This window comes from Sulfurimonas sp. (assembly GCF_041563495.1).
In the GTDB taxonomy this organism is placed as follows: Bacteria; Campylobacterota; Campylobacteria; order Campylobacterales; family Sulfurimonadaceae; genus Sulfurimonas.
This window is the reverse complement of the sequence record NZ_JBFFMZ010000008.1, coordinates 1-57,671: the sequence shown is the minus strand read 5'-3', so window position 1 is coordinate 57,671 and position 57,671 is coordinate 1. Positions and strand designations below refer to the sequence as shown.

Genomic DNA, 57,671 nt, shown 5'->3' with positions numbered 1-57,671 from the left:
ATATTATTCAAAGAATGATAGAGATAGCTGCGGGAGATAAGTTAAAATATTTACAAGAGCAGATACAATTCAGAGGATATGCAATAGAGTTTAGAATCAACTCTGAAGACCCTCAAAACAACTTTATGCCTACAGCGGGAACTGTAAAAAAATACCTTACACCGGGCGGTCCGGGAGTTAGACTAGATACCAGCCTTTACACTGGATATGAACTGCCGACCTGTTATGACTCTATGCTTGGAAAACTCATTGTCTGGGCGCTTGACTGGAGGGGTGCAGTTGCTAAAGCAAGACGGGCGTTGGATGAGTTTCACATAGAAGGTTTTAAAACAAATATACCTCTTCATAGAGAAATAGTAAGAGATGCTGCATTTAAAGAAGGAAAATTTGATACCGGTTATTTGGATTTGAACATGAACAAGTTTAACTTAGAAGCGCAGTGCTCAATCGCCGACGAAGAGGAAAAATCTATCAGACTGGCAAAAACGCTTAAAATAATAAAAGAAAACAATCTGGTATCGCTTAACAATAATTTTACACTCTATTAAAATATATTTATTCCCAAGGTGCAGTTTCACCGACAACTTTAAATACAGGGTTGTTTACGGCTGCAAACATTAAAATTTATAAACATCTGTAAATAAAACCTAACAAAGGTTAATTATTTTCTATTAAGAGTATATAGCATATACTTTTCTTTTCCCAAGCATTGTTACATCAGTAAAAGGTTTAGATGCCTTTTGTGGCATCTTTCATTCAAACGTAAACCTAATAAGGGAGATGCCATGTTTGAAAATACAAGACTTATGCAACACACTTCCGGCGGAGGAACAACTAACCAAGACTGGTGGCCGAATCAGTTAAAGCTAGATATTCTCTCTCAACACTCCTCGTTATCCAATCCAATGTCCCAAGACTTTAACTACGCAGAAGAATTTAAAAGTCTCGAGCTTAAAGCCGTTAAAAAAGACCTGCTTGCAGTGATGACTGATTCACAAGATTGGTGGCCTGCAGATTTTGGTCATTACGGGCCATTGTTTATCCGTATGGCTTGGCACAGCGCGGGTACTTACCGTACGGGTGACGGTCGTGGCGGTGGCGGAAGTGGAAATCAGCGCTTTGCTCCACTAAACAGTTGGCCTGACAACGTAAACCTAGATAAAGCCCGCAGGCTGATTTGGCCTGTAAAACAAAAATACGGACGTAAAATCTCTTGGGCTGACTTGATGATTTTAGCAGGAAACGTAGCACTTGAATCAATGGGTTTTAAAACATTCGGTTTTGGCGGCGGACGTGAAGATATCTGGGAGAGTGAAAAAGACATCTACTGGGGACTTGAAGATGTTTGGCTTGATGATAAACGATACTCAGGTTCTCATGAAAAACTGGAAAATCCTCTTGCCGCCGTTCAGATGGGACTGATTTATGTAAATCCAGAAGGTCCTAACGGCAATCCTGACCCTGTTGCAGCGGCTAAAGATATCCGTGATACTTTTGCCAGAATGGCTATGAACGATGAAGAGACTGTTGCTCTCATAGCAGGCGGTCACAGTTTTGGTAAAACTCACGGTGCGGGTGATGCATCTCACGTCGGTCCTGAGCCTGAAGCTGCAGGTATCGCAGAACAGGGTTTTGGCTGGAAAAGCAGTTTCGTCTCAGGAAAGGGAAAAGATACTATTTCAAGCGGACTGGAAGTGACTTGGACTTCCACACCGACAAAATGGAGCAATAACTTCTTTTGGAATCTTTTTGGTTATGACTGGGAACTGACAAAAAGTCCCGCAGGTGCACACCAGTGGACACCAAAAAACGGTGCGGGAGCAGACTCTATACCTGATGCCTTTGACTCATCAAAACGTCATGCACCGACAATACTTACCACTGACCTCTCTTTGCGTTACGATCCTGAGTATGAAAAAATCTCACGACGTTTTCACCAAAATCCTGATGAGTTTGCAGATGCTTTTGCAAGAGCTTGGTTTAAACTGACTCACCGTGATATGGGGCCGCGTGCGCGTTATCTTGGTCCGGAAGTCCCTGATGAAGAGCTTATTTGGCAAGACCCGATTCCCACACTCAATCATGAACTGATTGACGAAGGAAACAGTGCTTCTCTTAAAGCCAAAATTCTTGACTCAGGGCTTAGTGTAGGAGAGTTGGTATCAACGGCTTGGGCTTCGGCATCTACATTTCGCTCTTCTGATAAACGCGGCGGTGCTAACGGTGCGCGTATACGTTTTGCACCACAGAGAGATTGGGAAGTAAATCAGCCGGAACAACTCTTAAAAGTGCTTAGTAAACTTGAAGAGATTCAAGGAGAGTTTAACGATTCTCAATCTGTAAAAATAATCTCACTCGCAGACCTTATAGTTCTTGCAGGTTATGCAGGCGTGGAAAAAGCGGCAAAAAATGCAGGACATAAAATAAAAGTCCCTTTCTTGCCCGGTCGTATGGATGCCCTGGAAGAACAAACAGATGCAAAATCATTCGGAGTCTTAGAACCGATTGCAGACGGCTTTCGTAATTATCAAAAAGCAAAATACTCAGTGTCGGCAGAAGATTTGCTGGTTGACAAAGCACAACTTCTTAATTTGAGCGCACCTGAGATGACTGTACTTATAGGCGGTATGCGTATGTTAAACACTAATGTTGATAAAAATAAACATGGTGTCTTTACCGAACGTCCTGAGTCGCTTACAAATGACTTTTTTGTAAACTTGCTTGATATGGCTACTGAGTGGAAGGCAACTTCAGATGAAGAGGATTTATTTGAAGGAAGTGACCGTTCTAGCGGTGAGTTAAAATGGACTGCAACACGTGTAGATTTGATTTTCGGTTCAAACTCACAGCTTCGCGCTATAGCTGAAGTCTACGGCAGTTTTGATGCCAAAGAGCGTTTCATACATGATTTTGTAGCTGCATGGACAAAGGTAATGAACCTAGACAGATTCGACCTCGCCAAATAACTCCGGAATTATTTTTAACTTATCTTAATCTTCAAGATACGGTATGATTCTATATCCTATACCGTAGATGCTCTCAAGAGAGTTTTCAGGTAGTTTTTTTCTTAGTTTAGAGACTAGCTTTCTTATGTTTTGGATATCTAGAGTCTCGTCTTGCTGTTCATATTGGCTTGCAATATCTTCATTGGAATATATTTTACCAATATTGTCACTAAGATATTGCATAAAAATAATTTCATATTTGGTTAAATAAACCATTTTATCATTTTCAAGCAGGGCACTGTTCTCTTTATCAAAAATTACATTACTGCTTAAGTGGATTCTTTTAGAGACAACTGGTGTTACTAGGGTAGAACTCTGTTGCATTTTTTTAGAACTGTTCAGCAGTGCTCTAAGCAATTCTTGATAATCAATAGGTTTTTTTACAAATTGTTCTATTCCTAAATTAATAAGTGGTAAAAGGTATTTTGTGTCATCATGTGCAGAGAGTATTATCACAAGTTGAGACAGGTTTATTTCATAGAGCTTTGAAGTTAATTCAACACCATTCAGATTTGGCATCTGAATATCACTAAGTACTATGTCGTAGTATTTTAAATTATCTTTATGATATTCTTTATATTTGGATAATGCTATTTTACCGTCTTCGGCACAGTCAACTTTATTGAAGAAGTTTTTCAATATTTCAGTTGTATTTTCTCTTAACTCATCATGATCCTCTACAAACAAAATTGAAAGGTTTTTAGTGTATTTAAGTATTTCTTTTGAGTTTAGCATTGTGTTTTCTCTTTAAAGTAAATTTACAACCGTTAAGTATATCTTTAATTTATAATTATTTCAATTAATGTCGATACTATGTCATAATTTTATTTTAATGATAGCTAACATGTTACAATTTGTTATTTTCTTGATGCTGTGTGTTTTTAATATTGTCAATAATTTAACTTACGAAATAAAAAAGAATTTATCCATATTTGATGTGTTAAAATTGCATGAAAAAAGAGTCTAAATGAAAATTAATGTAGTAATTAACGGTGAAACAAGAGAATTTGAAAATAAAATAACATTGGCAAAACTTCTTAAAGAATTGTCTCTAGAGGGCAAGGTTATGGCTGCTGCTGTAAACATGGAAATAGTAAAACAAGGCGAGTGGGATAATTACCGATTAAAAGATGAAGATAAACTGGAACTACTAGACTTTGTAGGTGGCGGTTAATTACTTTTTTGTATAGCTACAACCGCAATAGCATATTCGCCATCGTGGGTAATAGAGACTGATGTGTCGGTTATGTTGAAGTTATCCATTAATCTTTGAGAGAGTTGTATCTTCGGTGCACCTTTAGTAGTCTTTGAGATAACAATATCCTCAAATGAACACTCTTTCCCTATCCCAACACCGAGAGCTTTAGAAACGGCTTCTTTTGTTGCCCAAAATCCCGCAGCAGTTTTGTAGTTTTTAATAAGTTTGATTTCTTCATGAGATAAAAATCGAAGTAGTGCCTTTTCGCCAAACCGCTCTATTAAGCGATTCATGCGAGAAGTTTTTATAAGGTCTACACCAATCATTTACTGGACAACAAATTCCGTAAAGTATATGCCTTTAATGCGTCCATCTGAAATCATTGCATTTAAAGTATCCATAATCTGCTCACTGATTTTTTGTTTCCCTTTTTTAGAAGAGATCTCTTCAAGTGTTTTAGATGTCAAGATTCTAATTATTCTATCTCTTAAGACGGGAGCTTTGTTATCTAGCTCTAAACTCAATTCTGAACCATCTAACTCAAGTGACATAGTAACTTTTAGGTAACGACGACCGGAGTCACTTTTTAGATTTACCGTAAAAGTATCCAGCGGGTATAGAATTCCAATGTCATCTAATTTTCTTGAATTAGCATAATCTGCAGAATTGTTTTTCTTAGATTGCGAAACACTTCTTTCGTTAGTCTGCGGTGCAGATCTGTTCATAGTATCCTCATCATCATTTCCCATTAAAAGTAAGGCTACCACCGCACCACCGATAATTATTAAAACCAGAACAACAATGATGATTATCATCAACATCTTATTGGATTTTTTTTCTGCGGGTGCACTTTCTTCTTCTGTAACTTCTTCTGCCATCTATTTTCCCTTAAATTATAATTGTGTTAGTATATCGGAATTTATAAATTTTTTATAAATTATCATCAGTCTGTGCCAAATCTTTTAATGGTAAAAACTCATATGTATCTGCATTATAGTAATCAATATTGCCTGTTTCTATATCATAGTACCATCCGTGAATAGATAAAGAACCGTTTTCAAAACGTTTCTTAATAATCGGGTAGGTTAAAATATTGTCTATCTGTTTCATAATAGATAATTTCTCTGTTAATCTTAACAATTCTTCTTTTGGAGCATTTATTCCCAAACTAAGAATAGCCGTAGTTTTAGCACTTTCTCCCAGTTCAAGCCATTTTTTTGTGTGGATAAGTGACGGATCGCTTATATCTTCATAAAGACTGCTACATGCGCCACAGTGAGTATGTCCGCATATAATAACTTCTTGAACTTTTAAAACACTTACTGCATATTCGATTCCAGAAGCTGTTGCATGAAAATCTTCATCAGGTTTATATGGAGGAACAAAATTTCCGACATTTCTAATTACAAACAAATCCCCAGGGTCAGATTGAACCATTAAGTCAGGTATAACCCTGGAATCAGAACATCCTATAAAAAGGGCTTTTGGACTTTGTCCGCTTCTAACAAGCTTTAGAAGTGATTCTTTGTTCTTTTTAAAATAGGCTTTAAAAAGTTTATTGCCTTGGGCATATTCTTCAAGGTTCATAATTCAGATACCAAGTAAGTTAGATACACTTTTTAATTTTTAGAGCAGTCATCATCTCTTCAAATATATCACCTGCTTTACGCTCATTATCATCGTGATACTCTATAACAAGTACTTCTCTGCCGTTAGATATACATGTTGTATATGTTTCAGGTTTAATATTATGTTTGGCTATGATTCTCTCAACGCACAGACTAACCTGATTTTTTTCATCTTGACCTTCATAAGCTAATGATAATCTTGAAAATCTTTCTTCACTTCTAAATTCGGCATCTATCATCAATATCCTTTATACGTTATATTTGCCGATTATACATTTTTTTTAATAAACATTTTATAAAGCACCTCTAATACCACTCTAAAAGTTTTGTTACTTCATCGGCTATAAATATTTTCATATTGGTCTTTTCCAGAGGTTTTTTTGCTAATAATGCTTTGGATATATTTTGCATCTGTGCCTCTTTTAGTCTTACGTCTGTCCCGTAAACCTCTCTGACATCACCGACAAGAGATACTTCACCTATAAACACTGTCTCTTTTGAGATGGCACGATTTCTAAAACTGCTGATAATTGCTGCCAATATTGCCAAATCTGCACTTGTTTCAGTTATTTTGATACCGCCTGTTATATTTATAAATACGTCGTATCCTGAGAGTGGAATCTCAAGTTTTCTTTCAAGAAGTGCCAAAAGCATGTTTAGTCTGTTGTTGTCAAAACCTGTTGCCTGTCTTTTTGAATTAGGGGTATGAGATTCTGATACAAGTGCCTGAACTTCAAGTATGATAGGGCGAGAACCTTCCATAACAACAGTTAGTGCAGATCCTGATTGTTCAGAGTTACGGTTAAAAAAACGAGAAGCTACATCCGTTGCGGAGATCAGTCCGTCGTTTCGCATCTCAAAAACACCTATTTCGCTTGTTGGACCGAAACGGTTTTTAAAACCTCTTAAAATTCTTAATTCCTGGGAGGAATCTCCTTCAAAATACAAAACTGTATCAACCATATGTTCTAAAACTCTAGGACCTGCAATAGAACCTTCTTTAGTAATATGACCGATGATGAAAATTGCTATATCTTTCTCTTTCGCTATTCTCATAAGCTCAAAAGTTATCTGTCTGACTTGTGTTACGGAACCCGGTGCAGATGTAATATTTTCAGAGTAAATAGTCTGAATAGAGTCTATGATAAGAAACTCATACTCTCTGTGTTCGAGTTCAACCAGAATTTGCTCTAACCTAATCTCACTAAGAAGATAGAGAGAATCATTGTTTGAACTTAGACGATTTGCACGAAGCTTGATTTGACCGCTTGATTCTTCACCGGTCACATAGAGTACATTTTTATTTGTAGATGCTATGTTTGAAGCTACTTTTAGAAGCAGGGTTGACTTTCCGACTCCCGGACTTCCTCCGATGAGTGTAAGTGAACCTGGAACTATTCCCCCTCCCAAAACACCGTCAAGCTCTTTATCGAGTGAAGAGTATCTGTAGATTTCACTCTCCACTATCTCATTTATACTTACGGCTTTAGATGTTGTAGAGGAAGCAGATTTGCTATGCTTTACTACTTCTTGCTGATGCTCGGTAAGTTCTACAAATGAATCCCATGCTCCGCAGTTTGTGCATTTACCCATCCATTTTGGAGTGGTCAATCCACAATGCTGACACTCAAATAGAATTTTTTTCTTAGCCATAAAATAAGCCTTTTTTTAAATTATCAGTGATTATACTGATTTTTTAAGAAGAGGGTTTATTATATGACAAAATGTCATATTTACTCTCTGCTAATTGTAATATCTTCGTAATATTTTGTTTATAGACTTCCATTTTTCAAATAAAATATAAGGTTATAAATGAACAAGTTATCTATAAAGTCTCAGGTGATTTTACTAACAACACTCTCTTTGATTTTACTGGCGTTGATTACAACATATCTCTCTAGTTCTAAAAGTAAAGAAGCTTTAATACAGAACAGTTACAAGAACCTGACAACAGTCAGAGATATTAAAAAGAGTCAGATAGAAGAGTTTTTTAACAAGGCTGTTAGAGATATCGAGGTTTTATCTATGAGTAAAAACCTTCAAGATTTATCGTGGGATCTTTTGATGGTTTTAGATGATCTGGAAGTATCAGACAGTGCTCCTTTTCCTGTTAATAATCATTCAGCAAAAGAAGAGCGTCTTCCACATGAAGTATTTTTTCAAAAATACCTAAAAGAGTATGGATACTACGATATCTATATTATCGCGGCAAAAACAGGACATGTAATGTATAGTGCTGCCAAAGAGTCGGATTACGGTGCTAATCTATATACAGGTTCACTTAAAGATAGTGGCTTGGCAGAGGCATACCAAAAAGCACTCCAGAATAATCGTCCAACCTTTGTAGATATGAGACCTTATGCACCGAGCAATAATCTACCTGCAATGTTTTTGGCAACACCTATAGTCGTAAATGCAGAAGTACGTGCCGTGTTGGTCTTTCAAATAAGTGATGAATCTATAAACAGTGTTATGAGATACAGACACGGATATGGAGAGAGCCAAGAGGATTATTTGGTAGGTGCCGATAAATTGATGAGAAGCGATAGTTTTTTAGATGCAAAAGGGCACTCTTTAAAAGCTTCTTTTGCCAATCCATCAACAGGTTCGGTAGATACTATTGCATCTCGTGAAGCATTAGCCGGAAAAACGGATACTAAAATGGTAATTGATTACAATAACAATCCGGTACTATCTTCTTTTTCGAGCATAAAAGTGGGTGAAGATTTTAAATGGGCGATATTATCAGAAATAGATGAAGCTGAAATACTAATTACACCAAACAGTATAAGAAACAGTATTATATTATGGTCATTGATTATATTGGTAGTGATTAATATCAGCTCTGTTTTGTTGGTAAATGTAAGTATTGTCAAGCCAATAAGTAAGTTCAAAGAGACTTTACTAAAGATTGGTGATAGTAAGAATCTGACACTTTGTGTAAATGAGAATGCACCATTGGAAATCTCTCAAATGGCTAAAAGTTTCAACAATCTGATTAATGAGTTAAAAGATTTGATTGATACCTCAAAGCAGAGCTCATCAGAAAACTCTTCTATCTCGCATCAACTCTCTACTACATCTTTAGGTGTAGGAAAGAATGTTGAAAAATCAGTAGGTGTCGTTGATGAGGCCACCAAAAAGGCAAACTTTATAAAAGGTGAGATTATATTTTCTATATCAGATGCGCAAGAGAGCAAAAAAGATATTATAAGAGCCAATGAAAATCTCGATGAAGCTCGTAACGAAGTTGTAGCGTTAAGTTCCAACATTGAACACAGTGCCGACCTTGAGATTGAACTCGCACATAAAATGAATACTCTCTCTTCAGATGCAAATGAAGTTAAACATGTCTTAGAGATCATTGCAGACATTGCGGATCAGACAAACCTTTTAGCTTTAAATGCAGCCATAGAGGCGGCTCGTGCAGGTGAGCATGGTCGCGGTTTTGCCGTTGTTGCCGATGAAGTCCGTAAACTTGCGGAGCGAACACAAAAATCACTTACCGATATCAATGCAACTATCAATGTTATAGTTCAGTCTATCGGCGATGTAAGTGCTCAAATGAGTGCCAACTCTGAGGAGATGCAAAAACTTACACACAGAGCGACAGAGGTTGAATCAACCATTAATATTACGGTTTCTCTTGTAAATAATGCAGTAATGGCAAGTGATAAAACAGTTAGAGATTTTGAAAAAACAGGTAATGATGTTGAAGCAATAGTTTCTCAAATATCACAAATAAATGAAATATCTTCGCAAAATGCCCGTAATGTCGAAGAGATAGTTTCAGCTGCAGACCATCTAAACTCTCTAACGGATGGGTTGCACTCAAAATTGGAAGTCTTTCGTACATAATAGGAAGAGATTTTTTGTCTGTTCAATAATGTTATATAATCAACAATTTACTTTTTGTTAAATAAAATCACATTTTATCTTTGCAATGTCAGTTTTGTATGCTAAGATTAAGTTTTTATTTAAAAAGGGGAAAAAGTTAAATGAGAACAACGAGCATAAAATTAAAATTACTTCTTTTAGTAGTTATTCCGGTTTTAGCCATTTTATTTCTATCTGTGCTAATAATAACCAAAACTGTAGATGAAAAAAACAGTCTTGAAGTTTCTAAAAATCGTGTATTAGAAGTAGAGTCTTTAGCAAAAGCTATTCATTATATGCAAATAGAGAGAGGATTAAGCGTAGGCTTTTCATCAAGTGGCGGTAAAAATAATGCAGATGCGATTCCATCTACGAGACAAAAAGTCGATAGTGCCATTGAGGATATTAAAAATGTATATTCCAGTACAACAGGTGACAGTTCGATTTTAAACAATTTTGATGATTTAAATCAAAAAAGGTCGACTATAGACTCTTTAAATTTGAGCGGTCATGAAACGGGAGCATATTTTACAAAAATCATTATAAAGCTTATAGACGCAACAACAAATGCACCATCTCTTATAGATAAGAAGGTAATCAGAAATACAATTCAGGCTTATACTCATATGGCATCTGCAAAAGAATCTTTTGGACAGATTAGAGCAAACCTGAATGTTGCATTTAGCAAAGATACTTTTAATGAAAAAGATTATTTTGCATTTGTGGGACGCATAAATACTTATGAAGTAAACATGCGTAAATTTAAAAACTTGACATCGGATGAGTTAAAAAGTTTTTATGAAAACACTTTTAAAGGTGAAGATGTAGAAAATACTATGTCTATGATAAAGATGGCAAGAGAAAAAGGGATGGAAGGAAACTTTGGTATAGAAGCTTCTGTATGGTTTAAAACGGTTTCTGCTTCTATAGAGTTGCTTAGAGATGTAGAACTTAAATTATTTGAACATACAAATAAAACTCTAAATGATTTAGTGGATGAAGCATCTTTTAAAATCATAGAATTAATAGTAACAGCCGTTATCGGTATAATCATTTTTACTCTGTTTATTTTATACTTCACAAAAGTATCTATAAGTAAGCCAATAGAAGAGTTTCAAAATATTATTTTAAAAATCAGTAAAACCAAAGATTTAACACTCGAAGCAGACCAAAATGCACCTCTTGAACTATCTCTTATGGCAGAAAATTTTAATGGATTGATGCATACGTTAAAAGACTTGATAGAAACCTCAAAGCAAGCATCAGGTGAAAACGCTTCTATATCACATGAGCTCTCGACAACGGCTGTAGGGGTAGGCGAGAATGTTGAAAAATCAGTTACAGTAATTAAAGAAGCTACAAAAAAAGCCAATGAGATAAAAGAGGAAATTCAAAAAGCTATAAAAGATGCGCAAGATAGTAAAAAAGATATTGTAAGGGCAAATGAAAATCTAAATTTTGCCAGAGAAGAAATAGTTTCTCTTACTTCAAAAGTTCAAAGCAGTGCTGAGTTAGAAGTAGAGTTATCTGATAAAATGCAAACACTTTCGCATGAAGCCAATGAAGTAAAAAATGTTTTGGAGATAATTTCAGATATTGCAGACCAAACAAACCTTCTTGCATTAAATGCCGCAATAGAAGCTGCCCGCGCCGGTGAACACGGTCGTGGTTTTGCCGTTGTTGCAGATGAAGTTCGTAAACTGGCTGAGCGTACACAAAAATCTCTTACAGAGATTAATGCTACCATAAATGTCATAGTTCAATCTATTATGGATATAAGTGGACAGATGAGCTCGAATTCACATGAAGTTCAAGAGTTAGCTAACAATTCAATCAATGTTGAGGCAAAAATAAATGAAAGTGTTATGATCGTAAATGATGCTGTTAATGCAAGTGACCGAACAGTTAACGATTTTGAAAAAACAGGAAAAGATGTAGAGCTGATTGTTTCTCAAGTTTCAGAAATAAATGAGATATCTTCAGAAAATGCTAGAAATGTAGAGGAGATTGCATCAGCTGCAGAGCATCTTAACTCGATGACAGATGAGCTTCATTCAAAATTGGAGATATTTCATACTTAGGAGAAGAAGAAACTATTCAGTTTCTTCTTCAACAAAGATAGCATCTAAGAGAGTGTCTACAAATTCATATTTGTCAAACGGTGTTAGATTTTCAGGCTGTTCACCTGTCCCTACGTAGAGTATAGGAAGCTCTAATGCATAGGCGATAGAGAAGATAGAACCGCCTTTTGCAGTTCCGTCTAGCTTTGTGATGATAATACCGTCTATACCTATCATTTCATTAAAGGCTTTTGCCTGTGCTATTGCAGAATTTCCTTGTGTTCCATCGAGAATTAAAATTGTTCTGTGCGGAGCACCTTCATGAGCTTTAGCGCAGATGCGGTTTATTTTTTTTAGCTCGTTTGCCAAGTTTGTCTGAGTATGAAGTCTTCCTGCAGTGTCGATAATAACATTGTCAAAACCTTTTGATTTTGCAGAGTCTATAGTGTCATATGCAACTGCCGAAGAGTCATGCCCTTGTTTGGAAGAGATTATGGGAATATCAAGTTTTTTAGACCACAGAGTAAGTTGTTCTATCGCCGCTGCACGAAATGTATCTCCGGCACCAAGGATAACTTTTTTTCCTTCATTTTTGTATCTTTGAGCAAGTTTTGATATTGTGGTTGTTTTTCCTGCTCCGTTTACACCTACTATAAGTTCGACAAACGGAGCCGTAAATTCAGGCTCTTTATATGAAGTATAGGCGAGTGTCGCTAAAAGTTTAGAACGTAAAATATCTCTGGTTACTTTGTCTTGGTATATTTCATTTATGATGATCTCTACGAGGTCATATTCTACATCTGCTTCTAGCAGAATATCTTCAAGTTCATCTTTTGTAAAAGTAATTTTTTTCTTTGGTGCAACAGACCTTATAGCATCTGCTGTTTTAGATAGAGATTTTTTAATAAAACCAAACATATATTTCCTTATTTACCTATTGCCAGCTTGATATCATTTTCTACAAGTTCTTCTTCTATTGAACCTATGAAATGATTTATATATTTTCCATCTTTGTAAAGTGCCATGATTGGAATAGGGTATCTGTCACCGAGTTTTAACTCATTTACAATTGTGTCGGCTAAACGACGATTTTGTTCAGAGTTAACAAGCGTGTAATTCGCATTATATGTTGTTCTAAACTCTAAAAGTTTTGAGTTTGGGAGATTGTCTTCTATGCTTACACCTATAATAATCAGGTTGTCTTTGTATTTCTCTTGAAGAGAACTAAGGTGTGTAGCCGCACCGCGACAAGGGGGACACCAAGTTGCAAAGATATCAAAAATAACAACTTTGCCTTCGGCACCTTTTAGTGCAAATCCTGAGCCATCTTTTTTAACGACATATTGCTTATTGTCAAGTCCTGTTAAGACATACTCGTTTGTTGAAATAAGATCATTAGCACTTTGTTTTTCTTCATTAGAACATCCTGTAAAAAATAGGATAGAGACCAATAAAAGTGTTGTTGTTAATTTTTTAAACATAAAAATACCTTTTTTATTGTTTTATTATTGTAAAATACGAGAAATTATAACCGAAAGTTTTTATATGCCTCTTACAAAATCAATATTTAGAGAAAATTGTCTAAAAAAAATAAAAAATTCTTCGTCTGAGAATAAATATTATCGTAATGCTATGATAAACAAGCGTCTTTTTCGTGAGTTAAAAAACATGAAAGGTGCAAAAGTGTTATTTTATTATCCGTTACCTTTTGAAGCAGATATAAGAAAAACACTTAACAAAATTCGTCAAAAATGTGATGTCTTGGTTCCATTTATGCAAGATTCAAGTTTTAAGATAGTACCATTTAGGTTACCGCTAAAGAAGAAGAAGTTTGATATACATGAAGCGGGAAATTCATTAAGAAATATAAATAAAATTGATATAGCCATAGTGCCTTCGGTTGGGGTGGATGGTAAATTACAACGAATAGGTTTTGGAAAAGGGATGTATGATCGTTTCTTTGAAAAGTTAAAAAACAAACCATACACAATTTTTATACAGCCAGAAATTTGTTTTACTAAAGAGTTTATTTGCGATGATCACGACATCGCATGTGATTTACTAATAACGCCGAAGTCTAGTAAAAGACCTAAGAAGCGCTATGTCTATTAAACAGGAATAATAATGTTAAATGAGATACTGCTGGGTGGCTCCATTGCCACGGTAAGTGGGCTTGTTGGCTTTTTCATCTCTAAAAAAATTACTTATGCTAATTTTGATGTTTATGTAGATAAAGCAAAAGCAAAAGCAAGTGCCATTGAAAATGAGGCTCAATTGCTTTTGCACAAATCAAATGTTAAAGCTCAAGATATAGAGCGTGAAGCTATTAAATATTATGAGAGTGCAAAAGACAGAGCAAAGGCAGATTTGCATCAGAGAGAAGATGATGTAATACGAAAAGAGCAGAGTTTTATACGTTATAAACAGACAGAAGAAAAAAGACTTCGTGATGAAGCCAGAGCTTTTGATGTAAGAAGAATAGACTTAGAGAGAAATGAGAAATCATTGGCTTCTTTGAAGAAAAAGTATGAACAAAAAATAGATGAGGCAGTGCACACTATTGAACATAGTGCGGGAATGACTCAGGATGAAGCGAAAAAAGTTTTACTTGAAAACATAGAAGAAAAAGCACGCGGAGATATAGCTCATATAGTCAGACGTTATGAGAATGAAGCAAAAGATGAAGGCAAGAAAAAAGCAAATTACATTTTAGCTCAGGCTACAAGCAGGTTTGCAGGTGAGTTTGCATCTGAGAGACTTACAAACTTGGTGCATCTAGAAGATGATGAACTAAAGGGTAGAATCATCGGTAAAGAGGGTAGAAATATTAAAGCCCTAGAGACTTTGATGGGTGTTGATATTATCATTGACGATACTCCAAATGCCATATTGGTAAGCAGTTTTAATCTTTATCGCCGTGCTATTGCAACTAAGACTTTGCAGCTTCTCATAGAAGACGGCAGAATACAACCTGCTAGAATCGAAGAAATATTTGAAAAAGTATCAGAAGAGTTTGAAGACGGCATCTTGAGTGAGGGTGAAGAACTTATCGCAGATATGGATGTCGGTGTAATGCATCCTGAACTTGTAAAACTGATTGGTAAACTGAGATATCGTGCAAGTTACGGTCAAAATGCTTTGGCACATACTCTCGAAGTTGCACATCTAGCCGGAATAATGGCGGCTGAGATGGGTGGAGATCCAAGGCTTGCTAAGAGAGCCGGACTGCTTCATGATATTGGAAAAGCTCTTACTCACGACCATGACGGAAACCATGTAGATTTGGGGGCTGACCTGTGTAATCGTTATAATGAGCACAGTGTTGTTATAAATGCTATATATGCCCATCATGGACATGAAGAGATAAACTCTATAGAGTGCGGGGCAGTTTGTGCGGCAGATGCATTATCTGCTGCAAGACCTGGAGCCAGAAGAGAAGTTTTAGAGAGTTTTCTAAAAAGAGTGACTCAGATAGAAGAGATAGCTTCTGAGCATTCAGGCGTAAGACAGGCTTATGCAATAAATGCCGGTAGGGAAGTAAGAGTAATCGTAAACGCTACTTTGGTCAATGACGATGAGTCTATTTTGATGTCAAGAGAGATAGCAAAAGAGATAGAAGAAAAAGTACAATATCCCGGTGAGATAAAGGTAAATGTTATAAGAGAGAGCAGGGCTGTGGAGTATGCTAAGTAGCTAAAATTTCATAAGCTACATTAGTATTTTTGAGCTCTTTTACAAAAGCTTCAAAATGTTTTTTTACCTCTTGTTCATCGTAACCGCTAAGTGAGAGCTCAACGTTTGCTTTACCATCTTTAAAGATTGGCAAAGATGAAAGCTCAATATGTGAAGGCAAGAGCTTCATCTGAGTTATTAGAGTTTCTTCGCTTGTTTGAGCTAGAAGTGTGTATCTAAATTTTTCTATACGGTCTGAGCAAAGAGATTTAATAACGTCTTTTATCATAGGATGTGCCATCACAGGAAAGCCCGGAACAAAAAAGAACCTGTTTTGTAAACTAAATCCTGACATATTGTTCACGGGATTAAAAAGCAGTTCTGAACCCTGTGGAATCTCAGACATATGGATTCTATGAGGAAATGCTTTATCACCGAATCTCTCTATAATGTCTTGTTCAAATACTTTATGACGAACTACAGCTTTGCCCGTAAATATTTCAGCTGCAATCTCACGGGTAAGATCATCGGGAGTAGCGCCTATTCCTCCAAATGAAAAAAGTATGGAGTCTTTATCCTTTTTAACAAGTTCAAAACATCTTTTGATAAGCTCTACATCATCTTTTACAATAAAAGAAGCAAAAAGTTCACGTCCGTATTTTTGCAGTTCATCACGGACAAATCTGAAATGTTTGTCCTCTCTTCTGGCATTTAGAATTTCTGTTCCTATGATTAAAGCATAAAAATTCATCAGTATGCATCTTCCATTTCATTGATTTCAGAATCATCGTAAGGGTCCATATGAATAAGCACATGAACAACTTTATCTTCAAAGAGTGCTTTGATTCTCGCTTCTATTTTATCAGATATCAGGTGAGCATCATATAGTGAGATGCTGACGTTAAAAACTGCGTGAACAGATATAAAGACATGTGAGCCTGATTCTCTCGTTTGGAGGTAGTGATAAGCACTGATTGAGTTTTCTTCTTCTAAAATGATTTGAATCTTTTGAATCTCTTCTTCAGGAAGTGCAACATCCAAAAGCATCAAAATTCCTTCTTTGATTATAGGAAGAGCAGAGTAAATCATATAAATTGCTATACCAACACCTAAAACAGGGTCGATCAGCTGCTCTCCTGTCATAGATACAAGTGCCAAAGCTACGAGTACTGCACCATTTGAGAAGAGGTCGGTCTTATAGTGAAGAGCATCTGCTTTTATAACCATATTTTTTGTTTTTTTAGCAACATAGTTTAGAAACATTACAAGAAAAAGAGTTATTACAAGTGAAGCAGACATGACCCAGATACTGCTTTGCATAAAATCTATTTCTCTTGGGTGAGCTATTTTAACAAGTGCTTCATAGAGTATAAAAAGTGCAGATATAGAGATGACAGTGCCCTCTACCACAGCAGCCATAGGTTCTATTTTGCTGCGTCCATAGTTAAATTTTTCGTCCGGATTTTTCTCGGCGGTATTTAGTGCAAAGTAGTTAAACATCGATACCGTCAGGTCTAAAAAACTATCAATAGCAGATGCAAGGACTGCAATAGAACCGCTTAAAATACCTACAGTCATCTTCATAAGTACAAGTAAGCCTGCAACAGATGTTGATACAACCGTTGCTTTTTTTTCTAAGCGCATTCAAATATCCTCTAATTATATTTAGATACAATTATAATTAAATTTACATAGATAAAGAATAAAATGAACTTAGAAGATTTAAGAAAAGATAGACAAAAGTGGATGACTTGGAAAAATATCAAGCCGATTCGTGATGCATTGGATTCTATTGATGATGGTGATTTTGAAGTAAAACTTGGCGATGTCGTCAAAATCAGCGGTAAGTCTGTAAAAAACATAGAAAAAGTCGCAAGATTAATGATGCCTTGGAGAAAAGGACCCTTTGAGATTTTTGATTGCTATATTGACTCAGAATGGAAAAGTAATATCAAATATAATCTTTTGAGAAAACATTTTAGTTTAAAAGATAAGAGAGTAGCCGATATAGGATGTAACAATGGTTACTATCTCTTTCGGATGCAAGAAGATGCACCAAAATCTTTAGTCGGTTTTGATCCATCACCTCTGTATAAGACACAGTTCGATTTTATAAATCATTTCGTTAAAAGTGATATAGTGTATGAACTTTTAGGTGTAGAGCATCTGGAGTTTTATGAAGAAAAATTTGACATTATATTTTGTTTGGGAGTACTTTATCACAGAAGTGATCCTGTCGCAATGTTAAAACAGTTATTTCGTGGATTGGACAAACAGGGTGAAGTTGTCCTTGATACGTTTTATATAGACGGAGAAGATGAAATGGCACTGTGCCCCGAGTCGTCTTACTCAAAAATACCGAATATATATTTTGTTCCGACAATACCGGCACTGAAAAACTGGTGTCTTAGAGCCGGTTTTAGCAGTTTTGAAGTTTTAGAGACTTCAACTACAGATGCAGATGAGCAGAGAAAGACTTCTTGGATAGAAGGGCAGTCTTTAGAAGATTTTTTAGATCCAAATGACAGCTCAAAGACGGTAGAAGGATACCCGGCACCAAAAAGAGTATATGTTAAACTTATAAAGGATAAATCGTGAGTACGGATAAAGAACTAAAAGACGAAGAATTAGAACTTGATGATTATAGAGAAGATGAAGAGAATGCCGAAATTTTATCAACACATGAAAATATAAATCGTGATTTATGCGGTGAAATTTTAAAATTGGAAAAAGGCTATGTCGAGCTAAGACTTACAACAAACTCTGAAATGGTTGTTGATGATCAGGGGCTTATTCACGGTGGATTTATTTTTAGTGCTGCAGATTATGCTGCAATGGCTGCCGTAAATGAAAAAAATGTAGTCTTGGTTGGAAGTGATTGCCAATTCCTGTCTCCTGTAAAGTTTGGAGATGAAGTTAATTTTGTAGCAAGAGTCAGACACAAAGAAGGCAGAAAAAGAAATGTGCATGTAGAGGGATATGTGCTGGATATAAAAGTTTTTGAAGGCGAGTTTAAAACGGTTATAACTGAAAGACATGTTTTAAAGTTGAAACTGTTAGATGATGTAGAATAAGAGGGGATATAACCTCTTATCTATCTTTTCGCAGTCAATAAAAAAATATCAAAATCTCTGTGCGGTTTATTTATCGTGTATATTGTCTGAAAATCTATTTTAGTAAAACCTGAATCCGATACAATTTTGCATAATTCTTCTTTGTCAAATCCAAAATGAAAAACACCAGTGTTGTCTGAATGAAAACTGCCGTCTTCACTTTGTAAATCTGCTATGGCTATAAAACCGTTATCTTTTACATTTTTGTATATTGTTTCAAAAAAAGCTTTTAAATTCTCAACGTGATGAAGAGTCATAGAGCTGACAAGACCGTCAAAGCTTTTTTCTAACGGTGAGCTTATAATGTCCTGATGATAAGTATCAATACTAAGCTCGGGAGTATTTTTAGTTTTTAACTTTTCAAGCATACTAAGAGATGTATCCACCCCGTAAACTTTTTTTACTTTCTTTGCTATATCAAAACCTAAAAGTCCTGTACCGACTCCAAAATCAAGAATCTCCATATCTTTTGTAAGTTCTATCTTTTCGTTAATGGAATCTGCTATTTTTTTAGCACTGTCAACTCTAATACTGCCTTGGTCCCAGACTTTTGACTTTTCTTCAAAATGATCTTGCATTATAGGTTTCCTATCCAGTAATCTGCATATTGTTGTTCTTGTTTTATAGTTGTTGTCCCACCGTGACCGGGATAGACAGTTTTGTCATAGTCGAGCTTTTTAAACTTCTCCAAAGAGTTTTTCATATCTTGCGGTGATGAGTATGGAAAGTCTGTTCTGCCTATTGAGCGCTCAAAGATAAAGTCTCCGCTAAACATCGCATCTCCAATCTCTATAGTGGAACATCCCGGACAATGTCCCGGAAAATGGCGAAATTTTACCTTTACTCCGTCAAAATCAAACTCTTCATCAGGTTTTACTTTTACATCAGGAACTGACGGAGGAAGGTCTGGCATCCAACTGCTCTGTGAGAGTAATATAGCATCTCCCTCTGGAGTATATAGAGGAATATTGAGCTTCTTTTGAAGCTCTGCATTTGACCAGACGTGGTCAAAATGGCCGTGTGTATTTAAAATTGCTACCGGATTTGTAACATTTTGTTCTACCCAGGAAGTAGCATCTACTCCAGGATCTATGATAAAGTCTTTGCCATCTAAGGTTACGATGTAACAGTTTGTCTGGTAAACACCCATAGGTTGAACTTTTATCTGCATTATGCTCTCTTTTTTATTAGATTGTAACAAAACTATATAAATATTAGAACAAAATAATTACAAAAGTAATTTGTTACAAAACTTTGATATAATATTTTTTGTTAAAGATTTTTAAAGGTTTGTAAAAATATATGAGTAAATATGCGCAGATTTCAGACTATTTACAACGTTTTTTAGATGATGAAGTTCGTAAAACGGGCATAAAAAAAGTTGTAGTCGGTTTGAGTGGCGGACTTGATTCTGCAGTCGTTGCAGTGTTGGCCCATAAAACTTTTAAAGATGATTTGTTGTGTGTAAAAATGCCTTCGCAATACTCTTCACAGAGTTCACTCGATGATGCAGATGCCTTGTGCAGAGATTTTTCTATGAAATCAACAACGGCATCTATAGAACCTATGTTGCGTGCATATGAAGAGTTGAATCCTGATATGGATAATCTGAGAAAAGGAAACTTTTCTTCCCGTATGAGGATGTCTACTCTTTTTGATATCTCAGCAAGAGAAAATGCCTTGGTTTTAGGAACTAGTAATAAGAGTGAGTTGATGTTGGGGTATGGAACTTTGTATGGGGACTTATCTAGTGCCGTCAATCCCATAGGGGATTTGTACAAAAGTGAAGTTTATGAGTTGGCGGAATACCTTGGTGTTACAAGAAATATTATAGACAAAGCACCGTCTGCTGATTTATGGGACGGACAGAGTGATGAAGCTGATCTGGGTTATACATACGCACAACTAGATGAAGCTTTAAAACTATATGTTGACGATAGACTGACTAAAGAGGAAATAATTAACAGAGGTATAGATTCTGAGATGCTTGATATGATAGTTGGAAGAATCTTTCGCAATCATTTTAAGAGAAAGATGCCGGTTATTGCAAAACTTACATCAAGAACTATAAATCATGATTTTAATTATCCAAGAGATATAACCCTATAGATTGGACTTGTTCAATGAGCTTCCTGCTGAAGGAAACCAAGCGTTAGTGTAGGTGTCGGAATCAAGGTGCTCCTTGAGGGTATACTTCCGATACAGTAAGAAAACAGATGAAGGTTTTCCTTCATTTTATGAAATAAAATTAAGGATTAAAAATGAAAATACCGTTTTTTAAATATGAAAGTGGACGAGAAGAACATAGCAATGTTGCAGATGTACTTGATTCAGAAGATCTTAATCAAGTAGCTCAATTAGAAGAGGAATTTGCTTCGTATATAGGAGCTGATTATGCACTGGCAACATCTCACGGTACGTCTGCGCTTCACCTTGCAATGCTTGCACTTGACCTTAAACGCGGAGATAAAGTAGTTTGTTCGGTAAATGCTTATCCGAATGTACCAGAAGTTGTGCGTCACTTTGATGCAGAACCTGTCTTTATAGATATAGAGGCTAATACTTACAATATCAATCTGGATCTTTTAGAGGCTTTTTTAGAAGATAATCAATCAAAAAAGCTAAAAGCTGTAATTGTCACACACATAGCAGGTACTACAGTTGATTTGGAAAGACTTTACTCTATAGCTAAGATTTATGATGTAAAAATAGTCGAAGATGCATGTGAAGCTTTGGGTGCAACATACAAGGGCAATAAAATCGGGTCAACAGGTGCGGATATAACTTGTTTTGATTTCTCTCCTCACTTAAAGAAAAATGTATGTAACGGCGGTATGCTTGTAACTAATGATGATGAAATTATGGAGCGTGCAAAACTTCTTAGTAATCATGCGATAGCACGTGACGAAGATGCACTAGAATATATTTATGATGTTGTTGATATTGGAAATGATTACTCTATGGGTGAGCTGGAAGCAGCCTATATAAGAGCACAAATTACAAAACAAGATGACAATATAGCTAGACAACAAGAAATAGCGCAAATGTTCAGTGAAGCTCTTGATGGAACAAGCCATATTACTGTCCCTGATATGAGCAACGAAGAGCATCCGTTTTCTTTATATATAATCAAAGTAGATAAAAACCGTGACTCTTTTGCGTTGGATTTGAAAAAAGAGGGTATTGAGACCGGACTTCACTATATTCCGCTTCATCTTTTGACTTATTACAAATCAAAATATTCATTAAAGATAAACAACTATCCTAAAGCACTTCAAAGTTTTCAACAAGTTTTATCACTTCCGATTTATCCAAATATGGAAGATAAAGAAGTGAAGTTTATTTGTGAAAAAATCAAACAAATAGCTAAAACAAAAGTTTAAAAAATTTGAAAAGAGATTTAGTCTTTTGGATTGAGGAGTATTTTTACAATCCTACTTTAGTTCAAAAACTGCTCTCTTTTATACTTCTTCCCATTAGTTGGATATATTGCTTTGGCATGTATATCCGATTTAAAAGCAAAACCCCAGTCGACTTTGATATAGATATAGTGAGTGTCGGAAACCTCAGTGTAGGAGGAAGCGGTAAAACACCATTGGTAACCGCCCTTGCATCCGGATATGAAGACTCAGCGATAGTCCTTCGAGGATACGGTCGTAGCAGCAGCGGTCTCTATGTCGTAAAAGACAAGAATAATATTTTATGTGATGTAGGCATCAGCGGTGATGAAGCTATGATATATGCTCACAAACTTTCTCATGCCATTGTAATCGTAAGTGAAGACAGGCGTAAAGGGATACTAAAAGCTAAAGAGATGGGTGCAAAAATAGTTTTTTTAGATGATGCATACTCCAAGCATGATATCAAAAAACTTGACTTGCTTATAGATGTCAAAACCAAGAATAACAGATGCCTTCCTTCTGGGGCTTTTAGAGAGAGACTCTGGTCTTCTAAAGAGGCAATTGTACTTGAGGATAAAAAAGATTTTAAAAGAGTAGTAAAACTTAAAAATAAAAGTGATAAAATGTCACTTGTAACAGCTATAGCAAGACCATCGAGACTAGATGAATTTTTGCCGGAAGTTGTAGGTAAAAATTATTTTGAAGATCATCATCAATTTACGAAAAAAGAGTTAGAAGATATTTTAAAAAAAGAGAGCGCTGATTCACTTTTAGTGACTTATAAAGATTTTGTAAAAGTTGAATCATTCGGGCTGAGTCTTTCGTTGTTAGATTTAGATGTAGAAGTTGATAAAAAAGTTTTTAAAAGAATTGATGATTACAGGGGAAAATATTGAAAAAAAAGATTGAAACAGTAAAAACACTGCTTGATGCATTGCCGTTTATAAAAGAGTTTAGAAATGAGATAGTAGTTATCAAGTATGGTGGATCAGCTCAGACTTCGACTCAGTTAAAAGAGAAGTTTGCAGAAGATATTTTGCTCATGTATCTTGTAGGAATCAAGCCGGTAATAGTTCATGGCGGTGGCTCAAAAATTACAGAGATGCTGGATGCTCTTAACATTGATACAAAGTTTATAGATGGGCAGAGGGTTACAACCAAAGAAGTTATGCGTATAGCCGAGATGATACTAAGCGGTGAAATAAACAAAGAAATCGTTTCTCTTCTTAATTCACACGGTGCAAAAGCTATCGGCGTAAGCGGCAAAGATGCTCACTTCATCACTGCAAAAGCAAAAGATTTTGCAAAATGGGGGTTAACAGGGAATATCGACGCAGTAAAACCTGATGTAGTTGCTAAACTTATTGCCGATAAGTTTGTACCGGTTATCGCCCCTATAGCTGCTGGTGAAGAGATGGGACATCCTGGCTTTAATATAAATGCAGATTTGTGTGCATCGTACGTTGCAAAAGCTATAGGTGCAAATAAGATAATATTTTTAACAGATACACCGGGCGTTTTAAACAATGAAAAAGAACTTTTAGCTACTCTTACAAAAGATGAAGTTGAAGCTTTAAAGGCTGACGGAACTATTCACGGTGGAATGGTACCAAAGGTAGACGCATGTTTAGAAGCTATTGAGGGTGGTGTTAAAAAAGCTCATATAATAGACGGAAGACTAGAACACTCTATGCTGCTTGAACTCTTTACCTCAGAGGGTGTAGGTACACAAATAATCAAATAAGAGTTGTATTCTTTGGAATTTGTGGATTATACTTCCACTCCCAAAGAATATATTAAAGTAGGTTTGTTCCTATCATCTTTTAGTATATTGTTAATCCATTTTATTTTTTTACTGCTACCGTCTTTGCAAGTAATAATATTTGTATATTCCCAATGTTGATTACTTCCATGAAAGAGATCGGTAAATACTTTTAGCATTTCAACCAAGTCGCTCTCAGGTATAAATATCTCAAACCAGTTCTTACCGATAACTTCTGTTTTTGTGTAACCGCTTATTTTTGATGCAGTTTCATTAAAGTCTATTATTATAGCTCCGGCATCCAATGAGACGCTAAAGACATCTTGATTTATCATTATTAGTTTTTCCTGGTATTTATTTTAACACGATTATATCCTAAAATCTGTATATTGCTTGAAAGAAGAGGGACTATTGAACTATCTCAAGCAATAATTAATAAATGAATTGTATAATCACGAGATATATAAATAAAATTAAGGAATAGATTAATGTCAAAATATAGTGCACTGTTTGAAGATGAAGATGATGTATTTTTAGGTTCACCGACTAGTAAATTGATGGATATAATTTTTAATGCTAATAATGATGTTGTTAGATTTGATTTAGAGAATTTTATGAAAAGAAGAGCTGCTTTAGAACTTGTTTTAGAAGAAAAATTCGGAGAAGATTACGGCGAGATGATTGATACTTTTATGTTAGAAAACTCTTTAGATGTTGAGAGCAAAACTAAGAGTCTAAGTATTGAGCTTATGGGCGAGATAGTTTCTAAAAGTGAGTAAATAAATTGAAACTTTATTTACAGGTTTTTGTCTTTTTAGCATTATTTTTTAGTGGAGTTGTCGCAGATGAATTCAGGGATATAACGACAATCTCTCTAAAAAAGGATGAACAAAAGAAAATTCTTGTAAAATACGATTCAATTTCAAAACTTTTTAAATTTAACTGGACTTTGTACAAAAATGAAGGGCTGGTTGTTCATCGTTCATATGATAGAATAGTCGCACAGAATATATTATATTTAAGACGCAAGAATCAAAGTTTTAGGCTTGAACTAAGGCCTAGAGGGGCTGATTTTTACGCTGCACCTTATGTGCTGGTTAAATTTAAAGAGTTTAAATATGAGACGAATGAAGCAGTTTTTGAACTGTTTTTGTCAGATAAAAGTATGGAAATAAGTTTAAAAGATTTGAAGAACGATTAAAGAGGTGTTGATGCAAAGAGTTGAGAGTGAAATAGCAAGATTAATAAAAGAAGTTGATTATGACGAAGTAACCCGTCTTTTTAATATGCTCTCAGGCGGTAAAAGACTTAGAGCAAAATTGATTTTAAAGATTGCTCCCGAGCATGAAAAAGCTCCACTGCTAGCTGCTATAGTTGAACTTATACATGGAGCAAGCCTTCTCCATGACGATGTAATAGATGAAGCTGTTACAAGAAGAGGAGTCGCATCTGTAAATGCGACAGACGGCAGTAAAACGGCTGTAATGCTAGGAGATATTTTGTATTCAAAAGCATTTACAGAACTTGTAGAATTTGACAAAGATATTGCAAAAGTCATTGCCTCTTCCGTAACGGCACTCTCAAAAGGCGAGATGCAAGATGTCAAGATGTCAGATGAGTTTAATGAAGATGAAGATAAATATCTTGATATGCTCTACCTTAAAACCGCGACTCTCATTGAAGCTGCAGCTTATGCATCCGCACTTCTGGCAGGAAAAGATGCCCAGATGTATGGAGTTTACGGAAAAAATCTTGGCTTGTCATTTCAAATTATTGATGATATCCTGGATATTACGGCCGATTCGGCTACTCTTGGAAAACCGGCTATGAATGACTTTGTAGAAGGTAAATGTACTCTCCCATATATCTATCTCTATAAAGAATTGAATGAGCAAGACAAACAGAGACTCAAAAGCTCACATGCAAAGAGCATAGATGAAGATGAAGTTCTGTGGATAAAACAAAAAATGCAAGAACACAAATCTGTAGAAAACTCATTTGAACTGGCGAAAAAACTCTCAAACGAAGCAATGTCGGCTGTAAAAGATGATAAAGAACTAATTGAAATATTACAAACAATGATTAAAAGAAGTTACTAATGCACTATTTAAATATAAGCTTTTCACACAAAAACTCCACTCTTGAGATAAGAGAAAAACTTTCTTATCCTGATGATGAACATGTTAGCGGATGTCTGACAAAACTAAACTCTTCAGATGCTATAAATGAAACAATACTTATCTCTACATGTAACAGAATGGAAATCTTTTGCAGCTGTAGCGATATAGTCGAGGCGACACAGCATATATTTGAGATGCTTACAGACCGCGCAGGAATTTCTATTGAAGAGTTAGAAGGTCGTGCAGATGTATTTGATGACAGTAGTGCTATTCATCACCTTTTTACGGTTGCATCATCACTTGACTCTATGGTTATCGGTGAGACACAGATTGCAGGACAACTTAAAGACGCATTCAGATTTTCATATGATAAGGGTCATTGCGGACAAAAACTTGCGCGTGCTATGCATAACGCTTTTAAATGCGCTGCAAAAGTTAGAAATGCAACAGATATCTCTTCAAAACCCGTTTCTATTGCGAGTGTCGCAGTTGCTAAACTTAAGTCTGTTTTGGAGAGTGTTGAAGGTAAAAAAGCTTTGATAATCGGGACAGGAGAGATGTCTGAGATAACAGCAAAGCATATGGTCTCAAACGGTGCTGATGTCTATATAATGAACAGGACAAAAGACAAAGCATTTACTCTTGCAGAGGAGTGTGGAGCAAAAGTTTTAGACTTTGACCAACTGCCTCATATTGTAAATGAGTTTGAAATTTTATTTACCGCGACATCATCCCCTGTTCCTATAATCACAGATGAGATTATAAGATCATGTGATTTTGATAGATACTGGTTTGACTTGGCTATGCCAAGAGATATCTCTTATCATAAGGGCGAGCGCATCAACCTTTATCAAATTGATGATTTAAAAACAATTGTGGATGAAAATAAAGGTCTTAGAGAAGATGAAGCAAGAAAAGCTCACACAATCATAGGACGAAGCACTGTAGAGTTTTTTGAGTGGTTAGATACTCTAAATATAGAACCGATGATAAAAGAGATATACTCAAAAGCTTTTGAAGCTGCAAAAATTGAAAGTGATAGAGTTATAAAAAACGGATACATACCCAAAAAGTATGAAGAACAGATTCGCAAAATGAGTGAGCAGGTTATAAAACGTTTTTTACATGACATGACTACAAAGATGAGAAGTGTATCTGAAGAATCAAAATCAGATATGATAACGGGAGCACTACAGTTTTTGATAAAAAATGAGAATGTAGCAATGCCGGATAAATATAAATGCGAACATGCCTTAGAAGTGGCAAAAAAGGGAAGTAAATGAGAAGAAGTAGATCGTTTATACCAACAAGTAAAGAAGCTCCATCGGATGCAACACTGCCAAGTCATCAGTTTTTAATACGAGGCGGTTTTATAAATAGTCAAGGTGCAGGACTTTACAATTTTATGCCTTTGGGAAAAATTGTACTAGATAAGATTAGAACTATTGTTAAAGAAGAGTTGGATGAAGCTGGTTGTAGTGAAGTACAACTCAGTTTTGTGACACCTATCGGTCTATGGGATAGAAGCGGTCGTTCTGAGACTATGGGAAAAGAGATGCTTCGCATCCGAGACAGACATACTAATGAGTTTGTCTTAAGTCCTACAAATGAAGAAGCTATGGTAGAGCTAGTTAAAAATAGAGTGAATAGCTATAAAGACTTGCCAGTTAATCTATATCAGATAAATACTAAATTTCGTGATGAAGCTAGGCCTAGATACGGACTTTTACGCGGTCGTGAGTTTTTGATGAAAGACGGGTACTCTTTTCACTCTTGTACAGAGGATATGGTAAGAGAATTTAATTTAATGGAAGAGACTTATAAAAAGATTTTCACTAGACTTGGACTTGACTTTAGAGTAGTTGAAGCTGACAGTGGAGCCATTGGGGGAACAGGTAGTAAAGAGTTTCATGTTTTAGCAAACAGCGGTGAAGACACTCTTGTTGTGTGCGAAGAGTGTGACTATGGTGCTAATGTTGAGACAATCTTTGATGAAGAACAAGTGGATGCTTACAATGAGAAATCTTATGAAGAGTTGAGAGAATTAAAAATAGATAAAAAATGTTCTTGCGGTGCTGATCTTCACTTTAAAAAGGGTATTGAAGTCGGGCATATTTTTCAATTAGGAACTAAATATTCTGCCGCTTTGGAAGCAAACTTTAATGATGAAAATGGAAAACCGAGACCATTTGAAATGGCAACGTTCGGTATCGGTGTGAGCAGGCTCGTTGCAGCTGTAATAGAGCAAAATCATGATAAAGACGGCTGTATCTGGACAAAAGAGACAGCACCGTATCTGGTTAATATCATTCTCTCGAACATAAAAGATGAAGAGCAGGTAACTTTAGCAGAGGAACTTTATTTGAAATTTTTGGGTGAAGATATTGAAGTTATGTTCGATGACAGAAAAGACAGATTTGGCTTTAAAATGAAAGACGCGGAACTAATCGGTTATCCATACACTGTTATTATAGGAAAAGAGCTTGCAAACGGACTTGTCCAGATTTATGACAGAAAGACAAAAGAGAAAACCTCAGTTAAAGCGGGTGATATTTTTGGCAAAGTTATGGAACTGATATAAAATGATCTATTTTATAATATATCTGTTGCTGGAAGTTCTTGTATCCGTAAATATCTCATCTTCTATAGGTGGATTAGCAACATTTTTTGAAATACTCCTCAGTGCTTTTGTCGGCATATCTATTTTAATGAATTTTAGAACAACCCTTCTTCATAATATTACGGCAGTTTCTTATCATGCTATTGATCTCAATGAGTTTCAAAAGTTAAATCTTTTTACTATTATTGGCGCCATTTTACTTATAATCCCCGGTTTTTTGACAGATATAATAGGCATTCTGATGCAGTTTAGTGTTTTTACGAGCATGCTGGTTAACCGTTATAATGTAAAATCAAATATTCATAAAACAGATTATCGAGAAGAAAATAATCAAAAAAATATACAAAAGGATTCAGATGTCATTGATGTTGAAATTATTAGCGACAGCTCTACTACTAAGTAGCCTACTTGAAGCGACTACTACAGAAGCCGCTGTAGAAAAGTTTTTAGAAAAATCATTTTCTGAAAATCCAAAGATAACTAAGTTAAATGTGAAAGTTGAGCAGACAATTGCACTAGAAAAAGTTAAAGGTTGGAATGGCTACATAGTAAGTGTAAAAGCTACGGTTAAGGCCAAGAAAGGAAGCCGTGAGGTTAAACAAAAGTTGATTTGGTTCTCAAATGGAGAAACGATGTCACCGGACCTTATAGATATTGAAACGGGAGTCTCTTTCAAAGAGTCGGTTTCTCCGTCATTTGAACTAAAATATTATAAGAAAGAGAACCTGATTTATGGAAATGCAGATGCAAAGCATAGAGTAGCTATCTTTTCAGATCCACTTTGCCCGTTTTGCAGAAACTTTGTTCCAAAAGCTATAGAGACTATGAAAAAAGACCCGAAAAACTTTGCTATATACTATTATCATTATCCTCTTCCTTCTCTTCATCCGGCAGCGGTAGACCTTGTTAAAGCGGCAGTTGCAGCTGAACTTCAAGGTAAAAAAGACGTTATATTAAATCTATATAAAGTAAAAGTCGATCCAAGAGAAAAAGATGTCGAAAAAATACTTTCGGCATTTAATAAAATTATGAAAACGAATATTACACGTTTAGATTTAGAATCAAAAACCGTCTTGGAATATATAAAAAATGATTTAGAGATAGCAGAAGCATTGATGGTGAATGGAACTCCGACACTGTTTTTTGATGATAAATTAGATAAAACAAAAAAGAAATACGAAAAGGCTAACTAGAGAATGGAAAAATTAGTAATAGCAACAAGAGTCTCTGATTTAGCATTGTGGCAGGCATATCATATTAAAGATAGAGTAGAAGCGGCATATCCTGAGATCAGAGTTGAGTTAAACAAGATTGTAAGCAACGGGGACAAGGTTTTAGATAAACCATTGGCCTTGATTGGCGGTAAAGGTCATTTTACAAAAGAGCTTGAAGACGAAATGTTAGCTGGAAATGCCGACTTGGCAGTTCATAGCTTAAAAGATGTTCCTACATATATTCCTGAGGGTTTAGAGTTAGTAGCCGTAACCCAACGACAAGACCAAAGTGATGTGTTCTTGTCTCATAAATATGTGAGTCTTGAAGAGTTACCACAAGGTGCAGTTGTAGGTACTACAAGTTTAAGAAGAAGAATGCAGCTTTTAAAGAAGCGACCTGACTTAAAAGTTAAAGATTTAAGAGGCAATGTAAACACAAGACTCAGAAAGCTTGCAGAAGGTCAATATGACGCGATTATACTGGCATTTATCGGTCTAAGCAGACTAGATTTACTTAAAGATATCCCATATACTCAAAAGTTATCACTTGATATGATGATACCTCCGATGGGACAGGCTGCTCTTGGCATAGAGATAGTTACAGGTAATGATAAAGTAAGAGAGATAGCCGAGAGTTTAAAAGATGAAAAAACATTTATCTGTACTCAGATTGAGAGAGATTTTATCTCCAAAATTGGAGCAGGATGTTCAGCACCTGTAGCTTGTAATGCAGTTATAGATAATGATATTGTTACCTTTAGAACTATGATAGGTTTTCCTGATGGAACAAATGTGATGCAAGAAAAAATAGTTAAAGAAATTGCTCAAAGTGATAGTCTTGGATTTGAGATGGCCGAACTTATGATAAATAACGGTGCCTTAGAACTATTAAGAAAAGCGGAAGATTCAGCATTTAAAGAAGAGATGCCACAAAGATTATAATAATTGCACGCACTTGAAAAATAATGGAAGATAAATAAATATGAAAAAAACTATAGATTTACTAAAAAAAAATGATGAACTTAGGGTTATTGATGATGAACTAGATGTATATCTTGAAATTCCTCATCTTGCATACGCAGAAATAAAGAAAAAAAATGGCGGTAAGGCAATCCTTTTTACAAATGTAGTAGATAAAAAGAATGCTCAAAAATTTGATGAACCTGTGCTTATGAATGTATTTGGCTCATATAAACGTTGTGAGCTTCTTTTTGGTCGTACGATAGAATCAGTTGCTGATGAGATTACTAAACTTCTCCATATGAAGCCTCCTGCAGGTTTTATGGATAAAATATCAATGGCTAGTGAACTGTTTGCACTCAAAAATATCTTTCCAAAACGCTTAAAAGGAAGTGGTGCTTGTCAGGAGATTATATATTTAAATGAAGATATAGATCTCTCAAAACTACCGGTTTTAACTACTTGGGAACAAGACGGCGGTCCATTTATTACCATGGGACAGGTTTATACCCAGAGTTTAGATGGGGAGATGGTAAATCTTGGGATGTACAGACTTCAAGTCTATGACAAAGATCATTTAGGTATGCATTGGCAGATTCATAAAGATTCTTCACACTTTTTTGACCAATACCAAAAAGCAGGCAAGAAGATGCCGGTTAGTGTTGCTATAGGTGGTAATCCTTTATATACTTGGTGTGCCACCGCTCCACTTCCTTATGGAGTAAATGAACTTTTAATGTATGGACTTATCAAAAAACAGCCCGCAAAACTGGTCAAGTCATTAACAACTCCACTATACATTCCTGCTGATGTCGATTATGTGATTGAAGGTTGGGTAGACCCGGAGGAGATGAGAATAGAAGGGCCTTTTGGTGATCATACAGGTTATTATACGCTTGAAGAACCATATCCTGTAATGCAAGTTAGTGCTATAACTACTAGAAAAAATCCTACATTCTTAGCTACCGTTGTCGGTAAACCGCCTTTAGAAGACAAGTATATGGGTTGGGCGACAGGTAAGATTTTCTTTCCACTATTAAAGACTACCGTTCCTGATTTAATTGATTATCATATGCCTGAAAATGCAGGTTTTCATAACCTTATATTAGCAAAGATGCAACCACACTATAAAGGACATGCAAAACAATTCATGCATGCTTTTTGGGGTGCAGGACAGATGAGTTTTGTAAAGCATGCAATTTTCTTGGATGAAAATGCTCCTAAACTTGATAATTATGAAGCACTTACTTCTTATGTGTTAGACAGATTCGCTCCAAAATCTCTTTTTATATCTGAAGGTATTTTAGATGCACTTGATCACTCTTCACCGGAAAGCCTTGTCGGTGGTAAATTAGGAATTGATGCTACGGCAGCTTACAAGGTGGAAGCTCCTCAGCTTTTAGGTGATGAAGAACTGCTTCAGAGAATTCAGGAACTGATTCCGGAAGCAACTGGTGTGCATCAGTATATGAGACGAACTAAAAATCCTGTTACTGTGATCAGTGTTAATAAGAGTAAAAATGCCAAAGAGTATTTTGATGTACTTGTTGATTTGAGCACAAATATTAGAATAGTTATATTTGTAGATGACCACAAAAATGACATAATGAACCCATATATGTTAATCTGGCGTGTTACAAACAATATGGATGCACAAAGAGATGTATTTATATCAGGTTTAATGGTCGGAGTTGACGGTACAAACAAGACTGCTTTAGATGGTTTCACTCGAGAATGGCCGGATGATGTAGACTGTACTAAAGAAGTAGTAGATGAGTTAAAGAAAAAAGGTTTATGGGACCTGGATGAGAAGTTATATGAAGAGTTTCAATTATAACTGATTTCATTACATAATTGTGATTTTAATTATTTATAAGGTTAATATAATATTTTCTAATGTACTATGGGAGATAATTATTTTGAGGTTTATTAATGAATAAAATTTTTCTTTTGTTTATTGCTTTTTTTATCTTAAGCATATCTTCTTTGGACGCCGCCGTCTATAAAGGTCAGAAGATTTTTGTAAAAAAATGTGTTAAATGTCATGATGAAGGACAAGCATTTATTGCAAAGAAAAAAATTAGACAATGGAATAAAATAATGAAACAAAAGGGTAAGCCTTTAGCTGATTTGCATCTAAGAAGCTCCAAAGCTGAAAATTCATGGAACTATTTTGAAAGTAAAAAATACTATAGAGACTCAAAACATCTTAAGCAGTTTTTAGTTGAATATGCTAAAGACAGCGGTAATGTACCGGCTTGTAATTAATCCGTAAACTCCTCTTTAAACAACTTTAGATAAAATACCAAACTTTTTACAATCGGAGATATTTTTATGGATAAAATGTGGTCAGGTCGCTTTTCAGCGAGTGCTTCAAGTTTATTAGATGAGTTTAACGCTTCAATCATGTATGACAGAAAATTATACAAAGAAGATATTGAAGGTTCTTTAGCTCATGCTGCAATGCTTGCAAAACAAGAGATTTTAACCAATGAAGAACTTCGTCAAATCACTGAGGGCTTAAACCAGGTCTTGACTGAGATTGAATCAGGCGAATTTGTATGGAATATTCATGATGAAGATCTGCATATGGGTATTGAAAAACGTCTGACTGCTATTATTGGCGATGCAGGTAAAAAACTACATACTGCCAGAAGCAGAAATGATCAAGTTGCTGTTGATTTTCGCCGCTGGGTTTTAAAAAGAAACCTTGATATAGTAGATGCTCTTAAGCTTTTAATGAAAGAGATTTTAGTTGTAGCCGAGCAACATACAGAGACTTTAATACCGGGTATGACACACCTTCAACATGCACAACCGACTAACTTCGGTTTTCATTTAGCTGCTTATCTTTCTATGTTTAAACGGGATATTGCCAGATTTGAAGACTCATATAAAAGAAATAATATCTCTCCTCTTGGCTGTGCCGCATTGGCTGGAACTCCACATAATATTGACAGAGATATGAGTGCAGAGATCCTTGGTTTTGACAGTGTCAGTGTTAACTGTTTGGATACTGTAAGTGACAGAGACTTCGCTTTAGAGATTTTGTTTAATATTTCAACTATGATGATGCATATTTCAAGACTTAGTGAAGAGCTTGTTATGTGGTCAAGTTATGAGTTTGGCTTTGTAGAACTAAGTGATGAATACTCTACAGGTTCATCAATCATGCCTCAAAAGAAAAACCCTGATGTACCGGAACTTCTTCGTGGTAAAACAGGTCGTGTTTATGGCTCATTGATGGGACTCTTAACTGTTATGAAAGGTCTTCCATTAGCATATAACAAAGATACTCAAGAAGATAAAGAGGGTGTTTTTGATGCAGTAGAGACTGCACAAATATCTTTGGAGATTTTAAAAGAAGCTATCAAGACCATGGAAGTTAAAGCTCACAATATGCGTGCTGCTTGTTCAGTCGGACACCTTGCTGCCACCGATTTAGCTGATTATTTGGTTGAGAAATGCGGTATCCCATTTAGAGAGGCTCATTTCATCACAGGTCATGCAGTTGCTAAGAGTGAAGAGTTGAAAATTGATCTAAGTGATATGGAATTTAAATATCTAAAAGAGATTGATCCAAGAATAAAAGAAGACGTATTAGAATTCTTAGTTCTGAAAAATTCAATGAATGCCAGAAAATCAGCAGGCGGTACTGCAACTGTTAGAACAAAAGAGCAGTTGGAAGAATTTAAAACTTTTTTAGAAGGCTAAATAGATGAAAGTAAGTGTTTCTCATCAAGAAGGTATGAAATTTGAAGCTAAAACTTCAAAAAGCAGTTTTATAATTGATTGTCCAGTTATCTCTCCAATTGAGTATTTTTTAGCAGGTATTATTACATGCAGTGCAACAGATATAGTTTTGATTCCAAAAAATCAAGATAAAACTGTTACGGATTTAGTTGTAGACGGTGAAGTCGCAAGAAATGAATCTCACCCGTGCAAGTTTAATACTTTGCATCTGACATACAGTTTTAATTCAGACGGTGATGATACGATGGCAGCTCGCTGGGTTATGGCATCTCTTGAGACTTACTGCTCGACTATAAATACTATTCGTGATTCCACGGCTATCTCTTACTCTATTACGCATAACGGTAAGCTTATTCGTGAAAATGAGAAGATGATCTCAGGCGGAGGCTCAAACATAGATATGGGTGAGATAGAAAGCTGCCCGTCTTAATCTAATAATTTTACTCTCTATGTTCCAAAAATTACTTTGGAACATATTCTTCGATTAACTTCCATAAAGTCTATAGTATGCACCCATTCTTTTAGAAACTTTTGTCAAATAATGTTTGGGTTCATCATATCTTAAATCTCTCAGTAGCTTGTTGTACACCTCTTTGGGTGATTTTGTATTTATCATAGGGGCTGCATTTTTCATATTGTAATTTCTAGTAAAAGCCCATGCAATATTCCCGGCTCCGGTATTATATGCCGCTATCGTGCAGTAGAGTCTGCTGTCTAAATTTTTAACATCTTTTAGATACTTGTAATAGAGTATATGCAGATAAGCAGTTCCCATCTTTATGTTGTTGGCACTGTTGTATAGATAATTACCAGAAACCAGCTTTTTCTTTTTGTATAGATACATATATGTGTCCATTCCGGCTGTTCTTGGAACTATCTGCATTAATCCATAAGCCGGGATATGAGACCTTGCTCTTGGATTAAAACTACTCTCAGTGTGCATTACCGCAAATACAAGTGCCATTGGAAGTCGTTGTTTCTCAGCATTCTTTTTTACTTCGTTATAGTAAATCTTGGATCTTTTAATCATAGTGTCTTTTGGCAGGGCAACGTTTAGTGAATAGATTTTTTTGTGTTTTACTTTTGTAGAATCTTCTGCTTTTATATTTTCTAATGATACATACTTGTCAACATATGCTTTTACACTCTCTTTTGTCGGTTTATCTTTAAAAACTATGGTAGACAGGATTGGTTCCGGTTCAACATTATCATCGATTACACCTTGCGGTTTTTTGATTTTTGCAAGTTTTTGTTCCAGAGGGTCTGTCTCTTGAACAGTCTTTGTATCTACGGTAACAGCTTTTGCAAGTGCTGTTTGAAGTTTTCGTTTTGCTTCTTGCGGAGATGAAGCTATAGTCTCTATAGTGATTGTCTCTTTTGAAAAATCAACATTAGTTCTGGTTTTTTTGTCTTTTGTATAAGATACCCACTCTTTTTTAGTTGATGTTTTCGGTTCATCCCAAAAAACACCAAGCTCTTTTTTGTAGGCTTTATAAGCTTTATCTTGTTCTTTCAGGTAGGTGTCAAACTCTTCTTCCTGACTCTTTTTATAGATGCCAAACTGCTTTTTTTCTTTGTTAAAGCCTTGCATCTGTTGGTTTTTAAAATCCTGAGCGCTCTGTGCTGCTAAGGTAGAAACAACACATGCGACAATCAGTATATATTTATGCATTTTTAAAAATGACCTTGAGGATCAGCATCACTGAAGTGCCCCCATTTCAGTTTTGCACCGCCAAGTACGTGAAAGTGTAAATGTTTAACTTCCTGACCGCCGTTGTCTCCGATATTTGTGATTACTCTATAGCCGCTATTTTCTATTTTTACTTCCTGTGCTATCTTTTGAATAAACTCTGTCATATTTGCCATCATATCACTGCTGACTTCATTAAAACTATCAATATGCACTTTTGGTATTGCTAATATATGGACCGGAGCCTTTGGATTGATATCATGAAATGCAATAAAATTATCATCTTCTAGAATAATATTTGAGGGTATCTCTTTGTTTACGATTTTACAAAATAAACACATTTTTTTTCCTTTTGTATTGTGGTTAATGGGTAAATTATAACACATAAATTGATAAATGAAGCTATATATAAATTATATTTGACTATAATCTATTTTAAAATTTAAGAGGGTGAAGCCCTGTAATTATGGAGACTCTATTGAAAGAGTGGTATAACAAAATAAAAGAAGCGCAGAGTGTTGAAAGTCTCGAAGAGATTCGCATTTGTGTGTTTGGAAAAAAAGGTGTTCTTGCAGCAGAATTTGCGAAGATGAAGACAGCGCCTGATGAAGAAAAATCAAAGATTGCCAAAGATTTAAATACTCACAAAAATTCACTTATGAATGAGATGACTGCAAGAAAAGTAATTTTGCAGACACAAGAATTAAAAGAGGCAATGAAAGCTGAAGCCATAGATGTGTCTATGTTCAGCACAAGTTCTGAAGCCGGTGCCCTGCATCCTGTAATGGAGACAATGGACAGAATTGTCGAGTATTTTTCTTCAATGAACTTTGCCGTTAAAACAGGTGATATGGTAGAAGATGATTTTAACAATTTTGAAGCGCTAAATCTGCCTAAATACCATCCTGCAAGAGATATGCAGGATACTTTTTACTTTAAAGATGAAATGCTTTTAAGAACACATACGTCCCCGGTTCAGATTAGAACTATGATGAGCCATAAGCCTCCTATTCGCATGATAGCTCCTGGTGCTGTATTTCGCCGTGACTATGACCTTACTCATACTCCGATGTTTCATCAGGTTGAAGGACTTTTAGTCGATGATGAAGGAACGGTTTCTTTTGCAAACTTGAAGTATATATTAGAAGATTTTTTAAAGTATATGTTTGGTGATGTAGATGTACGTTTCCGTCCATCTTTTTTCCCGTTTACTGAACCGTCGGCAGAAGTAGATATATCTTGTGTGTTTTGTAAAGGTGAAGGCTGTAGAGTATGTTCTAAAACTGGCTGGCTGGAAGTTTTAGGATGCGGAATTGTAGATCCAAATGTTTTTGAGGCAGTCAATTATAAAGATGTCAGCGGATATGCTTTTGGTTTAGGAGTTGAGAGATTTGCGATGTTAATTCATCATATTGGAGATCTTCGTTCACTGTTCGAGGGAGATATTAAGTTGCTGGAGCAGTTTCAATGATAGTTACAAGAAGTTGGTTAAATGAGTGGATTGACCTAAGCGGAATCTCTACAGAGGACTTAGCAAAAACATTTAATGCAATAGGTTTGGAAGTCGACCGTACACATAGTTATGAGATTCCTAAAAAAATAATTGTAGGTAAAGTTTTAGAGTGCGAAAAACATCCTGATGCAGATAAGTTGAACGTTTGTAAAGTAGATATCGGAACAAGTATTCGTCAGATTGTTTGCGGTGCTTCAAATGTTAGAGAAGGCTTGGATGTAGTAGTTGCAACAATCGGTGCCGTGATGCCAAGCGGTGTAGTTATAAAACCTGTAAAACTTCGTGGTGTCGAGTCTGAAGGCATGATTTGTTCTGCAAGTGAGATTGGTCTTGAAGATTGTCAAAAGGGTATTATAGAACTAGACAGCAGCATCGGAAAATACGAGCTTGGTCAAGAAGTTTATACATTAGATGCATTTAGCGATGATTTAATAGAGATAGAACTGACTGCAAACCGTGGAGATTGTTTAAGTATCAGAGGTGTTGCAAGAGACCTAAGTGCCGCATACGATAGACCTTTAAAAGAGACAAACATCAATGAAGATGAAGACAGAAGAGTCGGAATAGGACGAATACTGAGTCTTTCTCACGAAAATCATTTAGATGTCAATTTGCGCTACAGAGCGGTTGATTTAAAAGATTTACAACTTCCGTTTATAGTAAAGCTTAGACTTGCTCAAATAGAAGACACCAGAGAGACTGATATAGAGGCTTTAATGCTTTATGTAACTCATAGCAGCGGTGTAATATTAAGAGCTTATAATTATGGTTTCTTCTGCGCAGAAAATGAGACTATGGCAAAAGTTGAACTTAAAAAAGATGATAACGGATATGCTTCTATTATGTCTCATGAAAAAGCTTCAACTGTAGGAATCATTCAAGAAGAAGCTTCTAAAGTGACTTATGATGAAGGAACCGTACTTATTGAAGCCAGTTACATTCCACCGGATATTATCTCTAAGAAAATGCAAGAGTCTAAAATGGAAGCAGGACCGATGTATTACAGAACATCAAGAGGAAGTGAGCCTGAGTTAAATCAAGGACTTGATTTCTGTTTGAACCTTATAGAGTCAAACTCTAACTCATCTGTTTTTGGCGGTACTATAGAGCTTTGTGACTCTTATGAAGATAAAATAGTAAGTGTTACTAAAAAAGAGATTGATGAGATTATCGGTGCAGAGATAGATAAAGTCAAAATAACCAAGATCTTAAGAAATCTAGGTTTTGGAACTACTAAATCATCTTCGGAAAACTTTGTAATTTCCGTACCTAGGTTCCGTCACGACATAACTAATAGACAAGATATTGTCGAAGAGATTGTTCGTCTTGTGGGAATAGATAATATTTCATCAAAACCTTTTATTTTTGCGGAAGAATCTAAGTTACAAGATGATTATTTTGCATATAAAAAAAGAAGCATATACAGACATAAAGCGGCACAAAGCGGCTTTTTTGAAAACGTAGCCTTTGTATTTGATGAAAAAAAGGTTCTTGTTGAGTATGGATTTGAAACAATTAATGAAGATTTAGAGCTTTTAAACCCGATTGTGAATACGCTTGACACTTTAAGACCGACTTTACTGACTGGTCTTTTAAAAGCTGCATCTCAAAATGTTAAAAACGGAATTGCTTCAGTTAAACTTTTTGAAGTCGGTTCTGTATTTAGTCCTTTACGAGAAGAATCTTTGAAGATGGCTTTTCTATTCAGCGGAGATGCTCAAAAAGAAAATCTTTCAAATGCCGGTAAACCGCATAAAGTTGATTTTGCACTATTTACGCAGAAGATTTCTGATATCATAGGTGAGTTTGAACTTCGTCAATATGAGACTTCACATTTACTTTCTCATAATTATCAAAGTGCTGAGCTGCTACAAAACGGTGAAGTTATAGGAGAGTTGTTCCGCGTGCATCCAAATGTAGAAGAGAGTTATAACCTTGAAGCAACATTTGTTTGTGAACTTGATTTTGTAAAGCTTCCATATGGACTGAAAACAGCAAAAAAATCATCAAAATATCAGGCTTCTTTTAGAGATTTAAGTGTCATCATGCCAAAAGATATGAGTTATGAAACAGTTAAAAACGTAATACAGGCATCCGCAACTGATGAACTCATAAGATTTTATCCGGTTGATAAATACAGTGATGAAACGCTAGGTGAAAATATGAGTCTGTCTATTCGTTTTATGCTTCAGTCAAATGAAAAAACTCTTGAAGAAGAGGATATCACTTCATCAATGGATGCTATTTTAGAAGCACTTAAAAATGAACTGGGAATTGGTCTGAGATGAGCAGGGTAGAAGTAAGCAAAGCAGATAAATTTTCTTTGAAACTAAAAGAAATAGCTCCGGATAAATCTATCTCGCACCGTAGTGCTATGTTTGCTATGCTTGGCTCAGGTACCAGTGAAATTAAAAACTTTTTAAGAGCTGAAGACACGCTAAATTCATTGGAGATTGTAAAAAATCTCGGTGCCACAGTTGAAGATGACGGAGAGACTATCAGAATTTCTTCCGATGGTATAAAAGAGCCGTTTGAGATTCTTGACTGCGGTAACTCAGGAACAGGCATAAGACTCTTCTGCGGACTGCTTAGTTCGGCTGAGGGTCACTTTGTCTTAACAGGTGATAAGTACCTTCGCAAACGTCCGATGAAACGTGTGACAAATCCTCTTCGTGAGATAGGTGCGGTGATTGACGGAAGAGAAGATTCAAACTTGGCACCGCTTAGCATCCGTGGAGCTTCTCTTAAAGCATTTGATTATGAGAGCAAGATAGCATCTGCACAGGTCAAATCTTGTATGCTTTTAGCAGCCCTAAGAGCTGATGGCGTATGTTCATACACTGAACCAGAACTCTCCCGTGACCATACAGAGAGAATGCTAAAAGGAATGGGTGCAGATATAGTAGTTGATGGGCTCAAAACAACGATCAAACCTATGAAAGAGCTTCTATCACCTCTTAGCATAAGAGTACCTGCTGACCCGTCCAGTGCATTTTTCTTTGCCGTGGCGGCGGCTATTACACCTGATTCTGACATTGTTTTAGAAGGTGTAACACTTAATCCGACTAGAATAGAAGCATTTAAAGCATTAGAAAGAATGGGTGCAGATATCAGCTATGAGATGACGGACAACAGATATGAGCCCATCGGAGATATTCATGTTAAGTATGCTCCACTTCACGGCATTACCGTAGAAGATAATATCTCTTGGCTTATAGATGAACTTCCGGCCCTTTCAATTGCTTTTGCATGTGCGACAGGTGAGTCAATTGTTAAAAATGCCGAGGAACTTCGCGTAAAAGAGAGTGACAGAATTTCTACAGTTGTAGAAGGACTTCGTGCGGCAGGTATAGAAGTTCATGAGTATAAAGATGGATACAGAGTAATGGGCGGCGAATTAAAATGCGCTACGGTTGACAGTGACGGTGACCACAGAATAGCTATGAGTTTTATAATAGCAGGTCTCAGATGTGGTATGAATGTAACTGACTTAGACTGTATAAACACATCATTTCCAAACTTTTTTGAATTACTGCAAAAAATTACAAAGATAGAGTTTAAGTAAGGTATTTACTTGGCAAATTATAAAAATAAATAAAACAGCCTCTCGCCAATAGGCGTAGCTTGAGTGAGAGGAATTTATCAAAGAATTCACTTCTTTGGTAAAGGAGACAAATATAATGCATATAGAGCTTGCTGAGAATTATGGATTTTGTTTTGGAGTTAAAAGAGCCATTAAAATAGCAGAAGAGAATAAAGACTCTGCTACTTACGGTCCTTTAATCCATAATTCTAAAGAGATAGAGCGTTTAGAAAAAGACTATAAAGTAGGTCTCACAGACGACCATAAAAGTTTTAAATCAGGTGAAAAAGCTATAGTAAGAACTCACGGAATCCCTAAAGGTGAGTTACAAGAGCTAAAAGACAATAGTGTTGATGTGGTAGATGCTACGTGTCCTTATGTAACTAAACCACAGCAAATTTGTCAAGAGATGAGTGAAGCAGGTTATGACATAGTTATTTTCGGAGATGAAGCACATCCTGAAATAAAAGGTGTTAAAAGTTACGCTACTTATGGAGCAACGGTTGTTACTTCTCCTGAAGATTTAGAGGATCTAAAACTTAAAGACAGGGTTGCTCTTGTTGCTCAAACAACAAGAAAAGTCGAAGATTATATGAAAGTAGCTAATTATCTTATACCCAGACACAAAGAAGTCAGAGTTTTTAACACTATATGTAATGCTACTTTTGAAAATCAAGAAGCTGTAAGAAAGATTTCTAAAAAAGCTGATGTGATGATTATTATCGGCGGAAAAAACTCATCGAATACCAAGCAATTATTTAGCATTTCAGATGATTATTGTCAAAACAGTTATCATATAGAAGATGAAAATGATTTAAACTATGATTGGTTTAAAGGTAAAAAATTCTGCGGCATAAGCGCCGGAGCTTCTACTCCTGACTGGATTATTCAAAATGTAGTCGATTCTATACAAAAGAATGTTAATAAATAATTTTTTTATTGGCATTTTTTCATATCTACTCTCAAATTAATGGTAAAATAATCAATATTTAGATACAATCACGCAATTTTTATGTAACAGAGGATAGGTAATGGCGTTCGATAACGAATCATTTGAAGAAGAAGAAAATTTTGCAGAAATGTTTGCTGCAACAGAAAAGCAGCAGGAATCAAGTCGCATCGTAGAGGGTGAGATTGTTGAGATTCAAGCAGACGAGAACAGAGCATTAGTTGGTGTTGGCGATAAGCTAGAAGGTATTATCAACCTTGATGAGATCCGTGGTGAAGACGGTGAATTGATGTTTAATGCCGGCGATAAAATTAAAGTAATGGTTATGGGATACTACAATGAGCGTCCTAAGATCTCTTACAAAAAAGTTTTAGAGCAACAAAAGACTATTGACTTTATTGATGCACACAAAGAAGATTTTGAAGAAGTAATTATCGAAGGTGTTATCACTAAGAAAAATCGTGGTGGATATGTGGTAGAAGCAGATGATGTTGCTTTCTTTATGCCTCGTTCACTAGCTGCTTTTAAAGATGGAGACGATGTAGTAGGTCGTAAAATCAAAGCTCAAGTTGTTAAGGTTGATGCTGCAGAGAACTCAATCGTAGTTTCTCGTCGTAAATTGTTTAACGAAGAAAGAAAGAAAAAGAAAGAAATCATTGACAAACTTATGGAAGATGATGTTATTGTTGAAGGTACTATCAAGAAAATCACTAGCTACGGTATGTTTGTAGATGTTGGTGGTGTTGATGGTTTAGTACACTATAACGAAATCAGCTATAAAGGTCCGGTTAACCCGTCAAAACTTTACAAAGAGGGTGATGTTGTAACTGTTAAAGCTATCTCTTATGATAAAGATAAAAGACATCTTTCATTATCTATAAAGGCTGTTCAACCAGACCCATGGGCAGAAGTTGAAAGTGAATTGGATGAAGGTGATACAATCACGGTAACTGTTTCAAATATTGAAGCTTACGGTGTATTTGTTGACCTTGGAAATGATATAGAAGGTTTCTTACATATCTCAGAAATCACTTGGGACAAAAATGTTAAAAATCCTAATGACTACTTAACTGTAGGTCAAGAAATAGATGTTGAAGTTATAGAAATCAATTCAAAAACTCATAAACTTCGTGTTTCATTAAAAAGGCTTTTACCAAAACCATTTGATGAGTTTGTTAAAAATTATAAAGAGGGTGATGTAGTAACAGGTACAGTTACATCTCTTACTGATTTTGGTGCGTTTGTTCGTGTCGGTTCAGTTGAAGGTTTATTACATAATCAAGATATCTCTTGGGATAAAAATGTTAAATGTAAAGATGTTTTAAAATCAGGTGAAGAAGTTGAAGTTAAAATAGCAAAAATCAATGCCGAAGATCAAAAAATATCTTTAAACCGCAAAACTCTTTTAGAGTCTCCTATAGATAAATTTGCTACAAGCCACAAGGTAAATACTGTAGTAACAGGAACTATCCGTGACATCAAAGATTTCGGTGTATTCGTATCTTTAGAAGATGGTGTTGACGCACTTATCCGTGATGAAGATCTTGCTCCATTGGTAAAAGAAGAGTTAGAACCAGGTCAAGAGATTGAAGCTGCTATAGCTGTAATTGATACTCGTAGAGATCGTATCCGTTTATCTGTTAAAAAATTAGACTATATTAAAAATCAAGCGCTACTAGAAGAGATCAATGACACTTCATCAAACTCGTTAGGTGATTTGATAAAAGACAAATTCCAATAAGATGCAAAAAGTATTAAAGTGGTTTACTCCGGTCTTAGCGCTTGGAGTTGCCATTTTTATTGTCTTTTTTTTAATCTCGATTAATCCTTCATACGAACAAGATTATGTTGAGCCGCTTGAACATAAGAGTGAAGTGGTACAACAAAAACCTAAAGAAGTCTGGTTAAATCATTTTTCTAAAACACAGAGACTGGGATATTTTTATCCTGTTAGTGAAGCTTTTGTAGAGATTGATTTAGAAGAACAAATAATTAGTAATACTATTTATAAACTATCCGCCTCTCTTTTAGACCCTTATCAACTTTTCTGTTTAAAAGAAGAGTTAAAACAACATAAATTAAGATATTATCTCAAAAGAGATAAAAGCAGTGTAGAACTGCTTATCTATTCAAAAAATATTGAAAAATTAAACTCTCTAGTCAGAGTATTGAAAAATTATCAAATTTCAGCCAAAGTAGAGCTGTATAAAGAGGATGCATAATGAAAAAACATACAATTGTAGTTTGTGACCATATACATGAAGCCGGTTTAGAAATGCTTCGTAATGATGAAAGTATTAATTTTATAATGGCAGCAGACGAGGATAAAACTAAACTTGTTGAAGAGATTATTCCACAAGCTGATGTAGCTATTACTAGAAGTTCGACAGATGTTGATGCTAAATTTATAGAAAATGCTAAAAACATGAAAGCAATTGTTCGTGCCGGTGTAGGTGTGGATAATGTTGATATTGAAGGTTGTTCGAAAGAAGGAATCATAGTTATGAATGTTCCTACGGCAAATACAATAGCAGCAGTTGAACTTACAATGGCTCATATGCTTTCGTGTATGAGAATGTTTCCTTACTCTCATGACCATCTTAAAAACCAAAGAATATGGAAAAGAGAGAAGTGGTACGGGTATGAGATGAAAGGTAAAAAGCTGGGTGTTATCGGCTTTGGTAATATCGGTTCTCGTGTAGCTAAGCGTGCTAAATCTTTTGAGATGGATATTGTTGCATATGACCCTTATATTCATCCATCTAAAGTAACTGATCTAGATATGACTTATACAAAAGACTTTTCTGATATTTTAGCTTGTGACATTATTACTATTCACACGCCTAAAAATAAAGAGACATTCAATATGATTGATGAAGCTGAAATAGCTCAGATGAAAGACGGTGTAGTTTTAATTAACTGTGCTAGAGGCGGTCTTTATAATGAAGAAGCGCTTTATAACGGTCTTAAGTCTGAAAAAATTCGTTTTGCTGGAATTGATGTATTTAACAAAGAGCCTGCAACTGACCATCCTCTTCTTGATCTTGATAATATATGTGTATCTCCTCACTTGGGTGCCAATACTTTTGAATCTCAGTACAATATCGGTACTCAAGCAGCACAAAATGCTATTGAAGCAGTTAAAGGTATTTCATTCGCACATGCAATGAACCTGCCGATTGATGAGAGTAAGATACCATCATTTGTAAAACCGTTCTTAGAAATGGGACAAAAAATCGGTTTCTTGGCATCTCAGATAAATAAATCTCAAATTATTGCTATTAAAGTTAGTGGTCAAGGTGAGATATCTCAGTATGTTGAATCTTTATCTACTTTTGTAGCAGTCGGTGCTATGAGTCAAAACTCAAGTGATACGATTAACTATGTAAATGCTGAATTTGTAGCAAAAGAAAAAGGTATTAAAATTGAGTCAGAAGCTCTTAATGATTCTGCAGTATTTAAGAACCTGATTACTGTAAAACTTACGACGGCAGAAGGTACGACTTCTATAAGTGCGACAATCTTTGATGATGGCGTTAAGCGTATCGTTGCTATCGACGGATTTGACATAGAAGTAGCTCTTAAAGGCGATATGATTCTATTTAAAAATAATGATGTACCAGGTGTTATCGGAAGCATAGGCTCAACACTTGCGAAAAACAATGTAAATATTTCTGACTTCTCCCTTGCTAGAAATAAAGATGCCGAAGCTTTAGCTGTTATTTTAGTTGATAATGCAGTTAATGAAACTACTCTTAGAGAACTTGCTTCTTTAGAAGCTTGTTTGAGTGTTAACTACGCAAGACTTTAATCTTTTGTTTAAACCTCTTCTTGAGGTTTAAACCTTCTCTAAAAATTGTGATATAATAATTAAAATTATATCAGGAGCAGCAATGCCCAAATCACAAGCGTTGGCCCCTCATCTTTTAAGTATAATTGACTCACTTGAAAAAAACCGTGAAGATATAGGTTCGGAGTGGATTGAAATCCCTACGGTTAAAAATGTTTTCAAGGACTATAAAATTGGTGCTGTAAAATTCAGAGATGGATATGGCATACCTATTATAGAGTATTTTATTGCTGTAGTACGCGAGGAAAAAGAAGCCGGCAATTGTCCAATAATGAGCAAACTAGTAAACTTTTTGTTAGAGAAAAATATTACCCCAAAAGATGTTTTTGACATATGTATGGGACTTCGCAGAACATTAGTGGCATATCTTTTTAGAGAAAAACTTATAGAAGATAATGCTAGTGAAGTTATGGATGAGATTGCAGTTCTCTTTGATGCAAATCTCTCTGGTGTACTTGCTATTTTTACGACTTACTATGAGAAAAAACAACAAGCAGAACAAAGAGCAAAAGTTCAACAAAAAAAGTTTTCTCAAATTTTAAAAATCATAAATTTTATAAATACAAAAATAATTATAGTTCAAAGTGGACACATAATTCTAGCCAATCAACCATTTTTAGAAGCAATAGGTGCAAGTGATATTAAAGAGTTTAACAAGAATTTTTCTTCTACATTCAGTTTTATGAAAAATGTGCAAAGCTCTTCATCTGTAGAGTTTGACTTAGAGAATGCAGATGAGTGGTTAAAGAGTGTTTATGAATCAGGTAAACCTTTTACTGCAGAAATATTTAATAATAAAATGGCAGATGTCATTACCTATAGTGGACAAGTTACCACACTTCCTGATAGTGAACCGGCAAAGTATATTGTTAGTTTTAACAGCATCTCTTCATATGTGGCAGATGAAGCGAGCTTAAGAGATAAGCTTGAACATGATAGTCTGACCGGGCTTTATAATTATGTTAAATTTGTCCATTTACTAGGTGAAGCTCAACGAAAAGCATTGGTAGACAAAACAAAGCTGGCTTTAGTTATGGTAGACATACCTTATTTAAAAGAGATTAATCACAAGCGTGGAATAAAAGCGGGTGACAAAACAATAGTTGATGTAGCAAATGATATACAATTAAAAGCTGATAATAATATGATAATTGCTCGTCTTGAAGGAAGCAGGTTTGGCATAATTATGCCGTATGAATCTGAGCAGGAGAGTTATAATTGGTGTAGTGCACTTCACATAGAGTTAAGTAAAAAACCTGATAGAAAAACTATTGCTATTACTGCTTTTGATCTTGGTGAAACACTAAGCAGTGTTCAATTAAGAGCTAGTAATCTTATAGACGAATTAAACTCCACTCAAAACGGTACGGTAGGAACAGATTTTGAAGATATTAAACTGTATGAAGCTTTACCGGATCAAGAACGTTTTAGCGATAGATTAAAAAATCTAAAGAAAATAAAAACAACAATCTATTATAAAGGATTGGCTATTACGGCTGAGAATAAGATAATCTTTTTAAATAAAGATAGTGTGACAATTCAACTGTCTAATAAAGAGTTTTGCGCTACGGGGCAAAACAAAACTGTATATCTTACTTTTCCTTTGTTTGGCATTGTTAAAACATCTGTGTACAGTGTTAATAACAAAAACAATACGGTAACTCTTCACAGGTTCAGAATGAATAAGCATACGCCTTTAAAACGTGAGATGTTTCGTGTAGATGCGGAAGAAGATGTTAATATACGAGTAATAACAGATCAATATGAAGAGGAAGGTACTGTAATTGATATTAATGAGCAGTATATTGCATTTAGTCTAAAACGCAAAAAAAGTTTTGATGAAGGAAATTTTGTTTCTATAGAAGTTATGCTTCCAGTAAATGAGATTACAACAACATTTGCAACAGAAGCAACAATTAAGAAGATTGAAAAAATAAAAAATGGTTTTAAAGTTGTTGTCTTATGCCACTTAGATGCAATAAATAAAGGCATCTTGAAACAGTATATTGCTAAACGTCAGATGGAAATAATTCATGAGTTAAAAAGAGATTCTTAACTACAAACGATTTGTAATAAACCTAACTATTAAAAATACCAACATACTGAAACCTATGATTACCGCTGCTAATGGAGCACTGTAGCTTAACCCGAAACTATTGAACCTATCAAATATAAGAACTGGTGTAGTCATAGGATGATAAACTAAAATCACTATAGCACCAAACTCTCCAAGACCTCTGCTCCACATCATTAGAGCACCGTTTATTATGTCTTTTTTTGCGTTTGGTATTGTAATTCTAAAAAATACACTTGTAGGAGAAGCTCCCAATGTTCGTGCTGTTTTTTCAAGTTTCACATCCACTTTTCTAAAGCCGTCTTTTGCACTGTTTATTAAAAACGGAGCTGATAAGAACATCATAGCAATCATGATTCCGTACTCTGTGCCTATAAACTCTATGCCGAATAGTTTAAAAAACTCGCCTATATGAGTATCCCCAAAAGTTGTAAGAAGAGCGATACCTGCAGCAGTATGAGGTATCATTACAGGAATATCAATTAGCGATTCGATTAAGCTTTTTCCATAAAAATCATATCTGGCTATTACATAAGCAAGCGGTAAACCTGTAAAAAGTACAAAAAGCATTGCCCAAGCAGATACTTTCATAGTAAGGATTATGGAATCAATCGCTTCACCGTCTTTTATCGTCTCAAGCAGTTTTTCACTTCCTACACCGATAAATATTTTTATTATAGGTACGCTGAGAAAAAATACAATGATAAGTGCTAAGACTATTAATGTCATATTAAATAGATTGCTTTTGTTTATCGCTTTCATTGTATTTCCTTTTTACTCTTTTTTTCTATATATTAAAACAGGTAGTTAAGTTCAAAACGTCCGTCTAGGCTGTCTGCATCTACTTTGTCTGTATCGTTATAACCAAGTCTTAGACGCCATTGCAGATCAACTAAAGCAGGAATATTCTGTACAAACCCTATATAATAATAGTTTTCATCAAAATAGCCCTTAGATTCATCTGCATCTGTATGAAGGATTGACATCTGTATAAACATATCAGTGTATACACCTTTTTTATTTGCATTACGCACTAGCTCAATGCGGTAACTTTTGGTATTTGCCATCCAGTTATAACGAGCCATTGAACGAGTGTAACCCGCTGTCGGAAATCCTCGCCATGGAGTGATTAAATCAGCTTCATCAAAGACTTGTGAATACCCAAGATTTAGTTTATAAACATCAAACTTTGCCACCAAGCGTGCTGCGAGCATCTGAGAGTCAAGTGAATCGGCATTTTTATATCCACCGCTTTCTCCAGTTAGTCCGGCTAGTGTTCCTTTATATGCTGCTCCACCAATCTTACCTGCACCGTTGTCAAACTGTTTTATATAACGCACACCTGGTGATAAAGAAAAACTACCCATATTAATTTTGTAGTTTGCTTCTGCCATTATCTCAGATACAAGTTCAGGTACCGCGTAAAATGAAGCGTCAAGTTTTAAATTCTCAATTGACTTATTGTGTAGATCACCTACTATTAGCGGTGCATCTGTGCTCACACCGGCAGCTTTAAGATTAGTATACGTAAGCCCTTTGTGCATCGCTGTATCATCATTTTCACTCCACGCAGGATTAGTCGATGAAGATGAGTTGATGTCTCCATACATAAGAGTAGAGTGTGACTGTGTATGGTCACGAAGTTTTTGCTCTGCCAAGTATCCCAGCTTGATAGCAGTATTTGGAACTGCTTTTGTTGCAATTACTACACCGTCAAATGTATTTGGAATCATCTTTGTATCATTTGATTTTGTATAGAAAGTCTCAACTATTTGACGACCTGCAAGCAGCTCGGTTTTAGGTATACCCTTGTAACTAATATAAGCTTGACCTAGAACTGCCATGGACTTGTTCCCGGTATTTGTGTAGTCAAATCTGCTAAGAATGTCTTTAGCGGGTTTTAAACGGTTGACAGGATCTTTATTATCATCAAAGAATGCTTGTGAATAGTATAGGCCCGCTGTAAAATCAAAGTTAGACAGAGTAGCACTTTTATAGACTGCTGATCCACCGAGACCACTTGCTATATGAGTGTTTTGACTTGCTGTCTCTTTTTCCCAAGCATAGTAAAAAGTATTAGAACGTAGACGTCCATAAAACTTACCCTCTGTAAACATCTCTGTAAAGCTCTCAACAGTCTCAGGTTTCTCATTGTAAACTTCCTGATAGTTTGTTTTCAATGTATGCTTAGACAGACTATCTTCTGCATATAGACTTGTGGATATTAGTAAAGCACTCGTTAAGAGGCTGACTTTAGTTAATTTTTTATTCATATTATTTTCCTTTAATTATTTTTTATTTATATAAAACTGATGTCTTTTTTATCAAACCCTATTTGGATTATCTTCTTTCTGTCTGCATAACAGCCTTCATAGTCTCTTTTTAATATTTTTATAAAGAACTGATATTGATTAACTTTTACAAAAAGTTTGTAGTGATCAACTATTCCCATACACTCATCAACAACTCCCTCAAAGACGTAATCAGTTTTAAGCTCGCCATTTTTAGCCACCTTGATAACATTTGGATCTACTGAGTAGACTTTTGAAGAGGATTCATATCCAAGCATCGTTGCCGGAAAGATATTCTTAAAACCCAAGAACTTCGCTACTTCTATATTTGCAGGCTGGTTTAAAACATCTTTTGCCGCGCCTACCTGCTTTATCTCGCCATCCATAATAATCGCGATTTTATCGGCTAGGTAAGAGGCTTCTCTAAAGTTATGCGTTACATGAATAGTGATAACGTCATATCTTCTGTGAATGTCTTTTAAGCTCTTCATAATCGCATTTCTAAAAGTCGGGTCGATTGCACTTAAAGGCTCATCCAAAAGTAGAATCTTAGGTCTTGAGAATATAGCTCTGGCTATAGCTACACGTTGCTTCTCTCCACCGCTTAAGTCATTAGTTTCACGCTCTAGGAGATTATCAAGCTTTAAAAAGTCTACAATATCTTTAAACAGCTCATCTGCATCTTCTATCTCTTTATATTTAGATGAAAATCTTATATTCTCTTCTACATTCAGATTCGGAAACAGTGCAAAGTCCTGATATACAAAACCTATATCTCTCTTCTCTGTTGGCACTAAAGAGATATCATCACCTTTATAGATTATATTTCCACTGCATGGATTTAGTCCGGCAATCGTCTCTAGTAACATAGTTTTTCCACTTCCACTTTGACCAAGAAGAACAAAATACTCATTGTTCTGTATATCGAGGTTTATGTTGTGAAGTAAAAAATCACCTGTATTACATGATAGGTTTTGTATTTTTAAGTAATCCATTTTATTTTACTTTCCTATTATGGAAGCATCCCCTGAAATATTTGCTGGAGAGATGACTCCCTGACCATTTTTAATCATGATATCCTGACCTTCGTATGAGAGTACAAAGTTTACAAACTTAATTGCACCTTCTTTGTTTGCGGGTGATTTTTTATTTTGTGCAACCGTGATACCGTAAACCATTGCTCCACCTTTTTTAGTAATGAACTGACCAGGTTTTTTTCCGCTAATTTGAAATGATACAGTTTTATAGAAGTCCTTAAACTCATTGTCTTTGAGAGATATCTGCTTTGGCAGAGTGATGTAATTCAGACCATGCTGCTGCGCAACTGATTTATAGATATAGAGATAATCATAAGCATTAGCTTCGATGAGCCCGAGCAAGTCTGTCTCTTTTGGTCGAACAATTATTTTGTCTCTGTTTTCTTCACCAACTTTATATGACTCACCGTATCCAAGCAGTTTGTCATAAAAACCGGGAGTTTTATAGTACTTTTCTGCAAGTTTTGTAACTAAGACCGATCTATATCCGCAAGGATCCATATTTGGATTTGAGTGACCAATTTTAACACCCTCTCTTAAAAAGATTTCAGTCCAGTTTTGTGAATTGATTTCATTTGCATACTTTGCTTTTGACGTATAGGCAATAGCCATCTCGTTGGTTGCAAATTGTGCATTGAATTTTGCATGATTTGGAATAAGCAGGTTATTTATTACATTATAATCAGCACTTGCCATTACATCGGCAGCCTTACCGATTTCAGAGATCTTTCGAGCCGCCGCTCTGCTTCCGCTAGCTTCTCTTTGTACATCATACTGAGGATATTTAGCTTCAAATGCTTTTTCTATATCTGCAAATGGAACTGCAAGACTACCTGCATGAAATACAGTAATTTTCTCTTTTGCCAAGATGCTAGAAGCCAATATGACACTGAATCCCAGACTTAGCAATATTTTTTTATTCATCTTCTTTCCCTCTTAATTAAACAGATTGACTTGATCTTGCGTATAAAGACAATTAAATTTAATTACCTTAACGCTTTCTTGCTCTGAGATAAAGTCTGTTGCTTCATCTGTTACAAGAATACAGTTGCTATCATGCAAAACTGTAATCATTCCTGAGCCATATTTATTTTCTTTGGTTACTCTGTATTTTCCATTTTTGTAAAATCCAAGCACTACATTTACACGACCTGCTTTTGTCTTAAAACTCTGAATGTTGTTAGCAATGTCTATATCGTGATGTATAGCTTTTGAGCCTTGCATCTTATGTAGAACAGGAAGTGCAAAAAGATGCATATTTACCATTGCTGTCAAAGGATTGCCAGGCAGACACATTACAAAGGTCTTTTCCATTTTTCCCATCATGATTGGACGACCAGGTTTTATGTTTACGCCGTGAAAGGCTATATTTAAACCATTACTTTGAAAGGCTTCTGCCATAAAGTCTGCATCTCCCATAGAGATGCCGCCCGTAGTGATGATGACATCGTAGCTTTCAAGAGTCTTTACAAATGCTATAGACTTCTCTAAAGAGTCAGGTACAACACCTGTATAAGTAGCTTCAAAACCTTTCTCTTTTAAAAGTGAGATAATTGCATAAGAGTTACAGTTGTAAATCTCATCTTCACTTGCACTCTCCCATGGTTCTTTTAACTCATTTCCTGTAGATACAACAGCGATATTAAGCTTTTTATACAGTGAGAGCATAGTCATACCTTGAGAGGCCAATATTGCAACCATTGCAGATGTAACAACCGCGCCCTTGTTAAACAAGATGTCTTTCAAGGCTTTTTCTTCACCTTTGAATCTTAAACAAGAATTCTTCCTGACATCTTCTTTGATAGTAACTTCATCATTTTCATAGTCCAAAACATCTTCTATGGGGATGATAGTATCTGCATCTAGAGGAACTTTAGCTCCTGTCATTATCTTATAGCACTCGTTATCTCCCAAACACTCATCAGAATTCTTACCAGCCAGAATCGTTTTTACAACTCTAAGTCTCTTTCCTGCATCTACGGCTTTTATAGCAAAACCATCCATAGCAGAGTTGTTAAAAGAGGGCAGGTTCTTACGACAGAAGATATCTTGTGCTAAAACTCTCCCAATAGAATCTTCTATATGAACTATCTCTTGGATGCTAGTAATCTCTGCAATGTCTAGTGACAAAGATACTGCATCTTTAAAATCTAAATACTTATTCATGATAAAGCCTTTATCTGTCTGTATGATTTTCCTATTTTTGATACCACATAGAAAATCTCATCACTGCTTAAATTTCTGCAAAAAGACAAAGACAGGGCTTGTCTGCTTTGCAACTCCGTATAACCCATAACTTGAATTATTCTAGAGGGGCGTGAAAGGCCCAAAGAACATCCTTCTCCATTTGTTACAAATATATTTTCCAGACTTAGGTTCCTGATTACTTCTCTCGCCTTGATGCCTTTGAGTCCAAAATGAACAACATTATCAAGTGTCGCTTTTGCATCTACAAAGAAGATGAGGTCATCTTTTAAAGTCTCTGCTAAAACCTTGATAAACTCATCTTTACAAGTGATGAGTTCTATATCTTTATTAAGGGCTTCTGAGATAAGTTTTAAACTTACCGTATCTATGCCTGCAAGATTCTGCTCTTCAAAGAGTCCATTATGAAGCAAGATAGAGTGCGTAAAATAACCGCTTAGTTTGTAAACATCAAAATAGGCAACATCGCAATCAGAAGCATCAAACATTGCTGATATATTTGAGACAACAGTTCCGCTAAAAAGTTCTTTAACCTTTTTTAAATCAATCTTCACAAAAGTATCAATGATGTATGGTGATATAAACAGATATTCAACTTTTAGAGAGTTAATTGCTTTGTAATCAATTGTTCCATCAGGCATAAGGTTTATATATGTCACACCAAAACCTAATGACTCATAAAGCCGTGCGGCTTGGACTACAGCCTCACTCTCACCGAGGCTTACAGCAATGTCTGATTTTAATTCTAGCATCAAACCCAAAAAACCTTCTTTTGAAAAAGAGAAACTGTGCAGACAAGAAAAGTTAAATCTTGATGTTAAGTTTTTACTTAAACTTTCAAACTCTGTATTGCTGTTTAAAGCTTCGATACTCAAAGCATTTGATACTGAGACATCATTTGTCTCAGGATAATTCAAGTAGTTTAATTTATACATCTTGGCTCTCCTTCGTACAATGAATAATATCTCCGTCTGCCATGAAAATCTCTTCAAATTTTTTAGTCGAGAAATCTCTTACTTCTTTTTCTAAGAGCTTATATTTGTCTATAAGTTCTTTAGCTTTGGGTGTTAGGACAGTTCCGCCGGAATCTCTTCCTTTTTTTACTACTACCAGATCATCTTCAATATACTCTTGAAGTATCTTGATATGAGTCCAGGCTTTTTTATAGTTCATACCGACTTTCTTAGATGCTTCAGAGATAGAACCTGTCTCATCTATGAGTTCTAAGATCTGAGTTTTACCCCCGCCAAAGATTAGATGCTCATTGTCATCTTCTATCCAGGTCTTAACTTTTACTACCATGATGAATCCTTGTTCTAAAACATCCAAGTTGACAATATATAACTTCGATATCACTTTTTTTAGTAGTAGAACCAACCTTTTTCAAAGAAAATTCTTGAGCTACCTCCCAGGCGGCACTACATTCGAGCTTCTTTTGAGCATCAGCTTTTGAAGATAACTTTTCATATATATCATCTCTTGCATCTGCAAAATTTTTACTGCCAAAAACACCAAGCTCACAGTTGTCGATTTTGATACCGTATTTTTTGGTAAGCTCAGCTATTTCTTTTGGTTCTATATTTAGCTCTCTAGCCAATTTAAAAGCATCTAGACAGTTGATCTTTCCATCATCATTTAGATAGCGCTTTAAAATTTGGGCTGTGTTATCCATGAACTCTTCCACTATGAGTATATATGTTCATTTTTCTACCTCTAGCAAAGCCTATAAGAGTTATTCCGTGTTTATTGGCTGTTTGTACTCCAAGGTATGTAGGAGCAGTTCTAGATACCACTATAGGGATTCTATGCATAACAGCTTTTACAACCATCTCAGAGCTTAGCCTTCCACTTACAAATAAAACTGCTTTTGTAGTGTCAAGTCCATCTATCTTACATTTGCCTACCGCTTTATCTATTGCATTGTGTCTACCGATATCTTCGGCGGTTACAACACTTTTATCTTCTAGAAACAGCATTGCTTTATGAACACAACCTGTCAGTTTATATAGTTCGCTGTCAGCGTAGAACTTTTTTACTTCATCGCTGATGAGCTCAGGGCTAATCACAAAACTGGTCTGGTTAAACGGAATCTCAAGACTTCCGGCAACATTACCGGTAATCCCTCCGCCACAACCGCTGACAAGTGTTTTTTCTTTATATAGGTTTTGTAGTGAGTCTGTATCAACTGCTGCTTTGATATCAACTCTTAAACCGTCTTCACTTACTTCAATGGACTCAACATCACTTATATCAGTGATTACATTTTCACTCATTAAAAAGCCAATCGCATGAGCCTTTTGATCTTTGGGTATACACATCATAGATATGATTTTTTCGCCATTGAGATAAACGTTCAGTCTTGCTTCTTCAATCGTAACATCTTCTGCTTCTGTGATTTCATCACCGTTAACTCTGTCAATGATGATAGTCTTTAAATATTTGCTATTAGACATTTTGTCCCTCTCAATTATGCAAATTTTGCATATTTAAACTCTTTTAAAAAAGAACACTCCGCCAAAATGGAGGAATGAACTAATTAGCCTGTTAGACTTTGCCTTTTTCTTTTAGCTCTCTGTAATAAGAGCTATGAAGAATCTCGACTTCCTCTTCTTCCTTGTGACCATCTATCATACTGTGGATAGCACCTTTAATCGCAAATACTGCCATGTAGATATGAACAAAGAAAAGAGCTACAACAGCCAATCCCAAAGCATTATGAACAATAGCACTTGCTCTTAAAAAATCAATTTGAGAGATCTGGTATGCATCTAATATATCAAGTCTAAAATCTTGAAAATACATAGCTGCACCCGTACCAATCATAACAAATCCACCGAGAGTGGCTAGCCAATACCAAGTTTTCTGTCCCGCATTGAATCTACCTGCAGGAACAGGTTTCTTATTTTTATTGAGATAACCGCCTACGATCATTAACCATTTAATGTCATCCCAATGAAGGAACATCCATCTTAGCCACATAAAAAACATAGGTATAACACTTACTATAAAAAGAAGTGTTGAGATTGCATGAATCTCTTTACATACTTTTACAAATTCTCCACCGCCAAAAGTACTGCCAAACATCATAATCAGACCTGTAGGAATAATTAAGATAAATGATATACCTGCTATGGCATGAACGATTCTGTGAAACAAAGTAAATACATAGATCTTCTTTCTGTCATGAGAAAAGATCATTGGACCAATCACCAGATAGTGTAAAACAAACACTGCAGGTACTCCAAATAAAACACCTAAAAACAGTGGTTTAAAATATGTACTTTGTAAAATAGTAAAATATTGTCCTAAATGTAATGAACCTTTTTTATCGTAACCAAGGATATTATCAATTAGATTGTCGCTCCATACAACACTTTCACTAGCACCAAAGGCTAGCGAAGAAAGTGCGATAAGAGCGATTATGATATATTTACTTTTCATAATAATGTCCTATATTTTAGAACCATATGCTGTTGACCATCCATAAGGTTGTGTTTTGGCACCATGGCCGATTGACAATACTCTTTCTCTGTATATAGAAGAAATTTCTTGTGAATCACCAACTAGTAATGCTTTAGTAGAACACATAGCAGCACAAACCGGTACTTTACCCTCTGCGATTCTATTTTGTCCGTATAGTTCTCTCTCTTTATGAGAATTCGTTTCCTCTGGACCACCGGCACACATAGTACATTTATCCATCACACCTTTTGTTCCAAAAGCACCATCCAGCGGGAACTGAGGGGCACCAAAAGGACATGCATACAGACAATAAGCACAACCGATACATTTTTCTTTGTCGTGTAAAACGATACCGTCCTCTCTGATATAGAAACAATCAGTAGGACAAACTTGCTCACATGGAGCATCTGTACAGTGCATACAAGCAATAGACAAAGAGTATTCTAGTCCAAGAATACCCTCATTCATGGTAATTACTTTTCTTCTGTTGATGCTAGCCGGTAACTCATGCGCTTCCGCACAAGCTACTGAACAACCATCACATGAAATACATCTATGCTCATCACAATAAAATTTTAATCTTGCATTTTCACTCATAACCAACTCCTTACGCGTATTCTATGCGGCATAATCCG

Annotated in this window: 59 protein-coding genes (1 of these 59 running past the window's edge); 33 read left to right on the top strand and 26 right to left on the bottom strand. The window is 35.6% G+C overall.

Annotated elements, in window-relative coordinates; translation table 11 throughout:
• Positions 1–548 carry the 3' portion of an acetyl/propionyl/methylcrotonyl-CoA carboxylase subunit alpha gene (locus tag ABYK18_RS09160; RefSeq protein WP_373036370.1) on the top strand. It extends 922 nt beyond the left edge of the window, so the window shows 548 of its 1,470 coding nt (coding positions 923–1,470); its start codon lies beyond the left edge, outside the window; the stop codon is at positions 546–548.
• A gap of 237 nt (positions 549–785) precedes the next feature.
• Complete coding sequence (gene katG, locus ABYK18_RS09155) at positions 786–2,966, top strand: catalase/peroxidase HPI (protein WP_373036368.1); 2,181 nt, start codon at positions 786–788, stop codon at positions 2,964–2,966.
• Positions 2,967–2,990: 24 nt separating this feature from the next.
• On the opposite strand, the gene ABYK18_RS09150 is transcribed toward katG, so the two are convergent.
• Positions 2,991–3,740, bottom strand: a complete 750-nt coding sequence (locus ABYK18_RS09150; protein WP_373036367.1) for a response regulator transcription factor — start codon at positions 3,738–3,740, stop codon at positions 2,991–2,993.
• Between the two features lie 238 nt (positions 3,741–3,978).
• Here ABYK18_RS09150 and thiS point away from each other — a divergent pair, with 238 nt between their 5' ends.
• On the top strand, positions 3,979–4,179 hold the full coding sequence (gene thiS / locus ABYK18_RS09145) for a sulfur carrier protein ThiS (RefSeq protein WP_373036397.1): 201 nt from the start codon (positions 3,979–3,981) through the stop codon (positions 4,177–4,179).
• On the opposite strand, the gene acpS is transcribed toward thiS, so the two are convergent.
• The 5 genes from acpS to radA form a co-directional block, all read right to left on the bottom strand.
• Positions 4,176–4,529, bottom strand: coding sequence for a holo-ACP synthase (acpS, locus tag ABYK18_RS09140; RefSeq protein WP_373036366.1), 354 nt, complete (start codon positions 4,527–4,529; stop codon positions 4,176–4,178). The two genes, thiS and acpS, sit on opposite strands and share 4 nt — an antisense overlap.
• Positions 4,530–5,081: a flagellar basal body-associated protein FliL gene (fliL, locus tag ABYK18_RS09135; protein ID WP_373036365.1), complete on the bottom strand. Its 552-nt coding sequence runs from the start codon at positions 5,079–5,081 to the stop codon at positions 4,530–4,532.
• Positions 5,082–5,133: 52 nt separating this feature from the next.
• The gene (locus tag ABYK18_RS09130; protein WP_373036364.1) at positions 5,134–5,790 is read right to left on the bottom strand and encodes a carbonic anhydrase; all 657 of its coding nucleotides are present in this window, start codon (positions 5,788–5,790) and stop codon (positions 5,134–5,136) included.
• Between the two features lie 19 nt (positions 5,791–5,809).
• Positions 5,810–6,070 carry a hypothetical protein gene (locus ABYK18_RS09125; protein ID WP_373036363.1) on the bottom strand — a complete coding sequence of 87 codons (261 nt, stop codon included), beginning with the start codon at positions 6,068–6,070 and terminating at the stop codon, positions 5,810–5,812.
• Between the two features lie 67 nt (positions 6,071–6,137).
• A complete protein-coding gene (gene radA / locus ABYK18_RS09120; protein WP_373036362.1) occupies positions 6,138–7,484 on the bottom strand; it encodes a DNA repair protein RadA in 1,347 nt (448 codons plus the stop codon).
• A gap of 159 nt (positions 7,485–7,643) precedes the next feature.
• On the opposite strand from radA, the gene ABYK18_RS09115 reads away from it, so the two are divergent.
• Together ABYK18_RS09115 and ABYK18_RS09110 are read left to right on the top strand one after the other, a co-directional pair.
• Positions 7,644–9,689, top strand: a complete 2,046-nt coding sequence (locus tag ABYK18_RS09115; protein ID WP_373036361.1) for a methyl-accepting chemotaxis protein — start codon at positions 7,644–7,646, stop codon at positions 9,687–9,689.
• 140 nt (positions 9,690–9,829) lie between these two features.
• Entirely contained in the window at positions 9,830–11,788 is a 1,959-nt protein-coding gene (locus ABYK18_RS09110) for a methyl-accepting chemotaxis protein (RefSeq protein ID WP_373036360.1), read from the top strand.
• Between the two features lie 12 nt (positions 11,789–11,800).
• Here the strand turns inward: ABYK18_RS09110 and ftsY are convergent, their stop codons facing one another.
• The gene (ftsY, locus tag ABYK18_RS09105; protein ID WP_373036359.1) at positions 11,801–12,685 is read right to left on the bottom strand and encodes a signal recognition particle-docking protein FtsY; all 885 of its coding nucleotides are present in this window, start codon (positions 12,683–12,685) and stop codon (positions 11,801–11,803) included.
• An 8-nt stretch (positions 12,686–12,693) separates the two neighbouring features.
• A complete protein-coding gene (locus ABYK18_RS09100; RefSeq protein ID WP_373036358.1) occupies positions 12,694–13,248 on the bottom strand; it encodes a TlpA family protein disulfide reductase in 555 nt (184 codons plus the stop codon).
• 64 nt (positions 13,249–13,312) lie between these two features.
• On the opposite strand from ABYK18_RS09100, the gene ABYK18_RS09095 reads away from it, so the two are divergent.
• Together ABYK18_RS09095 and rny are read left to right on the top strand one after the other, a co-directional pair.
• Complete coding sequence (locus ABYK18_RS09095; protein WP_373036357.1) at positions 13,313–13,879, top strand: 5-formyltetrahydrofolate cyclo-ligase; 567 nt, start codon at positions 13,313–13,315, stop codon at positions 13,877–13,879.
• A gap of 12 nt (positions 13,880–13,891) precedes the next feature.
• Positions 13,892–15,460 (top strand): ribonuclease Y, encoded by a 1,569-nt coding sequence (gene rny, locus ABYK18_RS09090; protein ID WP_373036356.1) that lies wholly within the window; start codon positions 13,892–13,894, stop codon positions 15,458–15,460.
• Here the strand turns inward: rny and ABYK18_RS09085 are convergent.
• Positions 15,453–16,190: a competence/damage-inducible protein A gene (locus ABYK18_RS09085; protein WP_373036355.1), complete on the bottom strand. Its 738-nt coding sequence runs from the start codon at positions 16,188–16,190 to the stop codon at positions 15,453–15,455. The two genes, rny and ABYK18_RS09085, sit on opposite strands and share 8 nt — an antisense overlap.
• Positions 16,190–17,083 (bottom strand): cation diffusion facilitator family transporter, encoded by an 894-nt coding sequence (locus ABYK18_RS09080; RefSeq protein ID WP_373036354.1) that lies wholly within the window; start codon positions 17,081–17,083, stop codon positions 16,190–16,192. The genes ABYK18_RS09085 and ABYK18_RS09080 overlap by 1 nt, the downstream gene beginning before the upstream one ends.
• Before the next feature lie 63 nt (positions 17,084–17,146).
• On the opposite strand from ABYK18_RS09080, the gene cmoB reads away from it, so the two are divergent.
• Together cmoB and ABYK18_RS09070 are read left to right on the top strand one after the other, a co-directional pair.
• Positions 17,147–18,037 (top strand): tRNA 5-methoxyuridine(34)/uridine 5-oxyacetic acid(34) synthase CmoB, encoded by an 891-nt coding sequence (cmoB, locus tag ABYK18_RS09075; protein ID WP_373036353.1) that lies wholly within the window; start codon positions 17,147–17,149, stop codon positions 18,035–18,037.
• Positions 18,034–18,513, top strand: coding sequence for a PaaI family thioesterase (locus ABYK18_RS09070; RefSeq protein WP_373036352.1), 480 nt, complete (start codon positions 18,034–18,036; stop codon positions 18,511–18,513). Before cmoB ends, ABYK18_RS09070 begins: the two co-directional genes overlap by 4 nt.
• 20 nt (positions 18,514–18,533) lie before the next feature.
• On the opposite strand, the gene ABYK18_RS09065 is transcribed toward ABYK18_RS09070, so the two are convergent.
• Together ABYK18_RS09065 and ABYK18_RS09060 are read right to left on the bottom strand one after the other, a co-directional pair.
• The gene (locus ABYK18_RS09065; RefSeq protein WP_373036351.1) at positions 18,534–19,130 is read right to left on the bottom strand and encodes a class I SAM-dependent methyltransferase; all 597 of its coding nucleotides are present in this window, start codon (positions 19,128–19,130) and stop codon (positions 18,534–18,536) included.
• Positions 19,130–19,723 (bottom strand): MBL fold metallo-hydrolase, encoded by a 594-nt coding sequence (locus tag ABYK18_RS09060; protein ID WP_373036350.1) that lies wholly within the window; start codon positions 19,721–19,723, stop codon positions 19,130–19,132. The genes ABYK18_RS09065 and ABYK18_RS09060 overlap by 1 nt, the downstream gene beginning before the upstream one ends.
• A gap of 131 nt (positions 19,724–19,854) precedes the next feature.
• Here ABYK18_RS09060 and ABYK18_RS09055 point away from each other — a divergent pair, with 131 nt between their 5' ends.
• From ABYK18_RS09055 to argB, 4 genes are all read left to right on the top strand, one after another.
• On the top strand, positions 19,855–20,661 hold the full coding sequence (locus tag ABYK18_RS09055) for an NAD+ synthase (RefSeq protein WP_373036349.1): 807 nt from the start codon (positions 19,855–19,857) through the stop codon (positions 20,659–20,661).
• A gap of 152 nt (positions 20,662–20,813) precedes the next feature.
• Positions 20,814–21,935 carry a DegT/DnrJ/EryC1/StrS family aminotransferase gene (locus ABYK18_RS09050; RefSeq protein WP_373036348.1) on the top strand — a complete coding sequence of 374 codons (1,122 nt, stop codon included), beginning with the start codon at positions 20,814–20,816 and terminating at the stop codon, positions 21,933–21,935.
• A gap of 5 nt (positions 21,936–21,940) precedes the next feature.
• Positions 21,941–22,849, top strand: coding sequence for a tetraacyldisaccharide 4'-kinase (locus tag ABYK18_RS09045; protein ID WP_373036347.1), 909 nt, complete (start codon positions 21,941–21,943; stop codon positions 22,847–22,849).
• Positions 22,846–23,697 carry an acetylglutamate kinase gene (argB, locus tag ABYK18_RS09040; protein ID WP_373036346.1) on the top strand — a complete coding sequence of 284 codons (852 nt, stop codon included), beginning with the start codon at positions 22,846–22,848 and terminating at the stop codon, positions 23,695–23,697. Before ABYK18_RS09045 ends, argB begins: the two co-directional genes overlap by 4 nt.
• A gap of 26 nt (positions 23,698–23,723) precedes the next feature.
• Here argB and ABYK18_RS09035 read toward each other — a convergent pair whose 3' ends face one another.
• The gene (locus ABYK18_RS09035) at positions 23,724–24,050 is read right to left on the bottom strand and encodes a PAS domain S-box protein (RefSeq protein ID WP_373036345.1); all 327 of its coding nucleotides are present in this window, start codon (positions 24,048–24,050) and stop codon (positions 23,724–23,726) included.
• A gap of 153 nt (positions 24,051–24,203) precedes the next feature.
• On the opposite strand from ABYK18_RS09035, the gene ABYK18_RS09030 reads away from it, so the two are divergent.
• From ABYK18_RS09030 to ABYK18_RS08975, 12 genes are all read left to right on the top strand, one after another.
• Entirely contained in the window at positions 24,204–24,494 is a 291-nt protein-coding gene (locus tag ABYK18_RS09030; protein WP_373036344.1) for a DUF2018 family protein, read from the top strand.
• A gap of 5 nt (positions 24,495–24,499) precedes the next feature.
• Positions 24,500–24,916 carry a hypothetical protein gene (locus ABYK18_RS09025; RefSeq protein WP_373036343.1) on the top strand — a complete coding sequence of 139 codons (417 nt, stop codon included), beginning with the start codon at positions 24,500–24,502 and terminating at the stop codon, positions 24,914–24,916.
• Between the two features lie 10 nt (positions 24,917–24,926).
• Positions 24,927–25,814: a polyprenyl synthetase family protein gene (locus tag ABYK18_RS09020; RefSeq protein WP_373036342.1), complete on the top strand. Its 888-nt coding sequence runs from the start codon at positions 24,927–24,929 to the stop codon at positions 25,812–25,814.
• On the top strand, positions 25,814–27,118 hold the full coding sequence (hemA, locus tag ABYK18_RS09015) for a glutamyl-tRNA reductase (protein ID WP_373036341.1): 1,305 nt from the start codon (positions 25,814–25,816) through the stop codon (positions 27,116–27,118). Before ABYK18_RS09020 ends, hemA begins: the two co-directional genes overlap by 1 nt.
• Entirely contained in the window at positions 27,115–28,416 is a 1,302-nt protein-coding gene (gene proS / locus ABYK18_RS09010; protein WP_373036340.1) for a proline--tRNA ligase, read from the top strand. Before hemA ends, proS begins: the two co-directional genes overlap by 4 nt.
• A gap of 1 nt (position 28,417) precedes the next feature.
• Positions 28,418–28,858: an FxsA family protein gene (locus tag ABYK18_RS09005; protein WP_373036339.1), complete on the top strand. Its 441-nt coding sequence runs from the start codon at positions 28,418–28,420 to the stop codon at positions 28,856–28,858.
• Positions 28,812–29,648 (top strand): DsbA family protein, encoded by an 837-nt coding sequence (locus tag ABYK18_RS09000; protein WP_373036338.1) that lies wholly within the window; start codon positions 28,812–28,814, stop codon positions 29,646–29,648. The genes ABYK18_RS09005 and ABYK18_RS09000 overlap by 47 nt, the downstream gene beginning before the upstream one ends.
• A gap of 3 nt (positions 29,649–29,651) precedes the next feature.
• The gene (hemC, locus tag ABYK18_RS08995) at positions 29,652–30,611 is read left to right on the top strand and encodes a hydroxymethylbilane synthase (RefSeq protein ID WP_373036337.1); all 960 of its coding nucleotides are present in this window, start codon (positions 29,652–29,654) and stop codon (positions 30,609–30,611) included.
• Between the two features lie 40 nt (positions 30,612–30,651).
• Positions 30,652–32,466, top strand: coding sequence for a menaquinone biosynthesis decarboxylase (locus ABYK18_RS08990; protein ID WP_373036336.1), 1,815 nt, complete (start codon positions 30,652–30,654; stop codon positions 32,464–32,466).
• 95 nt (positions 32,467–32,561) lie between these two features.
• Positions 32,562–32,897: a cytochrome C gene (locus ABYK18_RS08985; protein WP_373036335.1), complete on the top strand. Its 336-nt coding sequence runs from the start codon at positions 32,562–32,564 to the stop codon at positions 32,895–32,897.
• 66 nt (positions 32,898–32,963) lie between these two features.
• Positions 32,964–34,343, top strand: coding sequence for an argininosuccinate lyase (gene argH / locus ABYK18_RS08980; RefSeq protein WP_373036334.1), 1,380 nt, complete (start codon positions 32,964–32,966; stop codon positions 34,341–34,343).
• A gap of 4 nt (positions 34,344–34,347) precedes the next feature.
• Positions 34,348–34,812 (top strand): OsmC family protein, encoded by a 465-nt coding sequence (locus tag ABYK18_RS08975; protein WP_373036333.1) that lies wholly within the window; start codon positions 34,348–34,350, stop codon positions 34,810–34,812.
• 54 nt (positions 34,813–34,866) lie between these two features.
• On the opposite strand, the gene ABYK18_RS08970 is transcribed toward ABYK18_RS08975, so the two are convergent.
• Positions 34,867–36,054: a murein transglycosylase domain-containing protein gene (locus tag ABYK18_RS08970; RefSeq protein WP_373036332.1), complete on the bottom strand. Its 1,188-nt coding sequence runs from the start codon at positions 36,052–36,054 to the stop codon at positions 34,867–34,869.
• Positions 36,055–36,056: 2 nt separating this feature from the next.
• The gene (locus tag ABYK18_RS08965; RefSeq protein ID WP_373036331.1) at positions 36,057–36,413 is read right to left on the bottom strand and encodes a histidine triad nucleotide-binding protein; all 357 of its coding nucleotides are present in this window, start codon (positions 36,411–36,413) and stop codon (positions 36,057–36,059) included.
• A gap of 125 nt (positions 36,414–36,538) precedes the next feature.
• On the opposite strand from ABYK18_RS08965, the gene pheS reads away from it, so the two are divergent.
• The 8 genes from pheS (at position 36,539) to ABYK18_RS08925 (ending at position 48,023) form a co-directional block, all read left to right on the top strand.
• Positions 36,539–37,543, top strand: coding sequence for a phenylalanine--tRNA ligase subunit alpha (pheS, locus tag ABYK18_RS08960; protein WP_373036330.1), 1,005 nt, complete (start codon positions 36,539–36,541; stop codon positions 37,541–37,543).
• The gene (gene pheT / locus ABYK18_RS08955) at positions 37,540–39,873 is read left to right on the top strand and encodes a phenylalanine--tRNA ligase subunit beta (protein ID WP_373036329.1); all 2,334 of its coding nucleotides are present in this window, start codon (positions 37,540–37,542) and stop codon (positions 39,871–39,873) included. The genes pheS and pheT overlap by 4 nt, the downstream gene beginning before the upstream one ends.
• Positions 39,870–41,150 carry a 3-phosphoshikimate 1-carboxyvinyltransferase gene (gene aroA, locus ABYK18_RS08950; protein WP_373036328.1) on the top strand — a complete coding sequence of 427 codons (1,281 nt, stop codon included), beginning with the start codon at positions 39,870–39,872 and terminating at the stop codon, positions 41,148–41,150. Before pheT ends, aroA begins: the two co-directional genes overlap by 4 nt.
• 115 nt (positions 41,151–41,265) lie before the next feature.
• The gene (locus ABYK18_RS08945) at positions 41,266–42,099 is read left to right on the top strand and encodes a 4-hydroxy-3-methylbut-2-enyl diphosphate reductase (RefSeq protein ID WP_373036327.1); all 834 of its coding nucleotides are present in this window, start codon (positions 41,266–41,268) and stop codon (positions 42,097–42,099) included.
• A gap of 100 nt (positions 42,100–42,199) precedes the next feature.
• Positions 42,200–43,858 carry a 30S ribosomal protein S1 gene (locus ABYK18_RS08940; protein ID WP_373036326.1) on the top strand — a complete coding sequence of 553 codons (1,659 nt, stop codon included), beginning with the start codon at positions 42,200–42,202 and terminating at the stop codon, positions 43,856–43,858.
• 1 nt (position 43,859) lies between these two features.
• Entirely contained in the window at positions 43,860–44,339 is a 480-nt protein-coding gene (locus tag ABYK18_RS08935; protein ID WP_373036325.1) for a hypothetical protein, read from the top strand.
• Positions 44,339–45,928, top strand: a complete 1,590-nt coding sequence (gene serA, locus ABYK18_RS08930) for a phosphoglycerate dehydrogenase (RefSeq protein ID WP_373036324.1) — start codon at positions 44,339–44,341, stop codon at positions 45,926–45,928. Before ABYK18_RS08935 ends, serA begins: the two co-directional genes overlap by 1 nt.
• An 82-nt stretch (positions 45,929–46,010) precedes the next feature.
• Complete coding sequence (locus ABYK18_RS08925) at positions 46,011–48,023, top strand: GGDEF domain-containing protein (RefSeq protein WP_373036323.1); 2,013 nt, start codon at positions 46,011–46,013, stop codon at positions 48,021–48,023.
• On the opposite strand, the gene ABYK18_RS08920 is transcribed toward ABYK18_RS08925, so the two are convergent.
• The 11 genes from ABYK18_RS08920 to fdh3B all read right to left on the bottom strand — a co-directional run bounded on the left by ABYK18_RS08920 (position 48,024) and on the right by fdh3B (position 57,633).
• A complete protein-coding gene (locus ABYK18_RS08920) occupies positions 48,024–48,803 on the bottom strand; it encodes an ABC transporter permease (protein ID WP_373036322.1) in 780 nt (259 codons plus the stop codon).
• Between the two features lie 32 nt (positions 48,804–48,835).
• Positions 48,836–50,314: an OprD family outer membrane porin gene (locus tag ABYK18_RS08915; protein ID WP_373036321.1), complete on the bottom strand. Its 1,479-nt coding sequence runs from the start codon at positions 50,312–50,314 to the stop codon at positions 48,836–48,838.
• A 26-nt stretch (positions 50,315–50,340) separates the two neighbouring features.
• A complete protein-coding gene (locus tag ABYK18_RS08910) occupies positions 50,341–51,327 on the bottom strand; it encodes an ABC transporter ATP-binding protein (protein ID WP_373036320.1) in 987 nt (328 codons plus the stop codon).
• Positions 51,328–51,333: 6 nt separating this feature from the next.
• Positions 51,334–52,293: a tungstate ABC transporter substrate-binding protein WtpA gene (gene wtpA, locus ABYK18_RS08905; protein ID WP_373036319.1), complete on the bottom strand. Its 960-nt coding sequence runs from the start codon at positions 52,291–52,293 to the stop codon at positions 51,334–51,336.
• A 12-nt stretch (positions 52,294–52,305) separates the two neighbouring features.
• Complete coding sequence (locus tag ABYK18_RS08900) at positions 52,306–53,535, bottom strand: molybdopterin molybdotransferase MoeA (RefSeq protein WP_373036318.1); 1,230 nt, start codon at positions 53,533–53,535, stop codon at positions 52,306–52,308.
• On the bottom strand, positions 53,532–54,509 hold the full coding sequence (locus ABYK18_RS08895; protein ID WP_373036317.1) for a cysteine desulfurase: 978 nt from the start codon (positions 54,507–54,509) through the stop codon (positions 53,532–53,534). Before ABYK18_RS08895 ends, ABYK18_RS08900 begins: the two co-directional genes overlap by 4 nt.
• Positions 54,502–54,876, bottom strand: a complete 375-nt coding sequence (locus ABYK18_RS08890; RefSeq protein WP_373036316.1) for a winged helix-turn-helix domain-containing protein — start codon at positions 54,874–54,876, stop codon at positions 54,502–54,504. The genes ABYK18_RS08895 and ABYK18_RS08890 overlap by 8 nt, the downstream gene beginning before the upstream one ends.
• Positions 54,860–55,246 carry a ModE family transcriptional regulator gene (locus ABYK18_RS08885; RefSeq protein WP_373036315.1) on the bottom strand — a complete coding sequence of 129 codons (387 nt, stop codon included), beginning with the start codon at positions 55,244–55,246 and terminating at the stop codon, positions 54,860–54,862. The genes ABYK18_RS08890 and ABYK18_RS08885 overlap by 17 nt, the downstream gene beginning before the upstream one ends.
• Positions 55,239–56,027 (bottom strand): formate dehydrogenase accessory sulfurtransferase FdhD, encoded by a 789-nt coding sequence (gene fdhD, locus ABYK18_RS08880; protein WP_373036314.1) that lies wholly within the window; start codon positions 56,025–56,027, stop codon positions 55,239–55,241. The genes ABYK18_RS08885 and fdhD overlap by 8 nt, the downstream gene beginning before the upstream one ends.
• A 91-nt stretch (positions 56,028–56,118) precedes the next feature.
• Positions 56,119–57,015 (bottom strand): formate dehydrogenase subunit gamma, encoded by an 897-nt coding sequence (locus ABYK18_RS08875; RefSeq protein WP_373036313.1) that lies wholly within the window; start codon positions 57,013–57,015, stop codon positions 56,119–56,121.
• 9 nt (positions 57,016–57,024) lie between these two features.
• Positions 57,025–57,633: a formate dehydrogenase FDH3 subunit beta gene (gene fdh3B / locus ABYK18_RS08870; protein WP_373036312.1), complete on the bottom strand. Its 609-nt coding sequence runs from the start codon at positions 57,631–57,633 to the stop codon at positions 57,025–57,027.
• Positions 57,634–57,671: the final 38 nt, after the last annotated feature.

Coding starts and splice junctions, on each gene's coding strand:
- cmoB (WP_373036353.1), top strand. CDS start 17,147: ATGAACTTAGAAGATTTAAGAAAAGATAGACAAAAGTGGATGACTTGG.
- ABYK18_RS08975 (WP_373036333.1), top strand. CDS start 34,348: ATGAAAGTAAGTGTTTCTCATCAAGAAGGTATGAAATTTGAAGCTAAA.
- ABYK18_RS09005 (WP_373036339.1), top strand. CDS start 28,418: ATGATCTATTTTATAATATATCTGTTGCTGGAAGTTCTTGTATCCGTA.
- ABYK18_RS09020 (WP_373036342.1), top strand. CDS start 24,927: ATGCAAAGAGTTGAGAGTGAAATAGCAAGATTAATAAAAGAAGTTGAT.
- rny (WP_373036356.1), top strand. CDS start 13,892: ATGTTAAATGAGATACTGCTGGGTGGCTCCATTGCCACGGTAAGTGGG.
- ABYK18_RS09110 (WP_373036360.1), top strand. CDS start 9,830: ATGAGAACAACGAGCATAAAATTAAAATTACTTCTTTTAGTAGTTATT.
- radA (WP_373036362.1), bottom strand. CDS start 7,484: ATGGCTAAGAAAAAAATTCTATTTGAGTGTCAGCATTGTGGATTGACC.
- ABYK18_RS08895 (WP_373036317.1), bottom strand. CDS start 54,509: ATGTATAAATTAAACTACTTGAATTATCCTGAGACAAATGATGTCTCA.
- ABYK18_RS08965 (WP_373036331.1), bottom strand. CDS start 36,413: ATGTGTTTATTTTGTAAAATCGTAAACAAAGAGATACCCTCAAATATT.
- aroA (WP_373036328.1), top strand. CDS start 39,870: ATGAGCAGGGTAGAAGTAAGCAAAGCAGATAAATTTTCTTTGAAACTA.
- ABYK18_RS09000 (WP_373036338.1), top strand. CDS start 28,812: ATGTCATTGATGTTGAAATTATTAGCGACAGCTCTACTACTAAGTAGC.
- ABYK18_RS08945 (WP_373036327.1), top strand. CDS start 41,266: ATGCATATAGAGCTTGCTGAGAATTATGGATTTTGTTTTGGAGTTAAA.
- argH (WP_373036334.1), top strand. CDS start 32,964: ATGGATAAAATGTGGTCAGGTCGCTTTTCAGCGAGTGCTTCAAGTTTA.
- ABYK18_RS09065 (WP_373036351.1), bottom strand. CDS start 19,130: ATGCAAGATCATTTTGAAGAAAAGTCAAAAGTCTGGGACCAAGGCAGT.
- ABYK18_RS09080 (WP_373036354.1), bottom strand. CDS start 17,083: ATGCGCTTAGAAAAAAAAGCAACGGTTGTATCAACATCTGTTGCAGGC.
- ABYK18_RS09130 (WP_373036364.1), bottom strand. CDS start 5,790: ATGAACCTTGAAGAATATGCCCAAGGCAATAAACTTTTTAAAGCCTAT.
- hemA (WP_373036341.1), top strand. CDS start 25,814: ATGCACTATTTAAATATAAGCTTTTCACACAAAAACTCCACTCTTGAG.
- ABYK18_RS08925 (WP_373036323.1), top strand. CDS start 46,011: ATGCCCAAATCACAAGCGTTGGCCCCTCATCTTTTAAGTATAATTGAC.
- acpS (WP_373036366.1), bottom strand. CDS start 4,529: ATGATTGGTGTAGACCTTATAAAAACTTCTCGCATGAATCGCTTAATA.
- ABYK18_RS08990 (WP_373036336.1), top strand. CDS start 30,652: ATGAAAAAAACTATAGATTTACTAAAAAAAAATGATGAACTTAGGGTT.
- katG (WP_373036368.1), top strand. CDS start 786: ATGTTTGAAAATACAAGACTTATGCAACACACTTCCGGCGGAGGAACA.
- ABYK18_RS08885 (WP_373036315.1), bottom strand. CDS start 55,246: ATGGATAACACAGCCCAAATTTTAAAGCGCTATCTAAATGATGATGGA.
- ABYK18_RS09030 (WP_373036344.1), top strand. CDS start 24,204: ATGTCAAAATATAGTGCACTGTTTGAAGATGAAGATGATGTATTTTTA.
- ABYK18_RS09100 (WP_373036358.1), bottom strand. CDS start 13,248: ATGTTTAAAAAATTAACAACAACACTTTTATTGGTCTCTATCCTATTT.
- ABYK18_RS08875 (WP_373036313.1), bottom strand. CDS start 57,015: ATGAAAAGTAAATATATCATAATCGCTCTTATCGCACTTTCTTCGCTA.
- ABYK18_RS08970 (WP_373036332.1), bottom strand. CDS start 36,054: ATGCATAAATATATACTGATTGTCGCATGTGTTGTTTCTACCTTAGCA.
- fliL (WP_373036365.1), bottom strand. CDS start 5,081: ATGGCAGAAGAAGTTACAGAAGAAGAAAGTGCACCCGCAGAAAAAAAA.
- fdh3B (WP_373036312.1), bottom strand. CDS start 57,633: ATGAGTGAAAATGCAAGATTAAAATTTTATTGTGATGAGCATAGATGT.
- ABYK18_RS09125 (WP_373036363.1), bottom strand. CDS start 6,070: ATGATAGATGCCGAATTTAGAAGTGAAGAAAGATTTTCAAGATTATCA.
- ABYK18_RS09055 (WP_373036349.1), top strand. CDS start 19,855: ATGAGTAAATATGCGCAGATTTCAGACTATTTACAACGTTTTTTAGAT.
- wtpA (WP_373036319.1), bottom strand. CDS start 52,293: ATGAATAAAAAAATATTGCTAAGTCTGGGATTCAGTGTCATATTGGCT.
- proS (WP_373036340.1), top strand. CDS start 27,115: ATGAGAAGAAGTAGATCGTTTATACCAACAAGTAAAGAAGCTCCATCG.
- ABYK18_RS09060 (WP_373036350.1), bottom strand. CDS start 19,723: ATGCAGATAAAAGTTCAACCTATGGGTGTTTACCAGACAAACTGTTAC.
- ABYK18_RS08900 (WP_373036318.1), bottom strand. CDS start 53,535: ATGAATAAGTATTTAGATTTTAAAGATGCAGTATCTTTGTCACTAGAC.
- ABYK18_RS09035 (WP_373036345.1), bottom strand. CDS start 24,050: ATGATAAATCAAGATGTCTTTAGCGTCTCATTGGATGCCGGAGCTATA.
- ABYK18_RS08915 (WP_373036321.1), bottom strand. CDS start 50,314: ATGAATAAAAAATTAACTAAAGTCAGCCTCTTAACGAGTGCTTTACTA.
- hemC (WP_373036337.1), top strand. CDS start 29,652: ATGGAAAAATTAGTAATAGCAACAAGAGTCTCTGATTTAGCATTGTGG.
- ABYK18_RS08935 (WP_373036325.1), top strand. CDS start 43,860: ATGCAAAAAGTATTAAAGTGGTTTACTCCGGTCTTAGCGCTTGGAGTT.
- ABYK18_RS08920 (WP_373036322.1), bottom strand. CDS start 48,803: ATGAAAGCGATAAACAAAAGCAATCTATTTAATATGACATTAATAGTC.
- ABYK18_RS08940 (WP_373036326.1), top strand. CDS start 42,200: ATGGCGTTCGATAACGAATCATTTGAAGAAGAAGAAAATTTTGCAGAA.
- ABYK18_RS08985 (WP_373036335.1), top strand. CDS start 32,562: ATGAATAAAATTTTTCTTTTGTTTATTGCTTTTTTTATCTTAAGCATA.
- ABYK18_RS08890 (WP_373036316.1), bottom strand. CDS start 54,876: ATGGTAGTAAAAGTTAAGACCTGGATAGAAGATGACAATGAGCATCTA.
- pheS (WP_373036330.1), top strand. CDS start 36,539: ATGGAGACTCTATTGAAAGAGTGGTATAACAAAATAAAAGAAGCGCAG.
- ABYK18_RS08910 (WP_373036320.1), bottom strand. CDS start 51,327: ATGGATTACTTAAAAATACAAAACCTATCATGTAATACAGGTGATTTT.
- fdhD (WP_373036314.1), bottom strand. CDS start 56,027: ATGTCTAATAGCAAATATTTAAAGACTATCATCATTGACAGAGTTAAC.
- ABYK18_RS09150 (WP_373036367.1), bottom strand. CDS start 3,740: ATGCTAAACTCAAAAGAAATACTTAAATACACTAAAAACCTTTCAATT.
- ABYK18_RS09085 (WP_373036355.1), bottom strand. CDS start 16,190: ATGAATTTTTATGCTTTAATCATAGGAACAGAAATTCTAAATGCCAGA.
- ABYK18_RS09050 (WP_373036348.1), top strand. CDS start 20,814: ATGAAAATACCGTTTTTTAAATATGAAAGTGGACGAGAAGAACATAGC.
- ABYK18_RS09115 (WP_373036361.1), top strand. CDS start 7,644: ATGAACAAGTTATCTATAAAGTCTCAGGTGATTTTACTAACAACACTC.
- ftsY (WP_373036359.1), bottom strand. CDS start 12,685: ATGTTTGGTTTTATTAAAAAATCTCTATCTAAAACAGCAGATGCTATA.
- pheT (WP_373036329.1), top strand. CDS start 37,540: ATGATAGTTACAAGAAGTTGGTTAAATGAGTGGATTGACCTAAGCGGA.
- serA (WP_373036324.1), top strand. CDS start 44,339: ATGAAAAAACATACAATTGTAGTTTGTGACCATATACATGAAGCCGGT.
- ABYK18_RS09095 (WP_373036357.1), top strand. CDS start 13,313: ATGCCTCTTACAAAATCAATATTTAGAGAAAATTGTCTAAAAAAAATA.